54 protein-coding genes (1 of these 54 cut by a window edge) are annotated in these 55,368 nt (G+C 73.0%); 28 read left to right on the forward strand and 26 right to left on the reverse strand.

What is annotated here, in order from left to right; translation table 11 throughout:
- From I4J89_RS12295 to I4J89_RS12305, 3 genes are all read left to right on the forward strand, one after another.
- On the forward strand, positions 1-843 hold an 843-nt coding region (locus I4J89_RS12295; RefSeq protein WP_196414042.1), incomplete at its 5' end, for a thiamine pyrophosphate-dependent enzyme.
- Positions 843-1,826 carry an alpha-ketoacid dehydrogenase subunit beta gene (locus I4J89_RS12300; RefSeq protein ID WP_230858820.1) on the forward strand — a complete coding sequence of 328 codons (984 nt, stop codon included), beginning with the start codon at positions 843-845 and terminating at the stop codon, positions 1,824-1,826. The genes I4J89_RS12295 and I4J89_RS12300, both read left to right, overlap by 1 nt.
- Entirely contained in the window at positions 1,811-3,034 is a 1,224-nt protein-coding gene (locus tag I4J89_RS12305; protein WP_196414043.1) for a dihydrolipoamide acetyltransferase family protein, read from the forward strand. Before I4J89_RS12300 ends, I4J89_RS12305 begins: the two co-directional genes overlap by 16 nt.
- On the opposite strand, the gene I4J89_RS12310 is transcribed toward I4J89_RS12305, so the two are convergent.
- The 3 genes from I4J89_RS12310 to I4J89_RS12320 form a co-directional block, all read right to left on the reverse strand.
- A complete protein-coding gene (locus I4J89_RS12310; protein ID WP_230858821.1) occupies positions 3,035-3,706 on the reverse strand; it encodes an SDR family oxidoreductase in 672 nt (223 codons plus the stop codon).
- 214 nt (positions 3,707-3,920) lie between these two features.
- Positions 3,921-5,849: a purple acid phosphatase family protein gene (locus tag I4J89_RS12315; protein ID WP_196414044.1), complete on the reverse strand. Its 1,929-nt coding sequence runs from the start codon at positions 5,847-5,849 to the stop codon at positions 3,921-3,923.
- Positions 5,850-5,869: 20 nt separating this feature from the next.
- Positions 5,870-7,084: an MFS transporter gene (locus I4J89_RS12320; protein ID WP_230858822.1), complete on the reverse strand. Its 1,215-nt coding sequence runs from the start codon at positions 7,082-7,084 to the stop codon at positions 5,870-5,872.
- Positions 7,085-7,165: 81 nt separating this feature from the next.
- Between I4J89_RS12320 and I4J89_RS12325 the strand changes: the two genes are divergently transcribed.
- Complete coding sequence (locus tag I4J89_RS12325) at positions 7,166-7,666, forward strand: PH domain-containing protein (RefSeq protein WP_196414045.1); 501 nt, start codon at positions 7,166-7,168, stop codon at positions 7,664-7,666.
- Entirely contained in the window at positions 7,663-9,144 is a 1,482-nt protein-coding gene (locus I4J89_RS12330; protein WP_196414046.1) for a PH domain-containing protein, read from the forward strand. Before I4J89_RS12325 ends, I4J89_RS12330 begins: the two co-directional genes overlap by 4 nt.
- 159 nt (positions 9,145-9,303) lie before the next feature.
- Here the strand turns inward: I4J89_RS12330 and I4J89_RS12335 are convergent, their stop codons facing one another.
- From I4J89_RS12335 to I4J89_RS12360, 6 genes are all read right to left on the reverse strand, one after another.
- On the reverse strand, positions 9,304-9,822 hold the full coding sequence (locus I4J89_RS12335; protein ID WP_196414047.1) for a GNAT family N-acetyltransferase: 519 nt from the start codon (positions 9,820-9,822) through the stop codon (positions 9,304-9,306).
- 265 nt (positions 9,823-10,087) lie between these two features.
- Positions 10,088-12,280, reverse strand: a complete 2,193-nt coding sequence (locus I4J89_RS12340) for an SWIM zinc finger family protein (protein ID WP_196414048.1) — start codon at positions 12,278-12,280, stop codon at positions 10,088-10,090.
- Positions 12,277-15,663 (reverse strand): DUF5682 family protein, encoded by a 3,387-nt coding sequence (locus I4J89_RS12345; RefSeq protein WP_309238284.1) that lies wholly within the window; start codon positions 15,661-15,663, stop codon positions 12,277-12,279. The genes I4J89_RS12340 and I4J89_RS12345 overlap by 4 nt, the downstream gene beginning before the upstream one ends.
- Positions 15,656-16,765, reverse strand: coding sequence for an ATP-binding protein (locus tag I4J89_RS12350; protein WP_196414050.1), 1,110 nt, complete (start codon positions 16,763-16,765; stop codon positions 15,656-15,658). Before I4J89_RS12350 ends, I4J89_RS12345 begins: the two co-directional genes overlap by 8 nt.
- Positions 16,762-21,492 carry a hypothetical protein gene (locus I4J89_RS12355; protein ID WP_196414051.1) on the reverse strand — a complete coding sequence of 1,577 codons (4,731 nt, stop codon included), beginning with the start codon at positions 21,490-21,492 and terminating at the stop codon, positions 16,762-16,764. The genes I4J89_RS12350 and I4J89_RS12355 overlap by 4 nt, the downstream gene beginning before the upstream one ends.
- A complete protein-coding gene (locus I4J89_RS12360) occupies positions 21,489-22,355 on the reverse strand; it encodes a DUF4132 domain-containing protein (RefSeq protein WP_196414052.1) in 867 nt (288 codons plus the stop codon). Before I4J89_RS12360 ends, I4J89_RS12355 begins: the two co-directional genes overlap by 4 nt.
- A gap of 230 nt (positions 22,356-22,585) precedes the next feature.
- On the opposite strand from I4J89_RS12360, the gene I4J89_RS12365 reads away from it, so the two are divergent.
- The gene (locus tag I4J89_RS12365) at positions 22,586-23,548 is read left to right on the forward strand and encodes a pectate lyase family protein (RefSeq protein ID WP_196414053.1); all 963 of its coding nucleotides are present in this window, start codon (positions 22,586-22,588) and stop codon (positions 23,546-23,548) included.
- A gap of 146 nt (positions 23,549-23,694) precedes the next feature.
- Here the strand turns inward: I4J89_RS12365 and I4J89_RS12370 are convergent, their stop codons facing one another.
- Together I4J89_RS12370 and I4J89_RS12375 are read right to left on the reverse strand one after the other, a co-directional pair.
- On the reverse strand, positions 23,695-24,576 hold the full coding sequence (locus tag I4J89_RS12370; protein ID WP_196414054.1) for an NAD(+)/NADH kinase: 882 nt from the start codon (positions 24,574-24,576) through the stop codon (positions 23,695-23,697).
- A complete protein-coding gene (locus tag I4J89_RS12375; protein ID WP_196414055.1) occupies positions 24,573-25,628 on the reverse strand; it encodes an SPFH domain-containing protein in 1,056 nt (351 codons plus the stop codon). The genes I4J89_RS12370 and I4J89_RS12375 overlap by 4 nt, the downstream gene beginning before the upstream one ends.
- 56 nt (positions 25,629-25,684) lie before the next feature.
- Between I4J89_RS12375 and I4J89_RS12380 the strand changes: the two genes are divergently transcribed.
- Positions 25,685-26,371 carry an NUDIX hydrolase gene (locus I4J89_RS12380; protein ID WP_196414056.1) on the forward strand — a complete coding sequence of 229 codons (687 nt, stop codon included), beginning with the start codon at positions 25,685-25,687 and terminating at the stop codon, positions 26,369-26,371.
- Here the strand turns inward: I4J89_RS12380 and I4J89_RS12385 are convergent.
- Positions 26,368-26,508 carry a DUF488 domain-containing protein gene (locus I4J89_RS12385; protein ID WP_196414057.1) on the reverse strand — a complete coding sequence of 47 codons (141 nt, stop codon included), beginning with the start codon at positions 26,506-26,508 and terminating at the stop codon, positions 26,368-26,370. The genes I4J89_RS12380 and I4J89_RS12385 overlap by 4 nt on opposite strands.
- 184 nt (positions 26,509-26,692) lie before the next feature.
- Between I4J89_RS12385 and I4J89_RS12390 the strand changes: the two genes are divergently transcribed.
- Positions 26,693-27,625, forward strand: coding sequence for an ATP-binding protein (locus I4J89_RS12390; RefSeq protein WP_196414058.1), 933 nt, complete (start codon positions 26,693-26,695; stop codon positions 27,623-27,625).
- Between the two features lie 54 nt (positions 27,626-27,679).
- The gene (locus I4J89_RS12395; protein WP_196414059.1) at positions 27,680-28,315 is read left to right on the forward strand and encodes a DUF6461 domain-containing protein; all 636 of its coding nucleotides are present in this window, start codon (positions 27,680-27,682) and stop codon (positions 28,313-28,315) included.
- On the opposite strand, the gene I4J89_RS12400 is transcribed toward I4J89_RS12395, so the two are convergent.
- A complete protein-coding gene (locus I4J89_RS12400; protein ID WP_196414060.1) occupies positions 28,291-29,229 on the reverse strand; it encodes a cation diffusion facilitator family transporter in 939 nt (312 codons plus the stop codon). The genes I4J89_RS12395 and I4J89_RS12400 overlap by 25 nt on opposite strands.
- On the opposite strand from I4J89_RS12400, the gene I4J89_RS12405 reads away from it, so the two are divergent.
- On the forward strand, positions 29,228-29,599 hold the full coding sequence (locus I4J89_RS12405) for an ArsR/SmtB family transcription factor (RefSeq protein ID WP_196414061.1): 372 nt from the start codon (positions 29,228-29,230) through the stop codon (positions 29,597-29,599). The genes I4J89_RS12400 and I4J89_RS12405 overlap by 2 nt on opposite strands.
- Positions 29,600-29,618: 19 nt before the next feature.
- Here the strand turns inward: I4J89_RS12405 and I4J89_RS12410 are convergent, their stop codons facing one another.
- Positions 29,619-29,993 (reverse strand): hypothetical protein, encoded by a 375-nt coding sequence (locus I4J89_RS12410; protein WP_196414062.1) that lies wholly within the window; start codon positions 29,991-29,993, stop codon positions 29,619-29,621.
- Between the two features lie 141 nt (positions 29,994-30,134).
- Here I4J89_RS12410 and I4J89_RS12415 point away from each other — a divergent pair, with 141 nt between their 5' ends.
- Both I4J89_RS12415 and I4J89_RS12420 read left to right on the forward strand, forming a co-directional pair.
- Positions 30,135-31,289 carry a phosphotransferase enzyme family protein gene (locus I4J89_RS12415; protein WP_196414063.1) on the forward strand — a complete coding sequence of 385 codons (1,155 nt, stop codon included), beginning with the start codon at positions 30,135-30,137 and terminating at the stop codon, positions 31,287-31,289.
- A gap of 88 nt (positions 31,290-31,377) precedes the next feature.
- Entirely contained in the window at positions 31,378-31,602 is a 225-nt protein-coding gene (locus I4J89_RS12420; protein WP_196414064.1) for a hypothetical protein, read from the forward strand.
- A gap of 105 nt (positions 31,603-31,707) precedes the next feature.
- Here the strand turns inward: I4J89_RS12420 and I4J89_RS12425 are convergent, their stop codons facing one another.
- Positions 31,708-32,424, reverse strand: coding sequence for a GntR family transcriptional regulator (locus I4J89_RS12425; protein ID WP_196414065.1), 717 nt, complete (start codon positions 32,422-32,424; stop codon positions 31,708-31,710).
- Positions 32,425-32,488: 64 nt separating this feature from the next.
- Here I4J89_RS12425 and deoC point away from each other — a divergent pair, with 64 nt between their 5' ends.
- A complete protein-coding gene (gene deoC, locus I4J89_RS12430) occupies positions 32,489-33,196 on the forward strand; it encodes a deoxyribose-phosphate aldolase (protein WP_196414066.1) in 708 nt (235 codons plus the stop codon).
- Here the strand turns inward: deoC and I4J89_RS12435 are convergent.
- A complete protein-coding gene (locus I4J89_RS12435; RefSeq protein WP_230858823.1) occupies positions 33,154-33,900 on the reverse strand; it encodes a lysophospholipid acyltransferase family protein in 747 nt (248 codons plus the stop codon). The two genes, deoC and I4J89_RS12435, sit on opposite strands and share 43 nt — an antisense overlap.
- A gap of 6 nt (positions 33,901-33,906) precedes the next feature.
- Between I4J89_RS12435 and I4J89_RS12440 the strand changes: the two genes are divergently transcribed.
- The gene (locus I4J89_RS12440; RefSeq protein WP_196414067.1) at positions 33,907-34,929 is read left to right on the forward strand and encodes a hypothetical protein; all 1,023 of its coding nucleotides are present in this window, start codon (positions 33,907-33,909) and stop codon (positions 34,927-34,929) included.
- Positions 34,930-34,951: 22 nt separating this feature from the next.
- Entirely contained in the window at positions 34,952-35,980 is a 1,029-nt protein-coding gene (locus I4J89_RS12445; protein ID WP_196414068.1) for a hypothetical protein, read from the forward strand.
- A gap of 7 nt (positions 35,981-35,987) precedes the next feature.
- Here I4J89_RS12445 and I4J89_RS12450 read toward each other — a convergent pair whose 3' ends face one another.
- On the reverse strand, positions 35,988-36,953 hold the full coding sequence (locus I4J89_RS12450) for a hypothetical protein (RefSeq protein ID WP_196414069.1): 966 nt from the start codon (positions 36,951-36,953) through the stop codon (positions 35,988-35,990).
- Between the two features lie 98 nt (positions 36,954-37,051).
- Here I4J89_RS12450 and I4J89_RS12455 point away from each other — a divergent pair, with 98 nt between their 5' ends.
- Positions 37,052-37,645 (forward strand): TetR/AcrR family transcriptional regulator, encoded by a 594-nt coding sequence (locus I4J89_RS12455; protein WP_196414070.1) that lies wholly within the window; start codon positions 37,052-37,054, stop codon positions 37,643-37,645.
- A gap of 6 nt (positions 37,646-37,651) precedes the next feature.
- Here I4J89_RS12455 and I4J89_RS12460 read toward each other — a convergent pair whose 3' ends face one another.
- The 4 genes from I4J89_RS12460 to I4J89_RS12475 all read right to left on the reverse strand — a co-directional run bounded on the left by I4J89_RS12460 (position 37,652) and on the right by I4J89_RS12475 (position 39,624).
- Positions 37,652-38,206, reverse strand: a complete 555-nt coding sequence (locus tag I4J89_RS12460) for a TetR/AcrR family transcriptional regulator (protein ID WP_196414071.1) — start codon at positions 38,204-38,206, stop codon at positions 37,652-37,654.
- Entirely contained in the window at positions 38,203-38,529 is a 327-nt protein-coding gene (locus tag I4J89_RS12465) for a DMT family transporter (protein WP_196414072.1), read from the reverse strand. Before I4J89_RS12465 ends, I4J89_RS12460 begins: the two co-directional genes overlap by 4 nt.
- A gap of 80 nt (positions 38,530-38,609) precedes the next feature.
- Positions 38,610-39,212 carry a GNAT family N-acetyltransferase gene (locus I4J89_RS12470; protein ID WP_196414073.1) on the reverse strand — a complete coding sequence of 201 codons (603 nt, stop codon included), beginning with the start codon at positions 39,210-39,212 and terminating at the stop codon, positions 38,610-38,612.
- A gap of 10 nt (positions 39,213-39,222) precedes the next feature.
- A complete protein-coding gene (locus I4J89_RS12475; RefSeq protein ID WP_230858824.1) occupies positions 39,223-39,624 on the reverse strand; it encodes a VOC family protein in 402 nt (133 codons plus the stop codon).
- A gap of 62 nt (positions 39,625-39,686) precedes the next feature.
- On the opposite strand from I4J89_RS12475, the gene I4J89_RS12480 reads away from it, so the two are divergent.
- The gene (locus I4J89_RS12480) at positions 39,687-40,661 is read left to right on the forward strand and encodes a helix-turn-helix transcriptional regulator (protein WP_196414074.1); all 975 of its coding nucleotides are present in this window, start codon (positions 39,687-39,689) and stop codon (positions 40,659-40,661) included.
- A 199-nt stretch (positions 40,662-40,860) separates the two neighbouring features.
- On the opposite strand, the gene I4J89_RS12485 is transcribed toward I4J89_RS12480, so the two are convergent.
- Positions 40,861-41,826, reverse strand: coding sequence for a LacI family DNA-binding transcriptional regulator (locus I4J89_RS12485; RefSeq protein ID WP_196414075.1), 966 nt, complete (start codon positions 41,824-41,826; stop codon positions 40,861-40,863).
- Between the two features lie 189 nt (positions 41,827-42,015).
- On the opposite strand from I4J89_RS12485, the gene I4J89_RS12490 reads away from it, so the two are divergent.
- Both I4J89_RS12490 and I4J89_RS12495 read left to right on the forward strand, forming a co-directional pair.
- On the forward strand, positions 42,016-42,573 hold the full coding sequence (locus I4J89_RS12490; RefSeq protein ID WP_196414076.1) for a cysteine hydrolase family protein: 558 nt from the start codon (positions 42,016-42,018) through the stop codon (positions 42,571-42,573).
- Between the two features lie 198 nt (positions 42,574-42,771).
- Positions 42,772-43,380, forward strand: a complete 609-nt coding sequence (locus tag I4J89_RS12495; protein WP_196414077.1) for a class I SAM-dependent methyltransferase — start codon at positions 42,772-42,774, stop codon at positions 43,378-43,380.
- Between the two features lie 401 nt (positions 43,381-43,781).
- Here I4J89_RS12495 and I4J89_RS12500 read toward each other — a convergent pair whose 3' ends face one another.
- Both I4J89_RS12500 and I4J89_RS12505 read right to left on the reverse strand, forming a co-directional pair.
- Positions 43,782-43,970 (reverse strand): DUF1918 domain-containing protein, encoded by a 189-nt coding sequence (locus I4J89_RS12500; protein ID WP_196414078.1) that lies wholly within the window; start codon positions 43,968-43,970, stop codon positions 43,782-43,784.
- 152 nt (positions 43,971-44,122) lie between these two features.
- Entirely contained in the window at positions 44,123-44,668 is a 546-nt protein-coding gene (locus I4J89_RS12505; RefSeq protein ID WP_196414079.1) for a DoxX family protein, read from the reverse strand.
- 118 nt (positions 44,669-44,786) lie between these two features.
- Between I4J89_RS12505 and I4J89_RS12510 the strand changes: the two genes are divergently transcribed.
- The 6 genes from I4J89_RS12510 to I4J89_RS12535 all read left to right on the forward strand — a co-directional run bounded on the left by I4J89_RS12510 (position 44,787) and on the right by I4J89_RS12535 (position 48,134).
- Positions 44,787-45,278: a hypothetical protein gene (locus tag I4J89_RS12510; RefSeq protein WP_196414080.1), complete on the forward strand. Its 492-nt coding sequence runs from the start codon at positions 44,787-44,789 to the stop codon at positions 45,276-45,278.
- Between the two features lie 170 nt (positions 45,279-45,448).
- Positions 45,449-45,712, forward strand: a complete 264-nt coding sequence (locus tag I4J89_RS12515) for a hypothetical protein (protein WP_196414081.1) — start codon at positions 45,449-45,451, stop codon at positions 45,710-45,712.
- Positions 45,713-45,768: 56 nt separating this feature from the next.
- Entirely contained in the window at positions 45,769-46,053 is a 285-nt protein-coding gene (locus I4J89_RS12520) for a hypothetical protein (protein ID WP_196414082.1), read from the forward strand.
- 42 nt (positions 46,054-46,095) lie between these two features.
- On the forward strand, positions 46,096-46,677 hold the full coding sequence (locus tag I4J89_RS12525; RefSeq protein WP_196414083.1) for a histidine phosphatase family protein: 582 nt from the start codon (positions 46,096-46,098) through the stop codon (positions 46,675-46,677).
- Positions 46,665-47,624 (forward strand): LacI family DNA-binding transcriptional regulator, encoded by a 960-nt coding sequence (locus I4J89_RS12530; RefSeq protein WP_196414084.1) that lies wholly within the window; start codon positions 46,665-46,667, stop codon positions 47,622-47,624. Before I4J89_RS12525 ends, I4J89_RS12530 begins: the two co-directional genes overlap by 13 nt.
- A 90-nt stretch (positions 47,625-47,714) precedes the next feature.
- On the forward strand, positions 47,715-48,134 hold the full coding sequence (locus tag I4J89_RS12535; protein ID WP_196414085.1) for a hypothetical protein: 420 nt from the start codon (positions 47,715-47,717) through the stop codon (positions 48,132-48,134).
- A 119-nt stretch (positions 48,135-48,253) separates the two neighbouring features.
- Here I4J89_RS12535 and I4J89_RS12540 read toward each other — a convergent pair whose 3' ends face one another.
- Complete coding sequence (locus tag I4J89_RS12540; protein ID WP_196414086.1) at positions 48,254-51,301, reverse strand: helix-turn-helix domain-containing protein; 3,048 nt, start codon at positions 51,299-51,301, stop codon at positions 48,254-48,256.
- Positions 51,302-51,482: 181 nt separating this feature from the next.
- On the opposite strand from I4J89_RS12540, the gene I4J89_RS12545 reads away from it, so the two are divergent.
- Both I4J89_RS12545 and I4J89_RS12550 read left to right on the forward strand, forming a co-directional pair.
- On the forward strand, positions 51,483-52,370 hold the full coding sequence (locus tag I4J89_RS12545; RefSeq protein ID WP_196414087.1) for an alpha/beta hydrolase family protein: 888 nt from the start codon (positions 51,483-51,485) through the stop codon (positions 52,368-52,370).
- Positions 52,371-52,538: 168 nt separating this feature from the next.
- Positions 52,539-53,873 (forward strand): hypothetical protein, encoded by a 1,335-nt coding sequence (locus tag I4J89_RS12550; protein WP_196414088.1) that lies wholly within the window; start codon positions 52,539-52,541, stop codon positions 53,871-53,873.
- A 175-nt stretch (positions 53,874-54,048) separates the two neighbouring features.
- Here the strand turns inward: I4J89_RS12550 and I4J89_RS12555 are convergent, their stop codons facing one another.
- A complete protein-coding gene (locus I4J89_RS12555; RefSeq protein WP_196414089.1) occupies positions 54,049-54,579 on the reverse strand; it encodes a hypothetical protein in 531 nt (176 codons plus the stop codon).
- Between the two features lie 160 nt (positions 54,580-54,739).
- Between I4J89_RS12555 and I4J89_RS12560 the strand changes: the two genes are divergently transcribed.
- Positions 54,740-55,368 carry the 5' portion of an efflux RND transporter periplasmic adaptor subunit gene (locus I4J89_RS12560; protein WP_196414090.1) on the forward strand. It continues 565 nt past the right edge of the window, so the window shows 629 of its 1,194 coding nt (coding positions 1-629); the start codon lies at positions 54,740-54,742; the stop codon falls past the right edge of the window.

Consider the following 55,368-nt stretch of genomic DNA (forward strand, 5'->3'; position numbering starts at 1 on the left):
GGGCGGGCCGCCGGCGACGGGCGGTCCCCCACCTCCCGGGCCCCCGCGCCGGGGGTGGCCCGCGGCGTCGACCCGGTGCAGACGCTGACCCTGCTCAAGGGGGACTGGCACAACGGCTACGACCCGTCCGAGACCCGGGTCGCGCCGCTGGCCACCCCGCTCGCCACGCACCTGCTGCACGCCGTCGGCGTCGCTCACGCGGCCCGGCTGCGCGGCGAGGACACCGTGGTGATGGCGATCTGCGGCGACGGCGCGACGAGTGAGGGCGACTTCCACGAGGCGCTCAACTTCGCCGCCGTCTTCCGCGCGCCGGTCGTCTTCCTGGTGCAGAACAACGGATACGCGATCTCGGTGCCGCTCGACCGGCAGACCGCGGCGCCGTCGCTGGCGCACAAGGGAATCGGGTACGGCGTCCCGGGCGAACGCGTCGACGGCAACGACGTGGCCGCGCTGCTCAGCGTGCTGGGCGCGGCCGTCGCGGGTGCCCGCGCGGGGGAGGGGCCGCGGCTCATCGAGGCGCACACCTACCGGGTGCAGGCGCACACCAACGCCGACGACGCCGGCCGCTACCGCGCCGCCGACGAGGTGACCCCGTGGCTGGCCCGGGACCCGATCACCCGGATGGAGACCTATCTGCGGGGGCGCGGGCTGATCGACGACGACAAAGCAGCGGGGTACGCCGCCGCGGCCGACCGCATGGCGGAGCGGATGCGGGCCGGACTGAACGCGGACACGCCCGCCGACTACCGGGACCTGTTCGCCCACGTCTACGCGGAACCCACCCCGCAACTGCGCGAACAGCAGGCGCTGGTCGCCGACGAACTGGCCCGGGAGGTGCGCTGATGACCGAGAAGTTGACCATGGCGGGCGCGCTCAACCAGGCGCTGCGCGACGCCATGCACGCCGACGAGTCGGTGGTCGTGTTCGGCGAGGACGTCGGGACGCTCGGCGGCGTCTTCCGGGTCACCGACGGGCTGACCGCCGAGTTCGGTGACCGGCGCTGCTTCGACACCCCCCTCGCCGAGTCGGGGATCCTCGGCATGGCGATCGGCATGGCGATGAACGGCATGCGGCCGGTCGTCGAGATGCAGTTCGACGCGTTCGCGTACCCGGCGTTCGAGCAGCTGGTCAGTCACGCCGCGAAGATGCGCAACCGGACGCGGGGCCGGGTGGGCGTGCCGATCGTCATCCGGGTGCCGTACGCGGGCGGCATCGGCGGGGTCGAGCACCACTGCGACTCGTCGGAGGCCTACTACGCGCACACGCCCGGTCTGCACGTGGTCGCCCCGGCCGGACCGGCGGACGCCTACGGCCTGCTCAGGCAGGCGATCGAGTCCCCGGACCCGGTGGTCTTCCTGGAGCCGAAGAAGCTGTACTTCTCCCGGGCCGAGGCGGATCTCGCGTCACCCGTACCCCCGATCGGCAAGGCCGTGGTGTGCCGGCCCGGAACCGACGCCACCCTGATCGCCTACGGACCGGCCGTGCCGGTCGCGCTGGAGGCGGCCGAGGCCGCCGCGCAGGAGGGTCGCAGCCTGCAGGTGGTGGACCTGCGCTCGATCGTCCCGTTCGACGACGAGACGGTGTGCGCGGCGGTGCGCTCGACCGGGCGGGCCGTGGTGGTGGCCGAGGCGGCCGGGTTCGCCAGCGTCTCCTCGGAGATCGTGGCGCGGGTGACCGAGCGCTGCTTCCACTCGCTGCACGCGCCGATCCGGCGGGTCACCGGCTTCGACATCCCCTACCCGCCGCCCAAACTCGAACATTTCCAGCTGCCCTCGGTGGACCGGATCCTGGACGCCGTCGACGACCTGCAATGGGAGGAGTCGTGACCGCGCACGTCTTCACGCTGCCCGACCTCGGCGAGGGCCTCACCGAGGCGGAGATCGTCCGGTGGCTGGTCGCCGACGGCGACGAGATCCAGATCGACCAGCCGGTGGTGGAGGTGGAGACCGCCAAGGCGGTGGTCGAGGTGCCGTCACCGCACGCCGGCCGGGTGGCCACCCGGCACGCCGCGGAGGGCGCCACGCTGGACGTGGGCGCGCCGCTGCTGACGGTCACCGATCCGGACGAGGGCTCCGGCAACGTTCTTGTCGGGTACGGGACGAAGCCGGGTACCGCCGGCTCCCGGCGGCACCGCCGTCCCCGGGTCGCCACCGCACCGGCCGAGGCCCCGGTCACCGGCGGAGCGGCGCCGCTGGTGATCTCCCCGCTGGTGCGGCGGCTGGCCCGGCACAGCGGCGTCGACCTGGCCGCCGTTCAGGGCACCGGACCGGGCGGTGTGATCACCCGGCGGGACGTGGAGGCCGCGTCGGCGCCGGTTGTCCCAGCACCGGTCGCGCCGGTCACCACCGGTGAACGGCGGGTGCCGCTCACCGGCTTCCGCAAGGCGGTGGCAGCGGTGCTGTCCCGCAGCCGCGCGGAGATCCCGGAAGCCACCGTGTGGGTGGACGTCGACGCCACCGCCCTGTGGGAGCTGCGCGAACGTACCCGCGGCGACCAGGGTTCACCGGGCCTGCTCGCCTACGTCGCCCGGTTCGTGGTGGCCGCGCTGCGGGAGTACCCGGCGCTCAACGCCCGCATCGACACCGAGCGTCAGGAGATCGTCGAGCTGGAGGCGATCAACCTCGGCCTCGCCGTGCAGACCGACCGGGGCCTGGTGGTGCCCGCCGTCATGGGCGCGCAGACCATGACGACCGCCGGGCTGGACGCCGCGATCCGGGAGGTGACCGCGCGGGCCCGTCGCAACGAGTCCACACCGGCCGAGTTGTCGGCGGGCACCTTCACCCTGAACAACTACGGCGCGTTCCGGGTCGACGGCAGCGCGGCGATCATCAACCACCCGCAGGTCGCCATCCTGGGCCTGGGCCGGATCATCGACCGGCCCTGGGTGGTGGACGGCGCGCTGGCGGTCCGCAAGATCACCCAGCTGTCGTTCGTGTTCGACCACCGGGTCTGCGACGGGGGCACGGCCGCCGGCTTCATGCGGTCCGTCGCCGACGCCATGGAGGATCCGCTGTCGGCGCTGGCCCGCCTGTGATCAGCCGCGGAGGGCCTCCGGGATCGGGGTGGCGCCGGCGTTGAACCGGAGAGTACGGCCGATCGTCGCGGGATCGTGCAGCGCCTGCAGCACGACCGCGGCGACGTCCGCCCGGCCGACCGAACCGGCGACGGCGCCCTGCTCGGCGGTCTCGATCCGCCCGGTCGGCGGGTCGTCGGTGAGCCGGCTCGGGGCGAGGATCGTCCAGTCGAGCGTCGACGCGGTCAGGTGGGCGTCGGCGGCGGCCTTCGCCTCCGCGTACGGGAAGAAGGGATTGTCCGGCGGAACGCCGTGATCGGTGCGCGCGCCGAAGTAGGACACCATCAGGTAGCGGCGCGCGCCGGCGAGCGCCGCGGCCTCCATCGAGCGGATGGCGGCGTCCCGGTCGACCGCGTACGTCCGCGGCGGGTTGCCGCCACCGGCCCCGGCCGACCAGACGATCGCGTCGTGGCCGGCGAGCAGCTCGGCCAAGGCGTCGATCTCAAGCTGCTCGACGTCGGCGACCAGCGGGGTCGCCCCGGTCTCCGCCACCTCGGCCTGGTGCCCGGGATTGCGGAACACCGCGGTGGCCTCGTACCCCGCCGCGACGAGCAGCGGCAGCAGCAGCCGGGCCACCTTGCCGTGCCCGCCCACGACGAGGACACGCCGAATCTCGGTACTCGCTTGATCCATCCTGCTTACGCTACGCGAGCTGGCGGGAAATCGATGACATCCGCGCGTCGACCCGCCCCCGGTCCGGGAACTCCACCGTGGACGTCCGCCGCCGGCCGGGACCGCGTCGTGGTCCGGGTCTTGTCCGGCCCGACGTGGGTGCTGTCTGGCGGGCGTTGAGACAGCATTGAGCGTGGGCCAAGCAAGATCACCTCTTCTGACTCCAGCGACCCGCTCAGGTCCGGACGGCGCTCTTGCCCGCGGTGCGGGCCAGGGTGATCCGGTCGATCTCGGTGAACGGCTGCTTGCTGCCGGGCAGGGCGTCGGCGAGGCAGCGTACGGTCAGCGTGGTACGCGCCCCACGGGCGGCCGGCACCACGTCGACGGCCATGAACGCGTAGGCGTCGTAGCGCACCTGCGACCAGTCGATGGTCTCCGGCACCCGGGATCCGGCGGGCTGACCGGCCGGTTTGACCGCGCCCGACCCCTTGGCCCACACGTAGCTGTTGACGATGTTCTCGGTGTTGTTCTCCTTGGTGTTCGGGCCGCCGGGCGGCCGGTAGCCGCGGTAGCGCTGGCCGGCGGCCAGTTTCTGCGGGCCCTTCGGTGTCACCTTGGGCGGCGGCGGTGCCTGCGGGCCGGGCGCCCGGCGGAAGGGGTAGCGGGCCCGGCCACCCGAGCCGACGCAGAGGTACGTGACGCCGTCGGTGGCCGGGTGGATGGTCGATCCGTCCGGTGCGGAACGGGTGCGTTTGCCGTACCGGATCGGGTCGGTACGTTCCAGCAGATGGTTGTGGCCCTGCACGACCAGGTCCACCTGATACTTGCTGAACAACGGGTCGAGGGCGTCGCGGACCCCACCGTCGGAGGCGTGGCTGTCGGTCGTCGAGTACGCGCAGTGGTGGAAGAACGCGACGATGAAGTCGATGTCGTCGTCGGCCCGCCACTTCTTCAGGGTCCCCTTCACCCAGCTGAGCTGGGCTCCGCCGGAGTAGCCGGTGTTGGTCTGCAGCTCGTGCGACAGGTCGTTGGCGTCGATCGAGATCACGCCGACGTTGGCGTAGGTGAACCGGTACACCGACGGGCAGGTCTTCGGGCCGTTGTCCGGGAAGTCGAGGCGCTCCACCAGGCCGCCGTAGCCGTGCGCCGGGCTGTCGCCGAGGAACCGGGTGTTGCCGTAGAGCGGCTCCATGTCGTGGTTGCCAGTGGCGAACATCCACGGCGTGTAGGCGGCGAGCGGCTCGATCTGGTTGAGGAACACGTCCCAGACGTACGGGTTGTAGAGGTTCTTGCCCTTCGGCGCGACGCGGGTCAGCGCGGTGGTGTCGTCGGCGGGCAGCCCGGACCCGGACGGGTTGGCGTAGCAGATGTCGCCGGCGAGCAGCGTGAAGACGGGCCGCTGGGTGGCCATCAACAGGGTCTGGGTGAGGGCCGGGCGCTTGTCGGTGCCGTGCAGTCCGGCGACCGGGTCGTCCGGCAGGTAGGCGTTGCCGTCGAAGACACCGGCCGGCCAGGTGCCGTCGGCCTTCGTGACCGACGGCGGGTTCTGGTTCCAGGCGTACCGCGGGTCGGTGGGTGCGGTGTTGGTGCCGACGTCGGCGAACGCGGTGAACGTGAACGGGGCGTGCACGGCGCGGTCGGCGGGTGCGGTGGTGAAGTGGGCGTCGCCGCTCACCGTGCCGTCGGACAGCCGGACCCGGTAGTGGTGCACGGTGCCGGGTCGCAGGCCGTCGATGGTCGCCTTGAGGTAGAACTGGCTGCCGATCGGGCCGCCGGGGATCGCGTACCGGCCGACCAGGTGCCGGATGTCGGCCTCGACACGGGTGCCGTACTGGCCGGGCGCCGACCCGACGTCGACGTAGGCGCGCAGCTTGGGCGGCAGGGTGCCGGTCTTGCTCGCCAGCTGCGCGGTCACGGCCATCGCCGGCTTCAGCGCGCCGTCGGCGCCGGGCACGAACGACAGGTGCCGTCCGGCGACCACCACGCCGGCCTGGCCCGCGGTGCCGCCGGCCGCGGCGAAGGCCGCGTCGGCGAGCTGGAACTGGGCGTACGCATAGCCTGCGACGGCGGTTCTCAGAATGGTGCGACGGCTGACCCCCTGCCGTGCCAGTTCCCGGGCGTTCGCGTCGCTGTACTCGTCCACGGTGAGCTTCACGGTGGCCATCCTGTACCACCGAGCCGGTTTTAATACGTTAAAACCGGATCCTCGACCGCTCGCCGCAGCCGCCGGACCGCCGGAACGAGCAACAACGTGGTGCAACCGAGCAGCCCGACCAGCACCGACGTGCCGAGGACGCGTTCCGCGCCGACCACGCCGGCGACCGGGCCGGCGAGGGCCTGCCCGATCGGCAAGCTGCCGGTCGAGCCGAGCACCTCGTAGGAGGTGACCCGGTTCAGCACGTCCGGCGACACCTGGGTCTGCACGCTGGTCTGCCACATGATCGACCAGAACGCCCAGGAGAACCCGCTGATCCCGGCGGCGAGCAGCAGCGGCGGCAGGGAGGCGTGCAGGGCGATCGCCGCGGGCATCAGCACATAGCCGAACAACGCCACGGCGCCGGCCGCGAGGGGCCGGCCCGGCTTCCAGCGCAGCGCGACCAGGCCGCCCAGTACGGTGCCGGCGCCGACCGCGGACTGCATCCAGCCGTACGCGGACGCGCCCAGCTCCTCGCTGACCAGCACCGCGCCCAGCGGGATCAGGGGGCCGAACAGGAAGATGCCGAACACCACCCAGACCAGGATCACGCTCCACATCCAGGTGCGGGTCCGGAACTCGTGCCAGCCGGCGATCAGGTCGGTGATGGTGGACGACTTCCGCGGGGCCACCTTCGCCACCCGCAGACCGGCCAGGCAGGCGGCGCTGATCGCGAAGGTGGCGGCGTCCACGGCGTACACCGGGCCGGCGCCGAACAGGGCGAACAGCACACCGGCGGCGGCCGGCCCGAGCAACTCGGCGATCGCGTTGGCCATCCGGAGGGTGGCGTTGGCCCGGTGCGGGTCGCTGGTCACCTGCGGCACGATGCCGTTGACGCCGGGCTGGAACATCGCGGCCGCAGTGCCGCTGATCGCCGAGCAGGCGATCAGCAACCACATCGACGGGGTGCCCAGGAAGAAGGCGGCCGCGACGACGCCCTGCGCGGCGAGGCGGATCAGGTCGGCGGCGAGCATCAGCGGCCGAGCCCCGATCCGGTCGGCGAAGACCCCACCGAACAGGATGAAGCCCAGGAACGGCACCATGAACGCGGCGAGCACGATGCCGACGCCGGTGGCGCCGTAGACCTGGCCGACCGCCAGGGCCGCCGCGACGGTCAGCATCGCGTCGCCGAACACGGAGACCGCCCGGGCCACGAAATACCGGGTGAAGTCGGCGGTCCACAACATCGCCCGATCCTCGCTCATGATCAGCTTCTGTGTCGCGGGAGTTTCCCGGGTCCTCCATCATGGACGGGCAGGTTTGGCGGGGCCGGTCACCATGGCGGCATGGCCGAGACATCGCAATTCGAACTCCGGCTGCCCCGGCACCGGCTGGACCGGCGCTTCATCGCGTGGCGGACCGTGCAGGCGCTGCTGTGGGGGATCGGCGTGCTGGGAGCGCTCGGCGCCGTCTACTGGTACGCGGAAGCCGCCCGCCCGTGGATCATGCCGGTGGTCGTCGTGGCCGTACCGATCTATGTGGTGAACATCGTGGTCATGCCGACCTGGCGGTATCTCGTACACCGCTGGGAGGCCACCGACGACGCGGTGTACGCGCTCACCGGCTGGCTGACCAAAAAATGGCAGATCATCCCGATCTCCCGGATCCAGACCATCGACACCGAGATCGGACTGCTCCAGCGGTGGTTCGGGCTGGCCACGATCGCGGTCACCACCGCCTCGTCGGAAGGGAAGATCACGATCGACGGGCTGGACGCGCGGATCGCCGGCCAGACCGTCGAGCGGCTGCGCGAGGTCACCGCGGCCGCCGAGGGCGACGCGACATGAGCGACGAAGCCTGGCGGCAGCTCAGCATCCGGGTCGTCCACCTGGACCTGATCCGGGTGGCGATCTCCCTGGTCACCGGCTATCTCGGCATCGTGCTCGGCGACGACCCGATCTGGCCGCTGGTCGGCGGCGCCTGCGCCGGGCTGGTCGGCGCGCTGACGAACCTGCAACGGTGGCGGACGACCCGGTACCGGATCACCGCACAGCGGGTGGAGATGCGCAGCGGCTGGCCGGGCCGCCGGCACCGGACCGTCGCCCGGGACCGGATCCGCAGCGTCAGCACCTCGGCGAACCCGCTGCCCCGGCTGCTGGGGCTGGCCACCGTGCACATCGGGTCCGGTGAGTCGGAGTCGTCGTTCAAGCTGGACGGCCTCGACCGCCGGCATGCCACCCGGCTCGAGCGGGAGCTGATGCCGGGATCCGTGCTGCCGGCGGTCGCCGACGAGGTGCGGGACCCGGAAACGGTGATCGCCCGCCTGCGCCGGGACTGGGTGCCGTTGAACGTGGTCACCGTCTGGTCGTTGTTCGCCGTCGCCGGACCGCTGTTCGGCCTGTACTGGTTGCTGCGGCCGTTCGGCGTCGACCTGCTCGGCGCCGCTCGCGGGCTGCTCGAATGGAACCCCGTCCTGGTAGTGGCGATCGCACTGCCGCTCGGGGTGGCCGTCACCACCGTCACTTTCCTGGTGGAGAACTGGAACTTCCAGCTGGTCCGCAAGGGCACGGCGCCGGACACCGCCCTGGTGACACGCCGGGGCCTGCTGGTCACCCAGACCGTGCAGCGCTCCGACGAGCGACTGCGCGGGATCGCGTTCGCCGAACCCCTGGCGTGGCGGTGGCTGCGGCTCACCGGCACCAAGGTGATCGCCACCGGCCTGCGCGCCGGCGGCGAGTCCACCACCAGCGGCGTGCTGCCCCGGATCCGGCTGGCCGAGGCCCGCGACCTGGCCGCCCGGATCCTGCCCGACGGCAGCCGCCCGCTCGAGGCGGCGCTGCGCAGGCATCCGCGCGGCGCGCTGATCCGGCGGCTCGGCTGGGCGGTGTACGGCCCGGTGCTGGCAGCCGGCGCGCTGCTGCTGTACGGCTGGAGCGGTGCGATCCCGGACTGGGTGTGGCCGTTACCTCTGGTCCTGCTCCCGCTGACGCTGCCGGCGGCCGTGGTGGCGTATCTGTCGCTGGGCCACGCGGTCACCGGCGACTACCTGGTGGTGCGCGGCGGCGTCCTGAACCGGCGCACGGTGGCGTTGCAGCGGCGTGCGGTGATCGGCTGGACTTTCGAGCAGTCGATCCTGCAACGCTGGGGCGGCCGGATGTCGGTCGGCGTGGCCACGGCGGCGGGCAGCCGCTATTACACGGTGCCGGATGCGAGCGTTGAGCAGGCCCTCGGCTTCGCTGTCGAGGCGACGCCGGAGCTGGCCCGGCGATTCATCGCCGAACCGCATGGGCCCGGCGGTGGCGCTGGGGCGTCTCACCGTGGGTGATCGCTTGGAGAATAGGGGGACTCTGGGAAACGCGTACTTCATCGGGGTTTTGAGGTTGGTGTCTTAGCGAGGCGGCCATCCGCCGGGCGCAGCTCGTTGCGGCGGACACCGTGCTGTCCGCGGATGCGATCGTCGCGCCCGCCTCGCTGCCTGCCCGCCCTATTCGACACGGTCTACGCCACCGGCTCCGGCTCGCGGGCCGAGCTTGCGGTGCATGATGTGCAGGCCTACCGGTCCGTGGGTGGGATGGTCGAAGGCGTCCGGCACGGTACCGAGGATGGCGAAACCGAGGGACCGCCAGAGGTCCACGGCGGGGTTGGTGGCGACCACGGCGTTGAAGACCATCGCCTGGTAGCCGTCCCGTTCGGCCTCGCGAAGAACGTGCTCGGCCAGGCGACGCCCAATACCCCGGCCGGTGTGCGCCGGGTCGACCATGAACCCGGCGTTGGCGACCGCGGCCGCCGGGCCGCCGTAGTTGGGTTTGACGTACGCCGACGCCACGATCTTCCGGTCGTCGGCCACGACGAAGACCCGTGCGGTGGGGCTCATCCAAAGCTTGCGGGCGTCTTCTTCGGAGGTTCGCCGATCCCAGGCGTAGGTTTCCCCGGCGCTGACGATCTCGTGCCAGAAGGGCCAGATCCGGGGCCAGTCGGAAGGCACCGCGTCACGAATCAGCATGATGGTGGAGGCTACCGCCTGCTGTGATTGGGCCGCCTTCTCCGGTCGCTGCCTGCGGTGGTCGGCCTGCTTGCGGTGGCAGGGCAGCCTGCGGTGGCCGGCTTGCTTGCGGTGGCCGGCTTGCTTGCGGTGGTCGGGCTGCTTGAGATGGCCGCGTTGCTTGCGGTGGCTGCGCCGCCTGCGTTGACCGGCCTGCTGTGGCCGGTTGGTCACTGCGCTGGGCGGCTGACCCGGAGCTTCGGCTGTCCCGAGCGTCGGCGGTTCCTCAGACTTCGGTTGTTTCGGCCCAAGCGATCCGGGTCAGCTCGTGGGCGGCGGCCTGCTCGTAGACCGCCGCCGTCAGCCAGGCCCGGGCCAGTTGCTGGACGTCGTGCGGGTCGAGGCGGCCGAACACATCCCGGGTACGCCGCACCCCGGCCGCGCCGAGCGCGGAGAGGACAGCGGCCGCGGCGCTGAGATGAGCGTCGGCGAGGCGGCGCGCATCGTCCCCGACACCCGTCAACAGTGCCGGGCGGCCGGCCGAGGCGACCCGTTCGAGCTGGTGGCGGAGGAGATGGAGCGGTGGAGCGGGCGGGGCGCCAATCTGGTCGCCGGTGAGGTCGTCGGCCAGGGAGATAAGCGCGAGCGGCATGCCGGGCGTGGGCGGGATGCCGGGTGTGGGTGGGGTGCTGGGCTGGTCAGCAGGTCTGGGCGGGATGCCGGGTTTAGGCAGGACGCTGGCCTGGTCGGCGGGTGTGGGCAGGGTGCCGGGCAGGTCGGCGCGGGCCAGAGGGCCGGTGCCGAGGTCGACGTGCCCGCCGTGCCGGGCCGGGAGCCACTTGGCGGTGAACGCCAGCCCGGCGACCCGTCTAGGCCCGGTGAAGCGGCCGACGAGCCGGATCGGGTGGCCGGCGGCGTGGACCGCGAGGATTCGCAGATTGGTGACGTAGGGCAGCGCCGGGTCGTCGAGGGGCGCGGCCACGGCGACGATCGTGGCGGGCACCGCCGAGGTGCTCTGCGCCGCCGTGTCTTTCTCGGTGGGCGCGGTGTTTCCGCCGGAGGCGGCTGGCTGGCCGGGCGGCGCTGCCGCGACCGAGGCGGCAGGGTCGTGTGGGGTGACGGCCAGGAGCAGGCCGCGCCGGTCGGCGCCAAGGATGATCCCGTCGAGGAAGGCGAGGTCGTGCGCGGCGGGACGTTCGTGGGCCGGCATGGCGGCGCCAGTGAGCCATCGGTCGATCTGTGCGGGGAGGCCGGGATGCCAGAGGGCGTCGAGCGGGGCGTCGAACCAGCTGGAACCCGAAGCTGACACAGCCTGCCGGGCCCGGCCGTGGCTGAGACGGCCGGTGACGGACGCGTGTGCATTGACCGCGAGGAGGCCGCCCCGGGAGAGTTCGTGGTGGCTGAGCCGGACCTCGCCGAGATCGACGGAGGCGCGGGCGGCGGAGACGGCAACGGCCGGATCCGCCGGCTTGACGTCGGAGACGGTCCAGATGCGGCCGCGGGTGTCCGCGAGATAGGTGGCCGCGCCGGCGTGGCCGGTCGCTGCCCGGATCGGCTCGCAGAACAGTCCGTGCAACCGCAGGTCGCCGACGGGTTCGTAGTCGCGGCGGGCGACGCCGATCGCGGTGGCGTCGCCGCCGGCCAGACGGTGGCAGCAGGCGAGCAGTTCGCGTAGGTCGTCGGTGAGCGTGGCCAAGCGGAACGCGGGGTCTTCGCGGCGTGCGGCTCGCAGGTGTTCCACGACCCGAACGGCGGCCGCCGCGGGCGCGTGCAGCTTGGCCGCACGTGCCTGGTGCACCGCGCGGAGCAGGTCTGCCTGCGCTACCGCTCCCGCGCCGGGGATGCCGCCGGCCAGCACAGCCGAGGCGGCCGCCGCCAGGTCGAGGGCCGCCCGGCACTGAGCTTCGGTGACCGGCGCGGCTAGCCGTACTTGTGCGGCAGCGCCGCCCGGTGAAGCGGAGCCGCGTCCAACCGGCCCGGCTTGCGATCCGCCAGGCGCAGGCCCACCACCAAGAGGCTCGGGTTGCGAGGCGTCACCCTCGCTGCGTGACTCCCAATGCGGCCCGGTGCCCGCGGGCTCGGCCTCTGAGGTGTCGCTTCCGCCATCCGATTCGCCAGGCGACCTGGTCTCGGCGTGCTCCGCCGGCGCGGCCCAGCCGCCACCCTGCGATTCCACGATCGGCCCGGAATCCGCCGACGCGCCGGCGGCGAGGACAGGTGCGATGCTCAGCACCGCCGCCCGGTGCAGGCAGCGGGGCGCCAGCAAGCAGCTGCACGCGGCATCCCCCGCCGCGACGACCGGTGTAGTGAGCGTGACCGTCGTTTGATCATCCGGCCGGACCGTGATCACATCGCCGTCGTGTGACACCGGCCAGCTGTGTGCCTGGGCGGCGACGGCGTCGAGGCGTTTGCTCAAGCGGGCGGGCAGCGCGGCGACCGCTTCGGCGGTCACGTCGGCGGCGACCGGGGGCAGAGTCATCGCACCTGGTCTCCGATCCAGCGGGCGAGTTCGGTCGGGCTCAGCGCGGCCACAGGCATGCCGGCGGCGACCAGTTGGGCGGCGACGCCGGCGCTGTATCGGGGGCGGCCCTTGTCGTCGAGGCTGGCGCAACCGAGCAGGGTGGTCCCGTCGTCGGCCAGGGCGCGTACGGCCGCGAGCAGGTCACCGATCGCGAAGCCCTCCTCGAAGTCACTGATCACGATCACCATGGTGCGCCGCGGGACGACGGTGATCTGGCGGGCGTACCGCAGCCCTGCGGTGATGTGTGTGCCCCCGCCGACACGGATCTCCAGCAGCAGCGACAGCGGGTCGGTGACCCGGTCGGTGAGGTCGATGACCTCGGTGGAGAACGTGACGAAGTGGGTGCGCAGCGCCGGCACACCGGCCAGGACCGATGCGGTCAGAGCCGCCCAGACGGTCGAGGGCTCCATCGAGCCGGAGACGTCGACGAGCAGTACGACCTGCCAGTCGACGCTGCGCCGGCCGGGACTGCGGAACACCGGGCGCTCGGGAAGGATCTGCGCCTCGCCGTCCGGCCCGAGCCGGACGGTGTGCAGGTTGCGCCGGACGGTGGCGGCCAGGTCGAGCCGTCCGGTGGGGCGGTTGGTCGGCCGTGGCGTGCCCAGCCCGGTGAGCGCCGGGCGGATGCGGCGGGCCAGTTGCGCGGTGAGTTCGGCGGTCAGCCGGGCGACGAGCGGGCGCAGCTTGGCGAGGCGGGACTCGGGCAGCCCGCCGGCGAGGGAGAGCACCGCGTGCAGCAGGTCCACCGATGGGCGTACCCGTTGCGGGTCGGCGGCGAGCACCGCGTCGAGCCGGCCGCGTTCGGCGGCGCGCGCCAGGACCTCGTCGCGGACTTCCGTGCCGAACAGCGCGTCCAGGTCGTCCAGCCAGTCGCGGGCCTGCGGATAGGCCGGCTCGCGCCCGGCACCGCCGCCGTCCACCGTGTACGATCCTTCACCCCGGCCCGCACCGTAGATCTCGTCGAGGGCGGTGGCCAGCCGGCGCTGTTCGGCGGGAAGCCGGTCGGTTTCCCGGCCGAGCAGCAACCGCCATCGCTGCGCCGGCGAGATCGCCCCGGGACAGCCGCCACGAGGGGCAGACGAGACCGTCGGGACCGGTGAAGCGGGTGACGGATCGAGGCCGAGCGCCAGAACCGCGGCCAGCCCGGCCCGATCCGCGGCCAGCCACCCCGCCACCGTCACCGGATCGGCCGCGAGCCGCTCAGCGACGGCGCCGTGCCGCTCACCGACCGTACGCAGAAGACGATCCCGATCCGCCGGACTCATGGCGTCGAAACCCCCGCGCAGCGCGGGCAACCGCCGGACGAAATCGTCGTCGGACAGGTGATCAACCACGTCGAGCAGCGGGTCAAGAACCTCCCCACCGGCCTGCAGGAGTGCGCCCGCCACGCTGAGCGCACCCCGCAGCCGGTCGGTCGCCTCGGCGGCGGGCAAGTCGGCCCAGGACGCGAGCCGCCGCCCGAAATCGCTCGGCTCGCTGTGGCCGAGCAGCACACCGACAGCCGCCGCGGCCCCGCTGATCAGCGGCGTACCGTCCCGGGTCAGCGCACGAACGGCATGGTCCAGGCGCATGAGCCGCCCCGCTTCATCGGCCGCCTGGACGAGATCGTGCAGCGCGCGGGCGTCCTCCACGCGAGTCGACCCGGTAAGCCCGGCCACCGCCCCCACCGCGGCGGCGTGCAGATCATCGCGGACCCCGGCGATCTCGTCGAGCGGCTCCGGAAGCCCGGTGACGTGCCCGCGCGCAAGCCGGCTGAGCAGATGCAGACCGGCCACGATGTGTGCCACCGCGCCGCCGTGGCAGACGGCTTGCCGCACGTCGGCGAGGCGAAGCGCGGCAAGCCCCGGAAGCCCGCTGGCCGCCGCCTGCTCGAGGCCGATCAAAGCCTGTTCCGCGGTGGGGCCGCCGTCCGCGAGCTCCCGCCGGCGGCGCAGCGCGAGCAGGCCTTCCGTGGCCTGCGCGAGGGTCACCCCGTGCAGACCGGCGACGGCGAGCGCGGCGTCCGTGGCGGGTGTCCACTCGACCCGCCAGGCCGTGGTCAGCGCCTCACCGCCGAGGGCCGGTCCCGTCGTACCGGCGTTGCCGTAGGCCGCGCCGCACGCGCTGAGCCGGCGGATGGCCAGATCGCGGGCCCGGTCGGTGGGGGAGCGCAGCGGGTCCAGCCGGATCCGCTGGGCGGCCTGACCCGGGCCGGGCAGTTTCAGCCGGGACAGCTCGGCCTCGACGGCCGGCAGCAGGCCGGTCCTGGGCGCGCCGGCCGGCAACCGTCCCCGCCGGCGCCCGATCAGGACGGCTTCCATGGCTCGGGCGACACCGCGTCCGATGCCGGTGGGCGCCCCTTGCGCGAGGACAGTCTGCAACGCCTCGACGAGTTCGCCGCGGCCGGGGGCGGGCAGCGCACGCAACGACGCCAGGTCCGCCGCGAGCCGGACAACCTCGGCGGCCTCGCCCGGCCCGGCCGGCCGGCCCTGCGCCCGCAGCTCGCGGGTGACCTCGACGGCGAACGTGTGTGTGGCGAGCCGGATCCGTCCGGGATCGGCCCCGCGGTCGAGGACGGCCTGCTGCCAGCGTGGATCCCGGATGCCCGCCGGATAGCCGGAGCGGGCGTCGAGCAGGTCGAACGTGTACGGCACCAGGGAGATCACCGGCACCGGGCCGTCCCCGGTCCCCTCGGCGACCGGCCCGTCGAGCAGCGCGGGCGCGTGGAACGCTCCGACGACGGCGGCGACGCGTCCGGCCGTACCCCGGACATGTCCCCGCATGCAGGCCTCCCGCCGCAGGTCCAGAGGGTCGACGCCGTGCCGTTCGGCGTCGTGCCGCAGTGCCCAGCCGGCCGCGAGGGCCGCCCGCCGGACCGCCTCCGGTGAACTGCCGGGTGAGCCTGCCTCGATCCACCGGTCCCAGAGGTCGTCACCCGCACGGCCGGTGAGGGTGCGCTGCACCGCCGCGCTGAGCGAAGGCCCGTCCGACGGGCCGTGTGACCGGGACAGCCAGGCCGGGTCGGACAGCGGCAGGTCGCAGCAGACCACCGGGACGCCATGGCGACGGGCCCAGCGCAGGGCGGCCAGTTCCGGGCTGAAGTCGGCGAACGGGTAGAAGGCGACCGGACCGTCCGTACCGGCGGCCGCGAGCGCCACCGGCGCGACCGTGTCCGGGTCCGCCAGCCAGCCCACCCACGGCTGCATCTCGGCCGGCAGCTCGACCAGCAGCGTGCGCGGCGCGAAGGCGTCGAGCAGCGCCGGGACGGCGGCGGCCAGGACCGGCGAGTGATGCCGTACGCCGATCAGCTGCACCCGCTCGTCCCCGGCGACCCGCTCGACCTGCGACCGCGGGTCAGTCACGCAGCACGTCCCGGTGTTCCCACAACTGCCGCCACATCCGCGCCCCGCCCTCGGCACGCCGTCGCAGCGCCCCGTCCCAGTACGCGAGCAGCCGCGCCGCATCCCCCGGATCGTCCTTGCGCACCACCCCGAGCAGGTGCCCCGGCAGCAGCGACAGCGGATCCGGCCCCGGCAGGTACGCCGCCGACAGCCCGATCGACGCCGCGACCGCCACCGCCTCAGCCGTACTCATCACCGACGACGGCCGCTCCACCTCCCAGCCCTCCGCGCTCAGCCCGGTCCGCAGATCACGGAAGGCGGTCACCAGCGTCTCCAGGACCGCGTCGTCCACCGCGAACGCGGCCCCACCGCGTTCCACCGCCGCTTTCGCCTGCCGGCCGACCAGGGCGACCTCGGCGTCCAGATCGGCGATCGGCGGCACCACCTCGAAGTTGAACCGCCGCTTGAGCGCCGCCGACATCTCCGACACCCCACGATCGCGCAGGTTGGCCGTGGCGATCAGGCAGAACCCGGGCACGGCGTGGCTGACCGCGCCGTCCGTCCCGGCGAGCTCGGGCACACTGATCCGCCGCTCCGACATGATCGAGACGAGGGCGTCCTGCACCTCCGGCAGGCAGCGGGTGATCTCCTCGACCCGGGCCACCGCGCCGGTGGTCATGGCGGTCAGGATCGGCGAGGGCACCAGCGCCTCCGGTGCCGGGCCCTTGGCCAGCAGCAGCGCGTAGTTCCACCCGTAGCGCAACTGGTCCTCGCTGGTGCCGGCGGTGCCCTGCACGGCCAGCGCGCTCGTGCCGCAGATCGCCGCGGCGAACAGCTCGGAGAGCATCGACTTGGCCGTGCCGGGCTCGCCGACCAGCAACAGGCCGCGCTCCCCGGCGAGGGTGACGACGCACCGCTCGATGAGCGCCCGATCGCCGACGAATTTCGGGGCGATGACCCGGCCCTCGACGGGCGTCCCGCCGGAACCGGCGACGAAGGTGACCACCGCGCGGGGTGTCAGGAGCCAGCCCGGTGGGCGGGGGCCGGTGTCGGCGGCCGCGAGGAACTCCAGCTCCTCGGCGTACCGGTGTTCCGGCGGGTCGATCTGGCGGGCGGCGGTCACGGCTTCTCCTCCAGGTCGCGGTAGCGGGGCACGTCGCCCTCGGTGATCCGGGCCCACGCCGCGGCGAACAACCGCGGCAGCGATCGCGTCACCACCCGCATCCTGCCGGTGTGCGCGTACAGCTCCTGTTTCCAGGCCTCGACCGGCAGCATCGGCGCACGGGCCGGCAGCCAGCCGCCGGGCAGGAAGACCGGGCGCCCGGCGCGTTCCCGTTTGGCGGTCACCACCAGGTCCGCGGTCACCAGCGCCTCGCGGGCCTTGCGCAGCTGAGCGGCCGTCCACCCGTTGAACGCCTGCACCGCCTTGTCGGTCGGGTCCGGCAGGGCGAGCAGTTGCAGGTAGTACGCCGCCGCGCCGGTGTCGAGGCCGAACCGCTCGCCGACCTCGCCGACCAGGTGCGGCGCGCTGACCCGGGGATCGTGCGGGTCGCCGGACCCGCCGTCGGGGGTGGACACGACCTCGTCGATCCAGCCGGAGAGCAGGGTCCGCAACGCCTCCCGGGTGCTCTCGTCGATGAAGCCGAGCGCCGGGTCGTCCGCGCCGGTCAGTTTCGCCGGCGCGATGTGGAAGATCATGAAGTCCTGGTAGCCCTGCCCGTCGACCAGAGCGGGCCCGGCCTCGGGCCGGCTGTCGAGCGGGCGCACCGCGTAGCCGACGAGCAACCCGGGGTTGCGCAGCCGGGCGCGGACCAGCCGCAGGGCCTCGGGGAGCGTGGCCCGCAGCGGGTCGTCCCAGCGCAGGTGGTAGCCGAGCCACGGCAGGGCGGCGGCCACCGCGAACAGATAGCGCTGGTCGAACGGTGTGCCGGTGTCCGACACGGTCTCCACGTGGTAATACCCCTCCGCGGTGCTGCGCCCGTCGGTGCTGAGCCAGTCACCGGCCTGCGGCGCGGCGATGACCTGGAGGAGGTCGGCGGCCCGGGCGCTGTCGACGACCCGGTCGAGTGCGGCGACGAGCTCTTCCGGAACGGCGACCCGGCGGCCCCGCAGCCGGATCCAGGCCTCGGCGATCGCCGCCACGTCCGGGCCGCGCTCCCACAGCTCGGCCGGGTCCACCGGCATGGCCGCGTCGAGCAGAACCACCCGCTCGTGCTCGGACAGTCCTTGCAGCGCGGACTTGGCGACCTTGGCGTGGGCGGCGCTGAGCCCGAGCAGGGTCCGCTGCTCGGGGCTGAGGAAGTTCGCCTCCCACGTGTCGATCCCCGGCAGACCGGCCAGCAGCAGGACGGCCTCGGCCCGCGTCATGCCGGTCGCGGCGGCGAGGGCCTCGGCCGCGTCCGGCCGCCACGGCGCCGGGCCGCGCTCGCGAAGCAGGGCGCCGAACGCGGACAGCCGCTCGCGGCTCAGGCGACCGCTGGGGTACGCCTCCGCAGACACCGTCGTGCCGGCCGGCGGCTTGAACCCGCCCTCCCGAGCGACCTGGACGGCGTTGCGTTCCGACGGCGTCCCGCGCTGGTAGTAGCCGTGAATGCTCGGGAACAGCACGGTGACCCCCGCCTCGTCGCGGCGGACGTTCACCTCCTCGAGCGTCTCCATCTGCTGGGCCACCCGCAGGATCCGCAGCGGCGGTCCGTCACCGGCCAGCGGCGTCCCGGAGAGGGCGGCGAGGAAGGCGGTCAGCGCCTCGCGGCCGGCGTCGCCGGTGGCCGGGGACGCCGCTCGCAGGGCGACCGCGCCGAGCCCGGCGAGCAGGCTGGTCCAGTTCGCGCTGAGCGCCGGAACGGCGGGGTGGTCACCGGCGTCCGGGCGGCCCAGCACGGCGCCGACGGTGCTGATCTGTTCGAGGACGTCGTACCGCGCGCCGGCCGAGCCGTAGTAGTAGCGGGAGGAGGTGCGGCCGGTGTCGCACAGCCCCTGCCACGCCTCCCGCAGTGCCTCGTCGGAGACGGCCGGCACGGTCCGGGCCGGTCCCGGCCGGCTCGCCAGGTGCCGGGGGACCTCGGCGATGCGCCGCCGCAGCCGGACCGCTCGGGCCACCACCTCGGCGATCCGGGACCGCAGGGTGGCGTCGGTGACCTGCGGCAGGTGGGCCTCGATGTTCGCGGTGACCGCCTCCTTGACCCGGCCGGTCCCGGTCACCGAGTCGTCGACGGCGAGCAGCCGCGCCGCCGTCGCCTCGTCGATCGCCCGGAGCGCGGCGGAGCCGGCCTCGTCGCGGGTGCGCAACCCGTGCCACCAGGCCAGCGGCGGCAGCGTGCTGGTCGTCTCGGCCAGTTCGGCGAGCACGTACTCCCCGTCGGCCGTCCACACGCGCAGCCGGTCCCGCGAGTAGCCGCCCGCCACGGTCACCGGCAGCGGCGCCGGCGAGCCCGGCAGCGTCACCGCACCGACCAGGCGGTCGTCCTCCCGGTCGGCGTGGAGCCGCTGGAAGCGGGCCCGCGGCAGGGTCACCCGGCGGCCGTCGACGCCCTCGCCGGCCTGCGCGCCGTCCGGTGTCCGCGTGGTACGCCAGCCGACCAGCCCGTCCCGCCAGCCCAGCGGTGATCCGGCGAACTCCCGGGGTGCCGGCCGCAGCACGCACGCCTCGGCGACGAGCCGGTCACCCGGGGCGGTGAAGAAGGCCGGCATGCTGACCCGCCCGGCTTCCCCGGTACGCGGATCGAACTCCCGCCACCGCCATTCCCACTCGCCGGACGCGCCCTGGACGTGCTCGCACCGCCAGAACGCCTGCCCGTCACCGGCCACCGGATACATGTCGGCGGGCCCCCGTGCGTCACCGGGATGCACGGGCCGGGCGCCGGTGGTGAGACCTCCGCCCGGAACGGGCAGCGGCTCCATCGGCACGCCCCACCCGGCGCGGCCGGACCGCCACTCGCCGTCCACCAGGTCGTCCGGTCGCGACGACCAGTAGGCGGCCGGTCCGCTCTCCCCGTTCCACGCGACCAGCAGCTCGCCGTCGGTGTAGAGGCAGGACGGCTGCGAGTAGTGCCGGGGCGCGTGCGGATGGCCCTGCGGCGGGTAGCGGAAGAGGTGCTCGGTCACCGTGCCGCCGGGCGCGATGACGTGTGCCGTCTGGAGGTCGAACACCACCAGCTCGGGCCACGCCTCACCGATCCGGATGGTCTTGGTCGCTCGCGCGGCCGCCTCGTACGCCGGCCAGGACAGCTCGGTCAGCAGACCGCCGCGCAGGGTCCGCGCCAGAACGGCCGGCACGTCGATGTCCGGCAGCCGCCGGAACCCGTCGGGGGCGAGCGCCATCCCGGCCGCCGACCACAGCGGGGCCAGGCCGGTCAGGTCGGCGTCGAGGCTGGTGACCGTGCCGTCACCGGACCGGGCCGACTGCTCCCTGATCATCTCGACCAGGACCTCGCGAACACCGGCGGCGCCGAACGCCTGCTCCAGGGTCTGCTCGGGCAGTGCCGGACTGGTCAGCGCCTCACCGGTGCGCAGTCGCAGCAGAGCCGTCCGGACGCTGGAGGCGAGCATCGGGCGCAGTGTCCGGTCGGCGGCGACGGCGGCCAGGTCGCGACGGCCCTCGCCCTCGTCGGTCGCCCAGCTCGCGAGGTCGAACCCGTTCGCGACGTGCTGCGAGCCGACCCGGGCCGGCACGCCGCCGGCGAGGCACAGGTCGAGCACGTCGAGCTCGGTGCCCCACGGCGCGGGCGAGACCTGCAGCCCGTCCTCGCCGGCCAGCCTCGGCAGCAGCCGCTCCACCAGCGACAACAGGAGCGCGTTGCGCCGCTTGCCCCGCCGGCCGGCGAGCACCCGCTCCAGCCACCGGCTCGCCGAACCGGCCGCCGGCGCGCCGGCGATCAGGTCGGCGGCCGCACCGGACGCCTCCAGCAGCTCGATCCACTGCGTAGTCATGTCGGTGCCGTAGCCCGGCGGCTCCGGCACGATCGCCAGCAGCCGGGCCCGCACCGTCGCCTCCCGCTTGCCGAGCCGGACCAGACTCCGCCGGTACGACTTCCAGACCGAGGGCGTGGCCCGGGACATCGCGGGATAGGCGAGCAGCCGGGTGACCACCTCATCGGCCTGCTGCTCGGGGTCGAGCCCGGCCGCCTTCGCCAGGCGTGCCAGGTCGGCGGCCATCGACGCGTGCGGCGCCAGCCCACCGGCCACCCGCCGCAGGGCGAGGGTCTTCACCAGCTCATACGCCTCCGCCGCCGGCCGCCGGTCGACCACCCCGCGCGCGTACTCCGCCAGCATCGCGGCGGTCAGCGCCCCGGCGAACGCGAACTCCAGATGCACGTCGCGCACCCGGTCCTCGTCGACGGTCAGCCCGTGCACCTGCTCGGCGCGCCGGGCCTCGGTGAAGCAGGTCCCGGCCATGCGCTGGTTGTCGGCGGCCAGGAAGGCCCGGCCCGCCTGCTCCCAGAAGGTCGGCAGGAACGCCGGCGCGGCGGCACCCAGCCGCCCGGCCAGCACCTCGTAGCCGTCCTTGGCGTTGCCCGGCTTGCTCCGGGCGGCCCGGGCGAGCTTCTCCATCTCCTTGACGAGCGCGAGGGCGTGCCGCCCGTTGGCCGGGTCGTGCACGAGCGCCCAGGCCGGGAAGCCGAGGGCCTGCCGGCGGGCACTGCCCACCGCGACCGGCTCGGACAACGGCTGGAAGCCCAGGAAGTCCATGGTGAGGTCCTCGGCCGGCCCGAGGGTCGCCCCGACGAGCCGCACCACCGTGCGGCCTGCCAGTGCCTCATGCCGGTACGCCCGCGCGGTCATCGCGTCGATCCCGGCGCCCTGGGCCGGACCGGGCAGGATCGCTCCCGCCTCCAGCAGCGTCTCGCTCACCGGCCCTCCTCCTCGACGACCCGTCCCGCGTACAGCGTCGCGGCCATGCGCATCCCCTCCGACCACGCCACCGGCGGCACGTCACCGGTGGCGATCGCCTGCCCGCCCGCGTCGGTGAACGTCAACTCGAACGTCTCCGTCTCATAGGACGGCTCGCCGTCACCGATCCACACCGACGCGACGATCGTGCGGCCCGCCTCCCACACCCGGCAGACGGCCGTGCCGCCCTGCACCCGGTAGCCGGCCGAGGTGGCCCGCGACTGCGCGTGCCGCAGCTCCTTGAACCGGGCCCCGGCATATCGGCGCAGCTCCCGCCGCTGATCCGCCTCCGTGGCCGGCTTGCGCCACACCTCCCGGAAGAGCTGCACCAGTCCCTGCTGCACACCGAGGTCGGCGGCGAACTCACGAAGATCGTCCAGATCGGGCAGCAGCACCGGATGCGGGATGGCGACCGTCTCGGCGGTGATCCGCGCGGACTCGCCGTCGAGGTCGACGACGCCCAGGCCCTTGGCCTCGTCGGCGTCGCGCAGCAGGCCGGCCGCGGCCACGTCCCACGCACCGCCGGTCACCGGCACCACCACCGCGTCACGCAGCAGCGCCCGCCACGCGTCGTCGGCCCAGACCTGTGCGATCACGGCGGCCGGCACCGGCAGCGACCGGATCATCCACAGCTCCGCCTCCGCGCGGCAGGACGCCTCGTGCCGGCCCAGCCACTCGACGAGCTGCCGGAGGCCGATCACCGCCTCATGATCTTTCAGCGCCTTGGGCATGCTCTTGAGCGGCTTGCCCCGGACGGTCCGCGCGACGACCTTGCCCCGGTCGACGCTCACCTCATAGTCGGCACCTGCCGGCACCCAGCCCATCGACATCCCCTCACCGAAGCGTGCCGCGGATTGTGCCAGCCGGGACCGACATTTTCGCCGAGGCCCGAAGTGAACCGGTTCAGAAGGTGCGAGCCAAGCTGATTGACAGACATCGATGGAGCGCTTAGCGTCGCAACGGGAAAGCGCTTACCCGCACTACAAGGCCATCGGGCGATCCCCGCGTCCGTAGCGCCGTCCCCCAAGTCCACCGTCCCCACGGAGGCATCCCCATGTTCCAGAGAACCCGCTCCAGGGCCACCGCCGCGCTCTCGGCCGGTGTCCTGCTGGCCGGCGGCCTGGTCGCCGCCGGCCAGTCCCCGGCGCTGGCCGCCGAGTCCAGCCCGGTCGGTTTCGCCGGCCTCAACGGCGGCACCCCCGGCGGCTCGGCGGGCACCGTGGTCACCGTGACCTCGGCGTCCGCGCTGAAGTCGGCGCTCAGCTCGAGCACCTCGCAGACCGTCCGCGTGTCCGGCCTGATCTCGATCTCCGGCATGTACAACGTGGCGTCCAACAAGACGGTCATCGGCGTCGGTTCCGGCTCCGGCATCACGGGCGGCGGCCTCAACCTCTCCGGCGTGCGCAACGTGATCCTGCGCAACCTGGTGTTCCGCAACGCGAGCGACGACTCGATCAACATCCAGAGCGGCACCACGAACGTCTGGGTCGACCACAACGACCTGGCCAACGGCTACGACGGACTGATCGACATCAAGCGCGGCTCCGACTACATCACCGTCTCCTGGAACCGCCTGCACGACCACGACAAGTCCATGCTGCTCGGCCACGACGACGGCAACGCCTCGCAGGACCTGGGCAAGCTGCGCGTCACCTATGTGCACAACTGGTTCGACGGCACCGGCCAGCGCCATCCGCGTGTCCGCTTCGGCAACCCGGTCCACGTGCTGAACAACTACTACTCCAACATCGGTTCCTACGGCGTCGCCTCGACCATGAACGCCGGCGTCTTCGTCGAACGCAACTACTTCGAGAACGTCGGCAGCCCCACGATCACCCAGACCGGCGACTCCGACCCCGGCAACCTCAAGGTGCTCAACAACTACAAGGTCAACTCCGGCACGGAGCAGGTTCGCAACGGCGCCAGCGTCGCCGCGATCCCCTACTCCTACACGCCGCAGGCCAACAACACCGTCAAGGCCACCGTCGTGGCCGGCGCGGGCACCGGCAAGATCTGACACCCCCCAGCAATGCCCGCCCATCCCCCAGGGCGGGCATTGCACTTTTTAGAGGTACGGGTAACCGCACAGTCCCGCCGAGCCACGCGGCCCAGGCATCGCGCACGGCCGCCACGCGACCGCCGGGCCCATGCAGCGGGGCCGGCTCAAACCAGCCGCAGCCGCCGCCCCGCGACCCCGACCTGGACCCGCTGCCCCCACGACAGCTCCAGCGCGTCCGACTCCAGCCCGTCGGCGAAGACCACCAGCCGTTCCGACTCGCTGGTCAGCTCCAGCTCCTGCCGGCCGTCCAGCAGACCGGCGACCAGCGAGACCCCGGTGGCGGGGGAGGGCCAGGCCTCCCGCACGAACCAGCACAACCCGGGTTCCTCCGGCGCCGGAGCCGCCGGCGCACCGGCCCGCGACAACGCGATCGACGCGCACCAACCGGTCGCACCCGTTCCGGTGCCGACGATCAGGCCCGAGGACGACTGCCGCTCCCGCCGCCCGTCCGGCGCGCCCAGCACGTACCTCGCTGACTGGTGCCCGGCGTGACCGACATAGATCTCGTTGAGCCCATAAAGCTCCTGCCCGTCGTCGAGCCGCGCGACCACCATCGTGCGTTCCCGCGCCGTGAGCGGGCCGCGCAGCAGCCCGGCCATCGCACTCGCGCGATGCCGGACCAGCACGCCCGGGTTGCGGCCCGGCGCCGGGTCGACACCGATCACCGGCTGCCCGTCGAGGTACTTCGCCACGTTCGCCACCAGGCCGTCTTGGCCGACGGCGACCACCACGTCCTCCGGTGCGAAGAGGAACCGCGGCAGGTCGGCCCGCTCCACCTGGCCGCGCCGCCAGTCGCCCGGCACCGCGGCGCCCACCTCGGTGAGCGCCGCCTGCAACGCCGCATGCCGCTCGGTCACCTCGTCCAGGTCGCGGCCGCGCCGGCGCAGGAAGAACGCGGCCGCACCGCGGGTGCCGTGCCGGGCGAGCAGTTCGTCCAGCTCGCTGCGCCGCGACACGACCACCACGCGCGGCGGCAGGATGCTCATCCGAGCCGCCCGACCAGCTTGCTGACCAGGTCCGGGGTCACCGTGATCTCGCCGATCTGGGGCAGCTGACCGGCGAGTTCCCGGAGCGCGAGCGCCTGGAGCACGGCCGGCGGCAGATCCCGGTACGCGGCCAGCCGTGCGGCCTCCGCCTCCGCCTCGGCCAGTCCGACGACCCGGGCTCCGGCGGCGCGGGCGTCGTCGCGTACCCGGGTCGCGTCCGCCTCGGAGCCGGCCCGCCGGCGCATGCCTTCGGCCGCGGCCACGCTGGCCACCTCTTCGCGGTCCGCCTCCGCCCGCGCCGCCACCAGCCGCGTCTCGGCGTCCAGTTCGGCCTCGCGGCGGGTGTTGGCGCCGTGCTGCTCGACGAGTTCCTGCTCGCGGCGGGCCAGCTCGATCTTGCTCTGCAGCTCGTTCTCGGCGATCGCCTGTTCCTGCTGCACGGCGTGCGCGCGCCGCGCGTACGTCGCCCGGTCCGCCTCCTGTTGCACCTGCTCCCGGGTCGGGGTCTGCAGGGCCCGCTCCAGATCCGGCTCCGGCCGGATCGCCACCACCCGCGCGCTGACCACCGACACCCCGGTCTCGGTCAGCCGCGGATCTGCGGCCAGCGCGCCGGCGACCGACTGGCGCACCCCGGCGATCCCGGTGGTCAGCGCCTCGGCGAGCGGCAGCCGCGCCAGCAGGTCCAGTGCCGGCTGCTGGGCCAGCTCGGCGAGCAGTCCGGCCACCTGGTCCAGCGGCTGCCCACGCCAGGTCCCCCGGTACGGGTCGATCGAGAAGTCCAGCCGCGCCGCGGCCGCCGCCGGGTCGCTCACCCGGTAGGTCACCGTGGCCTGCACGGTCACGTCGGCGAAGTCCTCGGTGCGGGCGTGGAAGAGCAGCGGCAGCTCGCGGTCGTCGACCGGCACTTCGGACAGTGCCGCGGTCAACGGCCGGTACCAGAACGACAGCCCCGTCCCGGCCCGCTTCGCCTTGCCGCGCACCGTGTGACCGACCCAGGTGGTCGGCGCCGCCCGCAGGTGCCGCAGGTGCAGCCGTCGTGTCACGTCAGCCATGTCATCCCCCTTATTCGTCAAACTGACGATAAAGCCGTGGGGTTATTATCGTCAACATGACGCTAAACACGGCGGCGGTCACCGTGGACCTGGTGCTGCTCACCATCCGGCAGGGCGCCCTACGGGTTCTGTTGATCACCCGCGGCATCCCGCCCCACCGGGGGAAGTGGGCGCTGCCCGGCGGCTTCGTGCTCCCGGACGAGGACCTCGACGGCGCCGCCATGCGCGAGCTGCGCGAGGAAACCGGCCTCGACCCGCGCGCCGGCCACCTCGAGCAGCTGGGCGCCTACGGCACGCCCGGCCGCGACCCGCGCGGCCACGTCGTCACCATCGCCTACCTGGCCTTACTGCCCGACCTGCCGGCTCCGGTCGCGGGCAGCGACGCCGCCCTGGCCGCCTGGCGCACTCCGGAGGAGAGCACCGGCCTCGCCTTCGACCACGACCGCATCCTCGCCGACGGCCTGGAACGCGCCCGCGCCAAACTCGAGTACACGCCGCTGGCCACCGCCTTCTGCCCGCCCGAGTTCACCGTCGCTGAACTGCGCGAGGTCTACGAAACCGTCTGGCGTACCCGGCTCGACCCGCGCAACTTCCACCGCAAGGTCACCACCGCCGAAGGCTTCATCGAACCCACCGGCAACACCGCGATCCGCGACCGCGGCCGCCCGGCCCAGCTTTTCCGACGCGGCCCGGCCGCGCTCCTGCACCCACCCTTGCTGCGGGGTACGAGCCAGCGCGGCTAGCGAGCGGCCTCCTTGGCCCACCGGTCCAGCGCGGCCCGGTCCTTGGAGATCCCGCGCGGCCACAGCCGGTCGACCAGCACCCGGTAGCCGTCGGCCGGGCCGGCGTCGTCGTGGACGCGTTTCACCTGGAACGCCATGCCCGGCATGGTAGCCACCCGCATGGGCCCGGCGGTCGCGTTGCGGCCCGGGCCCGGCAGGCGGCCGCGCGGAGCGGGCGGGACGGGCCTGATTCTCGGGGACGGCCGGTCTCGCGTACCTCTGCGGGGTGATCGGGGGGTGGCGGTTGTTGCGGCCGTAAGCCGTATCGCTACCGTGTTGAAAATGAAAATCGCTTTTACCGGTAAGGGCGGCAGCGGCAAGAGCACCATGGCCGCCCTCTTCGTCAATCACCTGCGCGCCGCCGGGCAGCGGGTGCTCGCGGTCGACGCGGACGTCAACGTCCACCTCGCGCCGCTGCTCGGTGTCGCCGGCGAGCCGGCGGCCGCGCTGTCGCACCCGGACAACGTGCGGAGCGTGCGCAGCCACCTGATCGGCACCAACCGGCTGATCGGCGGGGTCGAGCACTTCGTGCCGACCACGCCGCCGGGGCCGGGTTCGCGGCTGGTGACGCTCGCCGGGGACGATCCGATCCTGGTACGCCACGCGGCGGCGCTCGACCCGCGGACGCACGTGGTGCACGTCGGCACCTACGAGGCGAAGGACATCGGCGCGGGCTGCTACCACGGGCACCTGGCGATCCTGGAGAACCTGCTGTCGCACCTGAGCCTGGATGCGGGCGACTGGGTGGTGTGCGACATGGTCGCCGGCACGGACGCGTTCGCGAACTCGCTGCACGCCCAGTTCGACCTGATCGTGGTGGTGGCCGAGCCGACCCCGGAGTCGGTGTCGGTGGCCCGGCGCTACCGGGAGCTGGCCGGGGCGGCCGGGGTGGCCGACGTGCTCGCGGTGGTCGGCAACAAGGTCGCCGACCAGGTGGACCGGGACTATCTGGCACGCGAGCTGGGCGGGGCGCCGCTGGCGGTGCTGACCAGTCAGGCGGGGCTGCGCCGGGCGCGGCAGGCCGGTGTTCCGCCGCGGCTGGAGGATCTCGACGACGCGTCCGCGCTGCGGCGCATCGCGGACTACGCGCGGCCGATGGCCGCCGGGCGGCGAGCGGAGTTGATGCGTACGCTGCACCTGCGCCTGGCCGGCAAGGGCTGGGTGCGCAGTGCCCACGGCGACGTGACCAGCCAGCTCGGCCCGGTGCCGGTCTGACCGGATTCCGGCGAAGGGCCGGTGCCGCCGCCGGGATTGCGCGACGCTCGGCTGATGATCTGCACCGCGGACCGGTACGCCTGGTTCCCGGCCCGGTACGCCCGGTTGAGCCGCTCGTACTGCCTGACCCTGGTCGCCGACCTGCCGGTCCCGGAGGTGGTTCGCCGCCTCGGCGGGCGCGACCCGGTCGAGATGCCGGGCCTGGCCGTGGTGCACGACAACGCCGAGAAGATCGCCGCCGGGCTGCCGCTGGAGCTCGCCCGGACGACCGGTGAGCTGCCGCGGGAGTACGCCGGATTCGCCGGCCGGCTGGCACACGAGCACCTGGTGGCGATCGCCCCGGTGAACGGCTGGACGCTGCTGGTGGAGACGCGTGACTTCGCGGGCGTCGACCCGGACCGGGCGGCGCGGCTGTCCCGGGGCGTGACCCTGGTCGCGCACAGTGCGTCGGCGGCCGGGCGCCGGTTCCTGTGGATGTACGACGGGACGATGCGCCTGACCTTCGATCCCGGTGACCCGGCGTCACCGGAAGGACCGGAACGGGAGGTGCAGCGGCCGATCCTGGCCGAGGCCGGGTTCCCGGGTACCGGCCCGGGCCCGGCCCTGGCGTACGCGGACTACCTGACCGGGGTGCGGTTCGACCCGGAGACCCTGGTCGACGCCTTCTACCTGTGCGTCACCGCGCCGTGAACCCGGCTGTCCGGGTCGACGTGCACCGTGGCACCGGTCAGCCGGGGCATGTGGTGGGTGAGCCGGTGCTCGGCGTCGGCGGCGATCTCGTGGGCGGCCAGCAGGGTGAGCCCGGCGTCGACGACGATGCCGGCCTCGGCGTGCAGCCGGTGCCCGATCCAGCGCAGACGCAGCCCGGAGACGTCGTGGACGCCGGGGACCGTACGCAGCTCGTGCTCGGCCCGGTCGACCAGCTCCGGGTCGACCCGGTCCATCAGCCGGTGGTAGATCTCGCGCGCGGCGTCCTTGAGCGCGAACCCGATGGCGACCGTGATGGCCAGGCCGACGACCGGGTCGGCCCAGGTCCAGCCGGCCCAGGCACCGGCCGCGGCGAGCACCACGGCCAGCGAGGTGTAGCCGTCGGTGCGGGCGTGCAGGCCGTCGGCGACCAGGGCGGCGGACCCGATGCGCCGGCCCACGGTGATCCGGTAGCGGGCGACCAGCTCGTTGCCGGCGAAGCCGATCAGGCCGGCGGCGAACACCCACGGCAGGTGGGTCATGGTGCGCGGTTGCAGCAGCCGGTCGACCGCGAACCAGGCGGTGGCGACGGCCGAGGCGGCGATCACGGCCACGATGACCAGACCGGCGAGATCCTCGGCGCGGCCGAAGCCGTACGTGTACGCGCGGGTGGCGGCGCGGCGCCCGAGCCAGAACGCGATGGCCAGCGGCACGGCGGTGAGCGCGTCGGCGGCGTTGTGCAGGGTGTCGCCGAGCAGCGCGACCGAGCCGGAGGACGCGACGATCAGGGCCTGCGCCAGCGCGGTCACGGCGAGCACGCCGAGGGAGACCCAGAGGGCGCGCATCCCCGCACGGGACGCTTCCAGGGCGGGCGCGTGGTGGTGGTGACCGTGCATGCCCGCATAATATGTGCTCATGCGCGCACGCGACAACGTTGCAAATGCCAATGACCTGCATGAACGTCTGCTGGGCGAGGCCGGGATGCTGCTCGGCATGCTGGCCGACGTCACCCGGCTGCGGCTGATGGGCGTGCTGCTCGGCGGCGAGCGGGACGTGACCGCGCTGACCGAGGCGGTCGGCGCGGCCCGGCCCGCGGTCTCCCAGCACCTCGGCAAACTGCGGCTGGCCGGCCTGGTGACCACCCGCCGGGAGGGCCGCCGGGTGGTCTACGCGGTCGCCGACCCGCACGTGGCCCGGCTGGTCACCGAGGCACTGCACGCCGCCGAGCACCGGGTCTCCGACCGGCCCGGCCACCACGACGCGGTGCCCGTGCCCCGCCACGCGTGAGCCCGGCGCCGCGGCCGCGTCACACCGGGTCGAAATCCTGCGGAGCCTCGGCGTAGCGGGCCTGGAAGGCGGCGTCGAGCACGGCGTCGTCCGGCATCAGCCGGAAGTACGCGCCGGACAGCCGGTCCTCGGCGTCCTCCTCGTCACTGTCGCTGGAGGCCGCCGGGAGCTCCTCGATGAGGGAGGCCAGAGCGTCCAGTTCGAAGTAGCGGGCGCCGGCCGCGGCCGCCGCGAGTTCGGCGGGCGCACAACTGTCCGCCGCGTGGTTCGGGCCGCCGTTCTGCACCATGCCGTCGACGAGCAGCAGGGCACCCAGGTGGCGGTCGCCGACGCCGGTGCCCGCACCGACGCAGGCCCGGTTCCAGACGTCCCTCAGTACGTCGCTAGCAGTCACCCCGCCATTGTGCAATGTCGGGTAGATTGGGCGCGCGCGTTCGGGTACGCGCCGCGACTCGCCGGAAGGCCCGAGGCCACCCCACGGATGCCGATGCTCCGTGTGCCCGTGCGAGTCCGGGCGCCGAGCTGAGGTGCTCCGATGAAGACATTGCCCGACAACCCCGACCTCGACCACCTGCGCCGCCAGGCGAAGAACCTGCTCGCCGGCCTGCGCGACTCCCGGCCCGGGACGACGCTCGCCGAGGCGCAGGCGTCGCTCGCCGAGCAGTACGGGTTCCGCACCTGGGCAGACCTGAAAGCCGAGGTCGACCGCCGGCGGGGCGGGGCCGAGGTGGCCGACCCCTCGCTCGCCACCCGGATCGCCGACCGGTTCGGTCTGGGCCCGGTGACCGGCGAGATGCGCTCGCTGTCCCACCCCGACGAGGTGGGGCGGCGCTGGCTGCTGCCGACCGCCCGCGGCCGCTGGACGGCACGGACCGTCGACGACGTGTACCCGGTGACCGACGGCGAGGAGAACGCCCTGTTCCAGGAGGCGGCGGCCCGAGCCGGGGTGCTGCTGCCGGCTCCGGTGCGCGGCGTGTCCGGGGCGGTGGTCGAGCGGATCGGCGGCAGCGGCTGGCGGGTGTACGAGTGGCTGCGTACCGGCCCGCCGCTGGCCGCACCGGTCAGCGCGACCGTCACCCGCGAAGTCGGCACGGTCCTGGCCACGATTCACGGGCTGGCGCTGCCGGTGGACCGGGTCTGCCCGTGGAGTTCGACGCGGCTGTCCGCCCGTACCTGGCCGGAGTGGGTGGACCTGGCCGCCGCCAAGGGTGCGGCGTGGACGCCGGTTCTGGCCGCCGCGCTGCCCACCCTGCTCGAACTGGAGTCGATCAGCGGCACGCCGGACCGCCCGGTGTGGTGTCACAACAACCTCAACCCCGGCAACGTACGCGTCGGCCCCGGCGGCCGCCTCGTCGTCACCGGGTGGGAGCACGCGGCCGGTCTGCCGCCGGCCTGGGAGTTGTGCTCGGCGCTGGCGAACTGGGCGGTGGCGCCCGGTGGCGCGGTCAACGTCCGGGGTGCCCGGGCCCTGGTGGCCGGCTACCGGGAACGCGCGGGTTCGCTGCCGTCACTGAGCCTGGGCACGTTCCGCGGCACGGCGACCGCTCTGCAGAACTACGTGGCCGGCCAGATCGACCTGGCGCTCGACGCGGGCGACGAGCCCGGCCACGCCGAGCGCAGCGTGCGCCACCTGCTCACCCACCTGCCGTCCCGGTCGACGTTCCAGCACCTCCTGGCGGCGATCCGCTGAGCTACTGGTCAGCAATCGAGAAGCGGGGGAGGTGCCGCCGGAAATAGCGTTCGGCGTGGGCGGAGCGCCCCCTGACCAGGAGGTTGCGATGAGCGGCAGCAAGTGGATCCGGCAGTTCCACCGCTGGATGGCGGTCTTCTTCACGGTGACCGTTCTGGCCACCGTGGTGGCGCTCGCGCAGAAGGATCCGGTGGTCTGGGTGTCCTATGTTCCGCTGCTGCCGCTCGGGCTGCTCTTCTTCACCGGGCTCTACCTGTTCACGCTGCCGTACCTGATCAAGCGACGGTCCGCGACCGGCGGGCGGCCGGATTGAGCCGTGCCGCTCCCGGTGGTCGCGCTGGGGCGTCTCGCCGTGGGGTGATCGCGTGGCTGGGCGGGACGGTCCCGGTTCGGCGGGACGGCCGGTCACTCGTACCCCTCAATGGGGTTCGACGCCGAAGGCGACGTCCAAGCGGTAGCGGCTGCCCGCGTAACGTGACTCGCTCAGCTCGACCGGCTGCTGGCGCTGGTCCAGGATGAGGCGTTCCTCGACGAGCAGTGCCGAGCCGGCCGGGACGCCGAGTTCGCGGGCGTCGCCGGCGGTCGCGGACTGGGCGGTCAGGGTGGCGCTGCCGCGGACCAGGGTGTGGCCCAGCGCGCCGAGTGCCTCGTGGACCGAGCCGGTCAGGTCGGCCTCGAGCAGTGCGGACAGTGAGCCGGGGTAGACGGCTCGTTCGAAGGCGATCGGCTCGTCGTCGGCGAGCCGGACCCGGTGGATGGCGACGACCTCGCCCTTGCGCAGGCGCAGCCGGTTGATCTCGGCGGCGGTGGCCGCGCGCAGCTCGGCGAGCACCACCCGAGAGCTGGGGTGGCGGCCCTGCTTGCGGATCTCCTCGCTGAGCCGGACCAGGTGGTCGGCGCGCCGCGGTCCGGTCGGCGCGGCCACGAAGGTGCCGCGGCCCGGCGCCCGGTACGCCAGCCCGTCGTTGACCAGCTGCGTCACCGCGGCGCGGGCGGTCATCCGGCTGACGCCGTGCTCGCGGGCCAGCTCGGGTTCCGAGGGCAGCGGGTCGTGCGGCTGCGACTGCGCGATCTGCCGCCGGAGCGCCTGCTCGATGCGGAAGTAGCGCGGTGCGAAATCGGGGGCCCCGGACATGGGGACACCCTAGCGGCTCGAACCTGTCTAGACAGCTGACTGTCTAGACAGGTACCGTCGGCTCATGAACTTCACCGTGGCGCAGATCGCGAAGATGATCGATCACTCCATCCTCCGGCCCGAATTCACCGTGCGGGACGTGCGCGAGGGCTGTGCGATCGCGGTCAAGTACGACGTGGCCTCGGTCTGCGTCCGCCCGTGCGACGTGCCGGTGGCGGTCGAGGAGGTGCGGGGCAGCGGTGTGCGGGTCGGCACCGTGATCGGCTTCCCGCACGGCACCAGCCCGACCGCCGTCAAGGTCGCCGAGACCGCGCTCGCCGTCGAGCAGGGCGCCGCCGAGATCGACATGGTGATCAACGTGGGCTGGCTGCGCTCCGGCGACGTCGCCGCCGTGGAGCAGGAGATCAAGGAGATCGTGGTCGCCGCCGGTGACGCGCACGTCAAGGTCATCCTGGAGACGGCGTACCTCACCGACGAGCAGAAACTGGCCGCCTGCCGGGCCGCCGAGCGGGCCGGCGCGGCCTTCGTGAAGACCTCGACCGGCTTCGCGCCGACCGGCGCCACGGTGGACGACCTCGCCCTGATGCGCTCCGCCGTGTCGCCGAAGGTGCAGGTCAAGGCCTCCGGCGGGATCCGTACGCTGGACGCGCTGCTCGCCATGACGTCGCTGGGCGTGGCGCGCTTCGGCTCGTCCGCCACCGCCGAGATCCTCGAGGACGCGTCCCGGCGTCACCTCACCCGCAGCGGCGGCAGCGCCTCGCTGATCGCCTGACGGGCCGCGTCGCGCAGATCCTCCACGCTCGCGAATTCCGCCGGATCGAGCGGCGCCAGCACCTCGATCCGCATGTCGGCGCGGTCGCGCAGCACCAGACCGTGCTTGGGCAGTGCCCGCCCGGTGCCGTGCACCGCGATCGGGAAGACCGGCACGCCGTGCCGGACCGCCAGGTCGAAGGCGCCGTTCTTGAACGCCTGGAGCGCGCCGTCCGGGCTCCGCCGGCCCTCCGGGAAGATCATGATCGGTGAGCCGGCCGAGAGCAGCCGATCGCAGTGCTCCATCATCCGGCGTACCGACGCGCCGCTGCCTCGCACCAGCGGTACGTACCCGTTGAGCCGCATGTTCCAGCCGATCACCGGGACCTTGAAGATCTCCTGCTTGGACACCCACTTGAACGGCCGGAACAGTCCGAACAGCACCAGGATGTCGACGAGCGACGCGTGGTTGGCGACCAGGACCGCCGCCCCGCGCCACGGCAGCCGGTCGCGGCCGCGGACTCGCAGCCGCCACAGCGGGTTCAGGTAGACGTAGCAGATCGCCCACGCCGACGAGTACAGGTGCAGCACCACCCGCCGCCGATCGAACGGCAGGGTCACCAGCCAGACGGCGAGCGCTCCGAGGAAGAACACCGGAGACGTGATCCCGATGAATGCCCAGAACGCCACCGAGAAGACGCGCAGCATGCCGTCATCTTCTACCATCCTGCGATGTTCACGTACGCGCGGCTCTTCTTCCGGTACCTGTTCGGCGACCCGCTCCCGGAGACACCCGAGTTCGACTCCGATCGGGCCATGAACGACCACGCGCTTCTCGAGGCGCGCGAGCGGGCACGCCACGGTGACTGGCAGGCGGCCCGCAAGGTGGTCGAGGACGCGGGCGACGACTGGGAGCTTCGTGGCCGCCGCGTCGGGGTGCTCAGCGACCTCGCCGCAAAGGAGGACGGCTGGCTCTACGCGTGGCTGCGGGCGGCGCCGTTGGATCCGTCCGCGGTGCTGATCCAGGCGACGATGCTGGGACAGCGGGCCGGTGAGGCGCGCGGCAGTGCGTCGGCGGCCGAGACCACAGCCGAGCAGTTCGCCGGATTCGAGCAGCTGTCGGAGGCGTCAGCCCAGGTCAGCGCGCGGGCGCTGGCTCTCGCCGCTCCGCACGACCCGCTGCCGTTCGTGGAGCTGATGGGTGCCATGTTCGCCGACCGGGGAGCCCGGACGGCGTCCTTCGACGAGGTGTTCGACGAGGGGCGGCGGCGGGATCCGTACAACTTCGACCTGCACCTGACCGCGATCAGCCTGCGCTGCCAGAAGTGGGGCGGCTCGCACGAGCTGATGTTCGGGACCGCGCGCCAGGTGGCCGAGGCCGCGCCGCCCGGGCACAGCGCGGTGATGCTGCCGCTGTTCGCCCACTTCGAGTACGCGATGATCGAGTTCGGCTGGGGCGAGCGCACCGCGAAGACGCTGAAGGCGCACCGCCGCTACTTCACCCGGCCCGAGGTGCGGCAGGAGATGGACCACTGGATCGCCAAGTGGCGTGCCGGGACGCCGGGCCCGGCGAAGCTGGCGACCTGCCGGCAGTGGCAGGCGCTGTACTACTGCCTGGCCGGCCGGCGCCAGGAGGCGAAGACGGTCTTCGATGAGATCGGCCAGTACGTGAACGCGACGACGGCGTGGGCGTACTTCTGGTCCGGGAGCGAATACGGCTATCTGAAGGGCTGGATGTGGGCCAACCGGATCTGACTTTCTGGTCTACGATCCGGCGATGTTTTTCTATGCGCGGGTCTTTCTGCGGCACTTCTACGGCAGCCCGCTGCCGGAGGCGCCGGAGTTCGACGACGACAAGGCTCCGATGGAGCCGTTCGTGCGTGACGCCGTGGAGCGGGTGCGTGCCGGGGACTGGTGGGCCGGCCGCAAGCTGATCGAGGACGCCGGTACGGACTGGGATGTCCGGGACTGGCGGATCAGCGCGCTGGCCAGCATGGCCGCCGAGGACGACCGCTGGCTGTACGCGTGGTTGCGTGCCGAGCCGTCGGATCCGGCGGCGGTGCTGATCCAGGCGATGCTTCTGCACCAGCAGGCCGCGGACGCCCGCGGTTCCGCGTCGGCGGCACACACCTCGGCGGAGCAGTTCCAGAACTTCCGGGCGCTCTCCGACGCGGCCGCGCAGGTCGGCCGGCGGGCGATGGCGCTGGCCGGGCCGTACGACCCGGTGCCGTGGAGCACGATGCTGAGCACGATGTTCGCCGACCGCAACGCCGTGGAGCAGTCGTTCGACGAGGTGTTCAACGAGGGGCGGCGGCGGGATCCGTACAACTTCGACCTGCACCTGACGGCGACCACGCTGCGCTGCCAGAAGTGGTACGGCTCGCACGAGCAGATGTTCGCGATCGCCCGCGGTGTGGCCGCCGCCGCGCCACCCGGCCACAAGTCGACGCTGCTGCCGCTGTTCGCCCACTTCGAGTACGCGATGCGCGAGTTCTCCTGGGACGAACGCACCAAGCGGTCGCGAAGGCGCTGCGAGAAGTACTTCCGCCGCCCGGAGGTGGGGCAGGAGCTGGACCAGTGGATCGCCAAGTTCCGGGCCGGGTCACCGGGGGCGGGCCCGCTGTCCCTGTGCCGGCAGTGGATGGCGGTCTACTACAGCCTGGCCGGCCGGCGCAAGGACGCGAAGGTCGTCTTCGACGAACTCGGCCAGTTCCCGGACCCCAGCCACGAGTGGAACTACTTCTGGGGTGACCGGGAGTGGGGTTATCTGCAGAACTGGTGGTGGGCGAACGGCGTCCGCCCATAACCCGTGCTCAGGCGATCGGGGCCGCGACCGCCGCCTCGGTCGCTTCCGGGGTTGCTCTTCCTTCCGCCGGGGCCTGGCGGCGGCCCGGGACGGCGAGCAGGAGCAGACCCGCGGCGGCCCAGGCGGCCAGGGTCCACGCGGCGACCGCGCCGCCGGCCCCGTCGAAATACGCGACCGAACGCAGCAGCGTCGCCCCGGCTCCCGGCGGGAGCAGCTGGCCGATCGCGCCCCACGGCTGGGGAAGCAGCTCCGGTGCCGAGGCCACCGCGGAGAGCGGGTTGCCGAGCAGGAAGACCAGCAGCGCGCCGAGGCCCAGCCCGGCCCGGCCCAGCGCGGTGCCGAGCCCGGCCAGCGTGGCCGAGACGGCGAACGCCAGCAGGGCGAGCGCCCCGGCGCCGGCCAGGTAGCCGCCGGGCAGGATGTCGTAGCCCTGATGCAGGACCCAGGCGCCGCCGAGGCCGGCGAGTAGCGCGAACCCGGTCACCCCGGCCAGCCGGCCGGTACGCGACGCGACGGCCAGGGTCAGGATGATCCCGGCGACCATGCTGGTCAGGACGATGGGCAGGAACGCGGCGGCCAGTCCGGCACCGCGCGGGTCCCCGGAGTCGACCGGGACCACGTCGACGACCGGGCCGGGTGCCTGCTGGCTGAGCAGGGTGGCGACGGCGGGTGAGGCGGCCGAGGCGATGTGCAGGGTGACGCCGTCCGGGCCGGTGACGAAGGCCGCGTACGCCTCCCGGTCGCGCAGGGCCTGGTCGGCGGCGGCCGCGTCGCCCACCGTGGTGATCTCGAATCCGCCGGGCAGTTTCTGCTGGAGCTCGGCGGTGACCGCGGCCGCTGCCGGGCCGGTGACGACGACGGGCAGGTCGCGCGGGGCCGTGCGCAAGGACGGCCAGGCGAAGAAGGCGACCAGAGCGGCCTGGACCAGAACGACCACGACCGCGATGGCGAGGGGCCGGAGCTTGGCGTGCATGACTCGTCTCCTAAAACGAACGCTCATTCTCTTTGACTTGAGAATGACCCACACCGCCGCTCCTCGTCAAGAACGAGCGTTCGTTTTACAGTTGGCGCATGCCCCGAGTCTCCGAAGCCCACCTCGCCGCCCGCCGGCAGCAGATTCTCGACGCGGCAGCCCGCTGCTTCGTCCGCAACGGCTTCCACCAGACGTCGATGCAGGACGTGATCAAGGAGGCGGGTCTCTCGGTCGGCGCCTTCTACCGCTACTTCAAGAGCAAGAACGAGCTGATCACCGCCATCGCCGGCACGAAGATCGGCGAGGTCACCTCGATGCTGGACGACATGCTGGCGCAGGAGCCGACACCGGCCATCCCGGCGATCTTCGAGCGGATCCTGGAGATCATCGACACCAACGCCGGGGACGGCGGGACGGCTCGCATCGCCGTACAGGTCTGGGGTGAGGCCGTGCACGACGCCGAGGTCGGCGCCGTCGTCGCGGAGATCTACGGGCGGGTGCGCGCCCGCGCGGTCCGGATTGCGGAGGCGGCCAAGGAGGCCGGCCAGCTGCCCGCCGACGCGGACGCCGAAGGCGTCGGCGCTGCCCTGTTCGGGCTCATCCAGGGCTACATCCTGCAGCGCATCCTGGTCGGCGAGATCGACCGCAAGAGTTACGTGGCGGGCGTCCGCGCGCTGCTCGCGGCGCCCTGACCGGCCTCAGGTGCCGGCGAGGCGGCGGATGGCGGCGGTCAGGCCCGGTGCGTCCAGCTCGGACTCGGTGACCAGCGCCAGCAGGATGATGCCGTCGAGCAGGGCGCAGATGTCCCGGCCCGCGGCCGCTCCCACGTAGGGCTCCAGGATCTCGGGCAGGCCGCGCATCCACACCTCGGCGAGTGGCCGCAGGGCCTCGTCGCGGGCGGCCGCGACGCACAGCTCGTACTCGAGGCGGGCCTGGCGGCGATCGCCGAGGTACTCACACATCAGCCCGGTCAGGGCCTCGGCCACGTCCGGTGCCGACCGGAGCCGCTCCGCCCACTCGTCGAGGTCGGTCTGCAGCATGTCGACGGCGTGCCGCAGCCCGGCGGCGATCAGGTCGTCGAGGGTGGGGAAGTAGTAGGTGGTCGCGCCCAGCGGCAGGCCGGCCTTGGCGGCGACGGCCCGGTGCGTGGTCCGGCCGACGCCGGCCTCGGCGATGACCTCCATGGTGGCGACGGCGAGGGCGGCGCGGCGCGCCTCGGGGTCGCGGGCGCGTTGCGGGCGGCGGCCGGTCAATGGGCCGTCCCGCTGTTCAGGTTCAGCATGACGACTCCGGCGATGATGAGCGAGACCCCGGCCACCTTAACCAACGTGAACGGCTCGTCAAGGAAGAGCGCGCCGATGACCACGATCGCGGCGGTGCCGACCGCGGACCAGATCGCGTACGCCACGCCGACCTGTATGCCCTTCACGGCCTGCGCGAGCAGCACGAAGGAGATCACGTAACCGGCGAGGACGGCGATGGTGGGCCAGAGGCGGGTGAAGCCCTCGGTCGCCTTCATCAGGCTGGTCGCGAAGAGCTCGGCGGCGATGGCGGTGAACAGGAAGACGTACGGCACTGCGGAAACACCTTCGATTCATCTTGTACGAACGTACAAGTACGATCGTACAAGAAGGGTGGCTCCGGAGGCCAGACCATTTACGCGGGGCGCGTCCTGATGCCGAGATAGGTGAGCGGGCCCGGGTCCGGCACCGGCAGCACGGTGAATCCCAGCCGGTCGTAGAAGCCGCGTGCCTTCACGTTCGCGGTCACCATCCCGACGTGCACGCCCGGAGCGTCCACCACGTCCAGGAACCGTTCGATGAGCCGCCGCCCCCACCCCTGCCCCTGGTACGGCGGCAGCAGGTCGATGTGCAGGTGGGCCGGATAGCCGTCGAGCCCCGGCCCCAGCATCCGCTCCGGGTAGTAGTGCAGGGCCACCATGTCCTGCTCGGGCGTGCGCCCCTCCGCCGGCGGCACCGGGTAACGGTCGCCGACCAGCGGAATCCACTCGGCCCGGTAGCGGCGGGCGAACGACGCCGTGTCCGCCGTGCCGACCACGTACCCCACCGCCTCTCCGCCGTCGTCCAGCACGAATGCCAGGTGCGGCTCCAGGAACGCGTACGGGCCGGCGAACAGGTCGCCCATCAGGTCGTCGGTGGAGTACCGCCCGCGCGCGTCACCGCCGGCGTCGGCGGTGCGCACGCAGATGTCGTAGAGGGCGGTCCGGTCGGCGGGGCGGTACTGGCGGATCTCAGGCACGCCGCAGACGTTAGGCGGTGGAACCGCTTACAGCGCAAACGTCCAGGTAGTGCTGGTTGAACATGACACCCAGCACGTTGCCGAACGGGTCGATCACCGACGCGGTGACGAAGCCGGGCCCGCGCTCGATCGGCTCGGCGTACGGTTGCGCGCCGAGGCGGAGGAGCCGCTCATACGCGGCCTCCACGTCGTCGACCGCCCAGTAGATGATGGCGCCCTTACCCGGCGGGTGCGGAGCGTACCGGGTGTCCAGCAGGCCGAACTCGTGCTGGTAGTCGCCGACCCGCCACTCGATGTAGGCGTTGTCGCGATTGAAGTACGGCTCCAGCTCGAACACCTCGGTGTACCAGGCCTTGGCCGCCTCCATGTCGTCGGTGAAGAACGTGACGGTGGTGAATCCTCGAAGCATCATGCGATCGATTCTGGCGGCTTAAGTGCTCACCTACTGAGCACTTTTTCTGCGAATCTGAAGACATGCGTGCGGACCGTCTAGTAGCCACCCTCCTGCTGATGCAAGCCCGCGGCCGGGTCACCGCGGCCGAACTCGCCACCGAGCTGGAGGTGTCGGTGGCGACCGCCCGCCGTGACCTGGAAGCCCTCTCCGCAGCCGGGATCCCGGTCTATCCCCAGCCCGGCCGGCACGGCGGCTGGTCCCTGGTCGGCGGGGCACGCACCGACCTGAGCGGCCTGTCGGCGGCCGAGGCGCAGGCCCTGTTCCTGCTGGTCGGGCCGGCCGCAGCGGTCTCCGATGAGGCCAAGGCGGCGTTGCGCAAACTGCTCCGTGCGCTACCGGCGCCGTTCCGGACCGACGCCCAGGCCGCCGCCTCCGCCACGCTCATCGACCCGGCGGCATGGGGCTCGCTCGACCGCCACCGCCCGTCCGGTGTCGGGCCGTTGCAGGACGCGGTGGTCCGGCAGCGCCGGATCCGATTCACCTACCAGGGCGCGCCACGCACGGCCGACCCGTGGGGCCTGGTCGACAAGGACGACGTCTGGTACCTGATCGCCGGCACCGACCGCGGCCAGCGCACCTTCCGCCTCGACCGGATGTCGTCGGTGACGGTCACCGACGAACAATTCGAACGCCCGGCCGACTTCGACCTCGACACGGCCTGGGAGCAGGTAGTCACCACGGTCGAGCAGAAACGCGCCCGGACCTGGGCAACCCTGCTGATCGAAGAACGGTTCGTCTGGGTCCTCCGCGGCCACTTCGGCCGGCACTGCGAGGTGGTCGCGGTCGCCTCCGACGGCCGCGCCCGCGTCCGCGTCGGCGCGCCGACCCCGCTCGACATCGCCCGCACGCTCTCCGGCTGGGGCGCGGCCGTCGAAGTTCAAGATCCACCCACGGTGCGCGCTGAGCTGGCCCGCATCGGCATCGAGCTGGCCGCGCTTTACAAATCCATGCACGGTACGGCCGACGAAAGGTCCCCTGACTACACCGCGAGCTGACCACGCGCGCACGGCCCCAGCGCGACCGCCGGGCTGAAGCCCGGGGTTGATGGCCGGCGTGGTCAGGCGGGCCGAAGCGTGGGTGGCCGGGTGGTTAGGCGGGCTGGAGCATGGGCGGCGGTAGGTGGTCAGGTGGGTTGAAGCGCGGGCTGCGGCCGGATGGTCAGGCGGGCTGAGGCGCGGGCGGGGAGCCGCGTGGTCAGGCGGTGGCGCGCAGGACCGGGCGGCTGGGGAAGAGGCGGCCGCGTTCCGGTGCGCCCAGGGCAGCGCGGGTGGCGGCGACCGCGATCAGTTCGACCGGGTGGGTCGCGGTCGAGAGGGCAGGGTGCGTGGCCGCCGCCAGCGGGATGTCGTCGAAGCCGGTGACCGCGATGTCACCGGGAACGCGGAGGCCGGCGGCGGCGAGGGCCTGTAGGACGCCGAGGGCGGTGGCGTCGCTGACCGCGGCGATCGCGTCGGTGTCCGGCCAGCGGCGCAACACGATCCGGGCGGCCGTGCGTCCCCGCGCCGCGGTGAAGTCGCCGGGCACCACCCGGATCGGCAACCCGGCCGAACGCATCAGCTCGGTGTAGGCGTGCAGCGGCGCCCGTGCCGCGGCGACCCACGGCGGACCACCCACCAGGACGATCCGGCGGCGGCCGGTCGCGTACAGGTGACGTACCAACGCACCGATCCCGGCGGCGCTGTCCACATCCGTGCCGCCCGCCCCGATCGCGGCGGTCCGGCCGCGCAGCGCCGCCGGCAGGTGATCGAGCATCGCCCGGTCGTGCCCGGCCAGCACCACAGCCGCGACGCTGCGATCGGCCGCGATCGACTCCAACTCGGCAGCCGCGTCCAGGGGCAGCCGGCGCAGGCTCACCCCGAGCCCGTCCGGCTCCGCGGCAACCGACATCGCCGCGGCGGCCCGAGTGACGAACGGGTCGCGCAGAATATCGGTGCGGCGATCGCGCACCGCGAACACAATGCGGGTGCCGTCCCCATGCGCGAGCCGCCGGGCCACCGGATGCGGCACATAACCAAGGTCGGCGGCCGCACGACGCACCGCCTCCCGGCTGGCCGGCGACGCCGGACCACGCCCGGAGAGCACCCGGGACGCCGTCGCGATGGAGACGCCAGCCCGCTGGGCGACCTCGGTGAGCTTCGCGTTGCGCTGGTCGGCGGTCATGGAAGTCGAAGATACGTGACCGCGGCCCCAAGCCGCCCGCGTCCCGTCACGCCCACCGGCCGCCCGGTCATGCCCGTGCCGCGCCGTGCTCCCGCGCCGCTGCGACCCCTCCTGCGTCCGCTCCGAGCCTCGCCTCGTGCCCCGGTTCGGGGCGGGAAAGTGTCGGGGGTTCGTTCTAGGGTGTGCCTCATGACTACCTTGCCTGACCGCCCGCAAACCGCCCTGCTGGTCATCGACGTGCAGAAGGGGGTGGTTGCCGGTGCGCCGCGCCGAGATGACGTGATCGCCAACATCAACACCCTTCTCGACAAGGCCCGTCTCGAGGGTGTGCCGGTGATCTGGGTGCAGCACTCCGACGAGGACGGCCTCGCTCGAGGCAGCGACGACTGGCAATACGTGCCGGAGCTGTCCCGCCGCGACGACGAGCCGCTGGTCCACAAGATCTACGGCGACTCGTTCGAGGCCACCGAGCTGGAGCAGCTGCTCGCCGAGCGGCAGGTCGGCCGGCTCGTGGTGACAGGCGCACAGAGCGACGCGTGCATCCGTAACACCATCCACGGCGGTTTCGTCCGGGGTTACGACGTAACCCTGGTCTCGGATGCGCACACCACCGAGGACCTCTCGGCGTACGGTGCTCCGCCTCCCGAGCAGGTGATCGCCCACACCAACCTGTACTGGCAGTGGCAGAGCGCCCCCGGCCGCACCGCCGGCCTCGCCGAAACGGCAAAGGTCGACTTCACGGGCTGACCCGTGACAACGGTGAGGCGGCACCGTTCGGTCGCACGTGCGCATTTGCCGAGGACGTCGGCGGAAGGCCTGCTACGGCGCCACCCTCGATGAGATCCCGGCAGTCGCGCCATCACCACCTGTGGCTTCCCAGCCGCCGCCGGGCACCGCGACGTAGGGTTTGATCATCGCTGTCGTCCGGCACCCAGAAGAAGGATCATGACCGCCACCGAAAATCTCTGGCTGCGCAAAATCGCTGAGGATCCCGGCCACTCGCGCTGGTACATCGACCGGTTCCGCCAGATGGCCGCCCGGGGCGAGGACCTCGCAGGGGAGGCCCGGCTGATCGACGCCATGGTGCCCCGCGGCGCGCGCATCCTCGACGCCGGCTGCGGCACCGGCCGGGTCGGCGGTCACCTCGCCGCTTCCGGCCACGAGGTAACCGGCGTCGACCTCGACCCGGAGCTGATCGCCGAGGCGCAGCACTCCTATCCCGGCCCGAGCTGGCAGGTGGGCGACCTCAGCGAGCTCGACGTGCCCGACCGCTTCGACGTGATCGTCTGCGCGGGCAACGTGATGACCTTCGCCGCCCCCGCCTCCCGCGTGGAGATCCTCCGTCGCTTCGCCGCCCACCTCACCGCCGGCGGCCGCGCGGTCGTCGGCTTCGGCGCCGGTCGAGGCTACGACTTCGACGATTTCCTGACCGACGCCACCACCGCCGGCCTCACCCCGGACCTGCTGCTGAGCACGTGGGACCTGCGCCCGTTCACCCCAGCGGCCGACTTCCTGGTCGCCGTCCTGCGCCCAGCCGACCCACCTCGCACCTGACGCCCGCCCCACCGAACTCCCATCGCCCCGACGCCGCGATCCCGTCACGGCGCCGAGCATCATGGCGCAAGCCGTGACCTCGTCGCCGGACCGGCGAACAAACAGGAGGCGGCCTGTTCCCGGACCGCCTGGCCGCACGGCTATCACGGCCTCCGCGCGACGAAGCGGGCCCGCGCCGAGGGCCGTCGCTGACGCACCGAATGAGGTGGCTGGCCGCCACCCCGGCAGGCCCCAGCCGCACGTGAACAAGAGAGCCTTCGTGGTCGAGGTCTTGTCCGGCCCAAACGTGGGAGCTGTCTGGTGGCCGTTGAGACAGCATTGAGGTTGGGCCGAGCAAGGTCACCGCTTGGGGACCCTGACTACGGAAGCCCTCTAGGCGGGCGGCGGGTGATGCGGGGAGGTCACTCCCTGATGTGCTCCACGTGGGTCTCCGGGCCCGGGAAGATCAGGCCGGTGTGGCCGTCCTCCCACCGGACCTCGTACGGCGGCGAGCCGTCCTCGTGCCGCAACCGGGTGATGACACCGATCTTGTTGCCGTCGCCGACGTGCTTGCCCTTCACGACGAGCCGGTCGCCCACCTGCGCGATCATGCTGCCTCCACGTGCTCCGTGTGCCGGTTCACTGTCGCTCCCCGGCAGCATCGCACTTCCGGCAGGGTCTGGGCACGGCGGATCACTCGTTTTGTCACCTCACGGAGATGCCCGGCCGCGAGTGGCGGCCGGGCGGGGAAGGGGGGAGAGGGTCAGATCAGCCAGCGGTTCTTCTGGACCAGGGGGAGCGCCGCCCACCAGCGGCCGAGGCCCCAGGTGTGCCCGGCGTAGGTGAGGGCGAGCACCACCCCACCGATCGCGTAGATGACGTGGTAGTCGACGACCGGGTTCGACGAGCCGCTGGCCAGCGGCCATTCGGCCACCCACATGAAGGCCATCATCAGGGCGGACGCGACCGCGGCGATCCGCAGGCCGACGCCGAGGATCAGCGCGATGCCGATGCCGAGCAGGCCCAGCATGAACAGCCAGTTCGCCCAGCCGGCGCCGGCGATGTCGTGGAAGAAGCCGGTGAACGGTCCGGTCTCCAGGGAGCTGAGGAACCCTTTGGTGGGCGAGCCTCCGTTGATCCAGGCCCGCTCCGCCGGGGTCGCGTAGCCGAAGCCGAGCGTCTTGTCGAGAAACGCCCACAGGAAGACGAAGCCGGTGGCGATGCGGAGGACGGCCAGCGCACGGGCGCCGGATCGGGTCAGCATGGCACCGGGTGCTTCGACCGTCTCGAGGTGAGTAATGGTGGCCATCTGGTCCTCCTAGCGACGTTGTCTGCGCCTCTGACTCTGCGCTGTCGCGCGGCCGCGCACCCGAGGCCGAAGCCACCTCGTCCCGGGACCTTCGGCCCCCTGTGGCATATTCACCGCCATGATCAAGAGAGTGGCTGTGCCGCTGGTGGTGGTGGTGCTGATGTTCGCCGCGGGCTGCACCTCCGGCCCGGATCCGGAGACACGCGAGAGGCACCGGTACTCCCTGATCGGCACGGTGGACTACCTCAACAGGTGGTCCCGTACCAATCTCTCCCAGAGCCTGGGTTCGGCGGCCGGTGACATTCCGGCCGGGACCTGGGACGCGGCTGTCGAACAGACGATCGCCGGCGCCGCGAAAGTGCACATCGACTGCGAGTCCATGGAGGTGACCCGCGAGTCCGGCAACGCCGTCGAGATCAACGGCAAGGGCTGCGGCGGTGACCTCGAGTCGGTGACCGGTTGCGTCCTGCTGCGCGAGCCGACCGGTTCGGCCGCGATCTTCCAGCAGCGGTTCATGGAGGACCTGGGGACGTCGGCGCAACCGGAGTACGTGGAGTCGGCCGACGACGCCAAGGCGCCGAGCTGGTACGTCGGCGCCTGCGACGGCTAGCCGGTCATCCGCGGCGGAGGCACCACAGCAGGTAGGCCGGCGGACCGAACGGCTGGACGAGCAGCACCGGCTACCAGCCGGCCTCGCGGCCGCCACCGACGGATTTCGCGCCATCTGCCGCCGCGGGCGGCACTGCCGCCGGTACGGCGAAGATGTATCGAGGGGGTGTTGTGATGATGCTTCTGCTAGTGGTGATCGTGGGGCTGATCGTCGCCGCCGTGCTCTCCCTCTGGCCTGCCCCGGGAGCACCGGCGGGTCGCGAGGAGACACCGGACGAGCCAGGCCCGGCCTCGGCGAATCGACCGTCCAGCTTGGAAGGCGTAATCGTCGAGCAGTTGATGCGTGGGGAAATCACGCGCAGGCAGTATCTTCGTGCGGTGGAGCGCATCGCGGCCCGCGACGAACACCGGCACCCGCTGAACATACCGGAGTGAGATCCCTGGTCCACGGGGTATCGAGGGGCCACCATGTAACCGAGGAGTTGGTCATCATGCTGGTCCTGGTTGTGTTGATCGCGGCGACCATCGCCGCGTGGACGTTCGCTCTCTGGCCGAGGGCCCGCGCCGTGTCCGCTCCGGAGGCCGTGCCGGCGCCGGAACCCGCACCGGCCCCGAAACCGGTGGAGCCGCCGCCGCGCGCGGAGAGCACCGAGGGCCTGCTGGTGGCACAGCTGATCCGTGGTGACCTGACCCAGTCGCAGTACCGGAAGGCGATGGCCTGCCTGGCCGAGCGGGACGAGACCCGTCACCCGCTGTCGCTTCCCGGCGAAGGCTAGGGTGGTGCGACACCAACTCCTGGAGTCACCGGGGGGACGCTGATGGCGGAGATCGTGCTGGTCCGGCACGGGCAGACCGAGTGGAGTGCGAACGGGCGGCACACCTCGTACACCGAACTGGAGCTGACCGCGGAGGGCGAGCGGCAGGCGCGGTCCGTCGGCGAGCAGCTCGCCGGGCGTACGTTCGCGGCGGTTCTCTGCAGCCCGCGTAAGCGGGCCCGGCACACCGCCGAGCTGGCCGGGCTGACGGTGACCGAGGTGACCGAGGACCTGGCCGAGTGGAACTACGGCGAGTACGAGGGCATCACCACCCGCGAGATCCGTTCCGGTCGGCCGGACTGGTCGCTGTGGACCGACGGTTGCCCGGGTGGCGAGTCCCCGGAGCAGGCCGGGGCCCGGCTGGACCGGGTTCTGGCGCGGGCCGGTGAGCTGACCGCCGGGGGTGACGTGGCGCTGGTGGCGCACGGGCACTGCCTGCGGGTGGCCGGGGCCCGCTGGGTCGGGTTGCCGGCGAGCGCGGGCGGGCTGCTCAAGCTGGACACCGCCACGATCTCGGTGCTGGGTTTCGAACACCAGGTGGACCCGGTTCTGGTCACCTGGAACGCCCCCGCATGCAACGAGTGACCAGTGCGGACGTCGCCCGCCGCGCCGGGGTCTCCCGGGCCACGGTCAGCTACGTACTGAACGACACGCCGGGCCAGAGCATCTCCCCGGGTACCCGCAGCCGCGTCCTCGCCGCCGCGGCCGGCCTCGGCTACGCGCCGTCGGCGGCCGCTCGCGCGCTGCGTACCGGGCGCTCCGATGTGGTGCTGTGCCTGTTGCCCGACTGGCCGATCGGTGACGCGGTCGGTGAACTGCTCGGCAACCTCTCCACCGAGCTGGCCCGCGCCGGCCGCACCTTCGTGGTGCACCCGGGCAGCCCAGCGGACCGGCCGGTGGCCGAACTCTGGAAGGCGATCACCCCGGCCGCGGTGCTCGCCTTCGCCGGCTTCTCCGGCGACGAGCTCGACGCGATGCGCGCCGCCGGTGTCGCGCTGGTGGTGGCCCTGCTGGACCCGCCCGGCGAGCTCATACCGCAGCAGCCGGCCGGGCGCCGGCAGGCCGAACACCTCACGCGTGCGGGTCATCGCCGGCTCGGTTACGCGTACCCCGACGACGACCGGCTGCGGATCTTCGCCGAGCCCCGCCTGGCCGGGGTACGCGCGCACACCGCCACCGAACCGCACGTGCAGACCGTCCCGCTGGATCCGGCCGCGGCCGCCGAGGCGGTGCGCCGCTGGCACGCGGCCGGGATCACCGGGGTCTGCGCGTACAACGACCAGGTGGCGCTGGCCGTGCTGGCCGGGGTCCGCCGCGCCGGGCTCTCGGCACCGGGCGACCTCGCGGTGATCGGCGTCGACGACATCCCGGCCGCGCGGCTCGCCGTACCCGCCCTCACCACGGTGACCACCGACCAGCGCAGGCTCGCCGCCCACCTGGCCGCCACCGTGCTGGCCGCGGCCGGCGGCCGCCCCGGCCCGCCGCCGCCCGGCGACGACCTGGTCCGGGTGATCGTCCGGGACTCCGTCTGACAACGAACGCACAGGTGAAGCACATGGTGACGCACAGCCGCGAGGCGAATCGTTGATCTACACGAGGGAGCCAGCGAGGGGAAGACCACCATGCTCACCGAGATCGACCGCCACGCGACGGAGACCGGCCGGCACGCACCGGAGCCGGCACCCGATCCGGTCGTGGCCGTGCTCGGCCAGCCGAGCCGGGTGGCCAGCCTGCCGCACTACCTGCCGCACGGCTGGACCATGCGGACGATTCCGGGCCTCGACGCGGCCCGGCCGGGTGACCTGGTGGTACTCAGCGGCGCCACCATCGCCGTCGTCCGGCAGGCCCGGGCCGCGCTGCCCGCCGAGACCCGGGTGATCGCGCTGATCGACGACTGGGCGCCGGGTGAGCTGGTGGCGGGCGTGCTCAGCGCGGGCGCCGACGTCTGCGTGCGCGGCGGTCACCCGGCGATCCTCGCCGGCCATCTGGTCGCCTGCCGCCGCCGCCAGCTGACCGATCGCTGGGCAGAGATCAAAATTTGAGAGGTACGCGTGACGGCCGTCCCGCCGGAACCACACCTCCCCGCCGAGCCACGCGGCCGCCCGCCGGGCCCGGGCCCCAGCGCGGCCGCCGGGCCCATGCAGGCGGCCGCGCTGGGCGGTCAGCGGGAGTTGAGCAGGCGGGCCATCTCGGTACGGGAGCGCACGCCGAGCCGGGCGAACACGTTGCGCAGGTGATGGTCCACGGTCCGCGGGCTGAGGTGCAGTTCTTGGGCCACCTCCCGGTTGGTGGCGCCACCGGCCACCAGTGTCGCGATCCGCTCCTGCTGCGCGGTGAGCGGCGGGCCGGTGGGCACGGTGACCTGCTGTTCGATCCGTTCGCCGGCGGCGCGCAGCTCCCGTACGCTCTGCTCGGCCCACGGTTCGGCGTCCAGCAACCGGAAGGTCTCGGCGGCCCGCCGCAGGTGGGTGCGTGCCTCGACGTGCCGGCGCCGGCGCCGCAGCAGCCGGCCGTAGAGCAGTTCGGTGTGCGCCCGCGGGAACCCGGCCTCCCCGGCATGCCCGAGCGACTCGCCGAAGTGGATCTCCGCGGCCTCGGCGTCGGTCGCGCGCAGCGCCCGGCAGCGGTCCCGCAGGGCCAGCCAGGTGGGCTGACCGGTGCGGCCGGTCCACCGGTCGAACCCGGTGGCCACCGCCTCCAGGCCGAGCGACGCGTCCGGGACGCGGGTGTCGGACTGCGCGGCCGCTTCCAGCAGGTGCGGCACCACCGCCACCTGGAGCAGCGCCGAACCGTACCCGGGCGGCGCGGTCACCACCGAGATCAGGCGTTCGGTGGCGGCGTCGAACCGGCCGTCGACCAGGTCCAGCAGGGCGAGCGCCCAGCCGCTGTGCGCCCGGGCCGGTCCACCGCCGGCCGCCTCGATCCGGCTCAACGTGGTGTCCCGGTCGCCGACCAGCGCGGCCAGCACGGCGAGCAGCCCGAAGTGGGCCCCGGCCAGGACCGGCTGCCCGGTGCCGCGGGCGACCGCGGCACCGTCCATCGCGGCCGTGTTCGCCGCGTTGTAGTCACCGGACGCCATCCCGGCCACGGCGGCGAGCTCCAGCGCGCGCGGCACCAGCACGGCCGACCCGGAATCGCGGGCCAGCACCGCCGCCCGCCCGGCCAGGGCGGCCGCCCGGCGGGCGTCACCGACCAGGATTCCGGCGGTGGCGGCCCGGATCAGCGGCACCGGCTCGGTGACCCGGTCGGCCACGTCGAGGGCCCGCCGGAACCGGGCGAACGCGCCCGGCTCGTCCCCGTCGGCCAGCCCGGCCAGCCCGGCGACGTGGTGGAAGGCGAGGGTCATCGCCGGTGGTTCGTCACCGCGCCGGCGGGCCACGACCCGGCGGGCCAGTCCGGCGTAGCGGCCCTGCTCGCCCGGTGCGGCGGCGGCCTCCCCGGCGAGCGCGAGCGCGTCGAGTGCGGCCGCGGTGTCGCTGTCCACCAGGTCGGCGGCCACGTCGAGGAGCAGTTCCCGGGCGCCGGGACGGCCTTCGGGCAGCAACATCTCGGCGGTCAGGCCGCGGGCGCGTACCCGGGCCGCGCCGGCCGCCGCCGGTATCCGCCGGATCAGCAGCCCGGCGTCGTGCGGGCGGCCGGCCAGCCACGCCGACCGGGCCGCACCGAGCAGCGCCCTGCCCTGCTCCGAGGGTTCGGCGCAGAGCGCGGCGGCGTACCGGTGGGCCTCGGCGGCTACCGCCGGTTCGGCGGTGCCGGCGATCCGGGTCAGCTGCCGGGCGAGCGCGGAGTGCGGGCCGGTGGTGGCGGACGCGCGATGCAGCAGTTCGGGCAGGTGGGCGCCACGTTCCGCGGCCGCCTGGGCGAGCGCGGCGTGTGCGGCCCGCCGCCGGCTCGCCGGGGCTTCGGCGTACACGCAGGCACGCAGCAACGGCGACGCGAACCGCACGCCGTCCCCGGTCAGGGTGACCAGGCCGGCGCGCTCGGCCGGCTCGAACCCGCCCAGCCCGTCCCCGGCCGCATCGAGGCAGCCGAGCTCCTCGCCCGCTTTGTCGTCGCGGTCGAGCGTGTGGCCGTCGCCGGCCTTGTCGTCGCGGCCGAATGCTCGGCTGTCGCCGGCCTTGTCGCGGTCGAGCGTGCGGCTGCCGCTGGCTTTGTCGTCGCGGTCGAGGGTGTGGCCGGCTGGGGCTTCGCGCGTGGCTGTGTGCAGCGCGGCGGCGAGGATGTCGGCCGGCGGGGCCTGGGGTGGGGCGGCGGCGAGCAGCAGCAGGTCCCGGGTGACGGCCGGCAGAGCGTCCAGCTCGGCCCGGTAGCGGCGCCGCAGCATGCTGCCGGGCGGCAGCGTCTCGGGCGGGGGCGCGTAGCCGCGGCGCTGTTCGGGGGTGAGCGCGTCGGCCAGGTCGATCAGCGCGGCCGGGTTGCCGCCGGCCAGCTCGGTGACCGCCGCGGCGACCTCCTCGGCGAGTTCCGGGGCGCGGCGGGCGAGCAGCTGACGGGCAGCGGCCGGGTCGAGGAGCCGGAGGCGGCGTACCGGCAGGCCGGCGGTTTCGACGCCGACCGGCACGGTGGCGATGACGGCGAGCCGCTCGCCGCCGGCCCGGCGCACGGCGAACGTGATCGCCTGCCAGCTCGGCGGGTCCAGCAGATGCGCGTCGTCGAGCAGGCACAGCACCGGGCGGACCCGGGCCGCCGACGCCAGCAGATTCAGCGTGGCGAGGCCGAGCGCGAGCCGGTCGCTGCCCGCACCGGCCATGCCGCCCGACAACGCGGCACGCTGCGCGGGCTCCAGCTCGGCGAGCCCGCCGCGCACGGCGGTGAGCAGGCGTTGCAATCCGGCGTACGGCACCGCGCGTTCCTCGGTGCACCCCGACGCGGTGAGGACCGTCCAGCCCTGGGCGGCGGCGGCCGTGGCGCGCAGCAGCGCGGTCCGGCCCTCGCCCGGCGCGGCCGACAGGACGAGCGCGCCGCCGCACCCGGCCGCCGCGGCCGCGGTGAGCCGGCCGATCGCGGCGAGTTCGGCGTCCCGCCCGAACAGTCCGGGACCACCCGGGTCCCGGCCGAACAGCCCCGGACCACCCGCGTCCCGTCCGAACAGGCCGCCGGCGGCCCCGGCCCGGACCTGCCCGCGTCCGGTCCGGACGGACGCCGGCCCGTCCGCGGAGGGCGCGCCACCGGTAGCGGAAAGTTTCTGCACTGACGGTGCATCAAACATGCGGCGAGTGTTCCGCGCCGCGGCCTCCGGGGGAAGACCCAGCCGCCGGATTTCGGTGGATGAAATTTCCGGGATGTTGCCGGCTGGTGACACGACGCTGGTGATTTCGCCGATGCGGACCCCGCTCCGACCCGCTGAAACTGACGCTCGTCGATCCGTTCCCCCGTAAAGGAGTGTCGACGTGCAATTGTCATCCGTCTCCACCCGCGCCCGCCGGATCCTGGTCACCGCGGCCACCGCGCTCGCTCTCGTGGCCGTTCCCGGTGTCACCGCCGCACAGGCCGCCGACAACCCGTACGAGCGGGGCCCCGCTCCGACCCGGGCACTGCTGGAAGCCTCCCGTGGCCCGTACAGCGTTTCCACCACGTCCGTCTCCCGGCTCGCGGTGAGCGGGTTCGGCGGTGGCGAGATCTACTACCCGACCAGCACCAGCGACGGTACGTTCGGCGCGATCGCCATCTCGCCGGGCTTCACCGCGTACTGGTCGAGCATCTCCTGGCTCGGCCCGCGACTCGCCTCGCACGGGTTCGTGGTCATCGGCATCGAGACCAACAGCACGGCTGACCAGCCCGCCTCCCGTGGTCAGCAGCTGCTCGCCGCGCTTGACTACCTGACCCGATCCAGCTCGGTCCGCAGCCGCATCGACTCGAGCCGGCTCGCCGTGGCCGGGCACTCGATGGGTGGCGGCGGCAGCCTGGAGGCGGCCAGCGACCGGCCGTCCCTGCAGGCCGCCGTTCCGCTCGCTCCCTGGAACCTGGACAAGTCGTGGAGCGAGCTGCGCGTACCGACCCTGATCATCGGCGGCGAGAGTGACTCGATCGCCTCGGTGAGCAGTCACTCGATCCCGTTCTACAACAGCATCCCGTCGTCGGCGGAGAAGGCGTACCTGGAGCTCAACAACGCCAGCCACTTCTTCCCGCAGTCGACCAACACGCCGACCGCGGTGCAGATGGTCTCCTGGCTGAAGCGGTTCGTCGACGACGACACCCGTTACAACCAGTTCATCTGCCCGGGGCCGAGCACCGGGGTGTCCATCTCGGACTACCGCAGCAGCTGCCCGCTGGGCTGATCTGATCCGGAACGACGCTGGGCCGGTGGGATTCCCACCGGCCCAGCGAACTCGTGTCCAGCCTACCGCGGCCGTCCACCCCGGTCACTCGGCCGAAAGACCGTGCCTGAGCTGCGCTTTGCTCCGTAATGTCGACGCCTGTCATCGATGGGCGACCACAGGAGGAACGTGCGCGTCAACGAGTCCTACCGCCGCTGGCATCAGGAGTCGAACCGGGCCCGGCTGCGTGGCCTGGCCGCCAATCCGGCCCTTCCCGACGAACTGTTCCGCCGCCTGCTCGACCACCCCGAGGCCGGTCGCTGGGTGGTGACCCGCCGCCGCGCGTGGTCCGACGAGGCGTTCGACATCATCGCCGGTCATCCCGATGACCGGCTGCGGGCCGAGCTGGCCGAGAGCTGGGCCGTCACCGGTGCGCAGCGGGCTCGCCTGGTCGGCGATCCGAGCGTCCGGGTGCGGGTGATGCTCGCCGACGGGTCGTTCGGACATCACGACCCGATGCCGGTGGAGGCGTACCAGCGGCTCGCCGAGGATCCGAACCCGAAGGTCCGAATGTTCCTGACCCTGCCGCGGAAGCTGCCGCACGAGGTGCTGGAGAAGTTCGCCGAGTCGCCGCTCGCCGAGCTGGCGGCGGCCGCCCGGGCCGCCCTGAGCGACCCCTGGCGACCCGAGCCGGATACGTTCGCGGCGGGTGAGGCCGAGACGCTCGCCCGCAGCGAGGCGGTGCCGGACCGCTGCCGGGCCGCCGGCGCGCCTGAACTGCCGGCGGACCTGGTGGCGGAACTCGCCGCCGATCCGGACCGGTATGTGCGACTGCTCATCTCGATGCGGCCGGAGCTCACCGAGGAGCAGCAGGCCGCGATCGACTACCGGGTCGGCCCGGACGACCGCCTCCCGGTGCTGGACTGGGTACGGGAGGCCACTCCGGAGGTGCTGCGCCGCTGCGTCCACTCGGCGCACATCGGCCTGCGGCGCAGCGCCGTCCACCACCGCGGGTTGACTCCGGACCTGATCGCGGTGCTGGCCGCCGACGAGGACTTCGCGGTCCGGTTGATGCTCTGCGAACAGCAGGACGACGTGCCGCCGGATCTCGTGGTGCGCACCTATCTGGAGGCCAGGGTGATCAGCCGCGGCAATCTGCTGCGCCATCCCCGGTTCCCGCGCACCGACCTGGTGCGCTTCGCGGACTCTCCGCATTGGGAGGCGCGGGCCCTCGTGGTGCTCGACCCGGGCGCCTCGCCCGCGTTGATCGACCGGTTGAGCAGGGACGAGCATCCCGGCGTGCGCCGCTGGACGGCCGCCGACGAGCGGCTGACCGCCGGACGGGTGCTGGACCTGCTGGCCGACGACGAGACGGCGGAACCGAGCGCCGCCAACCCGAACCTTCCGGTGCAGGCGATGGAACAGATCATCGCGGCGGGTGCCGTTCTCGCGGCCGCCCCGGAGGACGCCGCAGTCCTGCTCGGGCACACCAACCCGGCCCACGAGCCGGTCGGCGAGATCTGATTGCCGTTTCCCGGCGGCCGCGCTGGGGCCCGGAGTGGGCACCCGGCTCGCGCGGCAGGGCGGGACTGCCGGATTCCGGCGGGGACGGTGCGTGCGCGTACCTCAAAAAGAAATGCCGTGCCGGCGCGGCCTACGACGGGGGGACGTGCTGCGCCGGCACGGAGCTTGCCGGGTGTTACGACGCGGCCGCCGTGGCGGCCGGCTTGAGGACCGCGCAGGTCTCCACGGCCTTCTGCAACGTCGCGTCGGTGGTGTCCAGGTTGGTGGTGTCGGTGACGCCGTTCTCCTTGAGGCAGTTGGTGTAGGCGGCGTTGGCGCCGTTGTCGCCGCGGTTGCCTAGGCCGGCGCCCATGCTAGGTCGCAGCGAGGCGCACGCCGACTGGGCCTTCTCCCAGGTCGCGTCGTCGACGTCCGCGGGCTTGCCGAAGCCGCCGCCGCCGGGGAAGCCGCCGCCGCGTGGGCCCCCGCTGTTGTCGGGACGGGGCTGGCCGGACGGGCGTGCTCCGCCACCCGGACCGCCGGACGGCATCGTGATCGTCACGCCGTTCTCGTTGAGGCAGCTGATGTACGAGGCGAACGCGGACGAGGCGTTCGACGTGCTCCCGGAGTCCGAGCCGCCGCCGCAGGCCGTCGTGAACAGCACCGCCACCGAGGCCGCCACCAGGGTGGCGGCGCGGCGGTGCGCCTTCGAACTGACAACCGGCACGATGAGTCTCCTTCTTCCGCGAGCGGGACGACGAAAGAAAAGCGGCCGCACCTGTGCGGAATGTCGGACCGCCCTGGGAGTTGCCTAAGAACTCGGCTCCGAGCGAACTCCCAGGTGGAACCAAGCCCGCGGCGAGGACCGCTGCGCAGACTCGTCGCCCATGGGTGTTGCACTGGCCGGTCGCCGGCGTGGAATTCGGCTCGGCGTGGCGGTCGTCGTGCTCGCGTTGCTCGCCTTCGGCGTCGTGCGGGCGCTGACGGCCGGCGCCACACGGGAGGACACGACGGCGGCCGAGACCGCCGAGGTGGATCGCGGTGAGGTGACCACCGAGGTCGCCACCACCGGCACGTTGCAGGCGGCGCAGACGCGCAGCCTGTCGTTCGCGGTCTCCGGCACGGTGGAGACGGTGAAGGTGCGCCCGGGTACCACCGTTACCGCTGGTCAGAAGCTCGCGGCGATCGACGACGCGGATGCCGCGGAGGCGGTCGAGGACGCCGAGGCGGCACTGGACGATGCTCTCGAGGCCTTGGCGAAGGCGGAGGACGACGCGGATTCGCCGTCGTCTTGCACCGGCGGCAACGTGGCGGCCGCTCTTCAAACGTCTTATCAACCGTCGCCCTCGCCCTCGCCCTCGCCCTCGGCATCGGCTCCGCCTTCGGGTTCGCCGGCTCCGGCCGCCAGTGCGACCGCGAGGCCGGCGAAGAGCGCTGCGCCGGCCCTGAGCTGCTCGGCCCTCGGAAGCCGTAGCGGTAATGGGGACCCCGTCCTCACCGCCGAGCAGCGGGTGAA

The sequence above is a fragment of the Actinoplanes aureus genome (assembly GCF_015704865.1).
Lineage (GTDB): Bacteria > Actinomycetota > Actinomycetes > Mycobacteriales > Micromonosporaceae > Actinoplanes > Actinoplanes aureus.

Excerpts from the sequence above, each read along its gene's own strand:
- I4J89_RS12415 (WP_196414063.1), top strand. The coding sequence starts at position 30,135 with ATGAAGACATTGCCCGACAACCCCGACCTCGACCACCTGCGCCGCCAG.
- I4J89_RS12370 (WP_196414054.1), bottom strand. The coding sequence starts at position 24,576 with ATGAGCATCCTGCCGCCGCGCGTGGTGGTCGTGTCGCGGCGCAGCGAG.
- I4J89_RS12360 (WP_196414052.1), bottom strand. The coding sequence starts at position 22,355 with ATGGGCTGGGTGCCGGCAGGTGCCGACTATGAGGTGAGCGTCGACCGG.
- I4J89_RS12390 (WP_196414058.1), top strand. The coding sequence starts at position 26,693 with ATGAAAATCGCTTTTACCGGTAAGGGCGGCAGCGGCAAGAGCACCATG.
- I4J89_RS12385 (WP_196414057.1), bottom strand. The coding sequence starts at position 26,508 with ATGGCGTTCCAGGTGAAACGCGTCCACGACGACGCCGGCCCGGCCGAC.
- I4J89_RS12510 (WP_196414080.1), top strand. The coding sequence starts at position 44,787 with ATGATCAAGAGAGTGGCTGTGCCGCTGGTGGTGGTGGTGCTGATGTTC.
- I4J89_RS12400 (WP_196414060.1), bottom strand. The coding sequence starts at position 29,229 with ATGAGCACATATTATGCGGGCATGCACGGTCACCACCACCACGCGCCC.
- I4J89_RS12490 (WP_196414076.1), top strand. The coding sequence starts at position 42,016 with ATGACTACCTTGCCTGACCGCCCGCAAACCGCCCTGCTGGTCATCGAC.
- I4J89_RS12500 (WP_196414078.1), bottom strand. The coding sequence starts at position 43,970 with ATGATCGCGCAGGTGGGCGACCGGCTCGTCGTGAAGGGCAAGCACGTC.
- I4J89_RS12440 (WP_196414067.1), top strand. The coding sequence starts at position 33,907 with ATGTTCACGTACGCGCGGCTCTTCTTCCGGTACCTGTTCGGCGACCCG.
- deoC (WP_196414066.1), top strand. The coding sequence starts at position 32,489 with ATGAACTTCACCGTGGCGCAGATCGCGAAGATGATCGATCACTCCATC.
- I4J89_RS12315 (WP_196414044.1), bottom strand. The coding sequence starts at position 5,849 with ATGGCCACCGTGAAGCTCACCGTGGACGAGTACAGCGACGCGAACGCC.
- I4J89_RS12535 (WP_196414085.1), top strand. The coding sequence starts at position 47,715 with ATGCTCACCGAGATCGACCGCCACGCGACGGAGACCGGCCGGCACGCA.
- I4J89_RS12380 (WP_196414056.1), top strand. The coding sequence starts at position 25,685 with ATGACGCTAAACACGGCGGCGGTCACCGTGGACCTGGTGCTGCTCACC.
- I4J89_RS12405 (WP_196414061.1), top strand. The coding sequence starts at position 29,228 with ATGCGCGCACGCGACAACGTTGCAAATGCCAATGACCTGCATGAACGT.
- I4J89_RS12330 (WP_196414046.1), top strand. The coding sequence starts at position 7,663 with ATGAGCGACGAAGCCTGGCGGCAGCTCAGCATCCGGGTCGTCCACCTG.
- I4J89_RS12495 (WP_196414077.1), top strand. The coding sequence starts at position 42,772 with ATGACCGCCACCGAAAATCTCTGGCTGCGCAAAATCGCTGAGGATCCC.
- I4J89_RS12530 (WP_196414084.1), top strand. The coding sequence starts at position 46,665 with ATGCAACGAGTGACCAGTGCGGACGTCGCCCGCCGCGCCGGGGTCTCC.
- I4J89_RS12450 (WP_196414069.1), bottom strand. The coding sequence starts at position 36,953 with ATGCACGCCAAGCTCCGGCCCCTCGCCATCGCGGTCGTGGTCGTTCTG.
- I4J89_RS12300 (WP_230858820.1), top strand. The coding sequence starts at position 843 with ATGACCGAGAAGTTGACCATGGCGGGCGCGCTCAACCAGGCGCTGCGC.
- I4J89_RS12310 (WP_230858821.1), bottom strand. The coding sequence starts at position 3,706 with ATGGATCAAGCGAGTACCGAGATTCGGCGTGTCCTCGTCGTGGGCGGG.
- I4J89_RS12325 (WP_196414045.1), top strand. The coding sequence starts at position 7,166 with ATGGCCGAGACATCGCAATTCGAACTCCGGCTGCCCCGGCACCGGCTG.
- I4J89_RS12375 (WP_196414055.1), bottom strand. The coding sequence starts at position 25,628 with ATGGCTGACGTGACACGACGGCTGCACCTGCGGCACCTGCGGGCGGCG.
- I4J89_RS12525 (WP_196414083.1), top strand. The coding sequence starts at position 46,096 with ATGGCGGAGATCGTGCTGGTCCGGCACGGGCAGACCGAGTGGAGTGCG.
- I4J89_RS12335 (WP_196414047.1), bottom strand. The coding sequence starts at position 9,822 with ATGCTGATTCGTGACGCGGTGCCTTCCGACTGGCCCCGGATCTGGCCC.
- I4J89_RS12365 (WP_196414053.1), top strand. The coding sequence starts at position 22,586 with ATGTTCCAGAGAACCCGCTCCAGGGCCACCGCCGCGCTCTCGGCCGGT.
- I4J89_RS12455 (WP_196414070.1), top strand. The coding sequence starts at position 37,052 with ATGCCCCGAGTCTCCGAAGCCCACCTCGCCGCCCGCCGGCAGCAGATT.
- I4J89_RS12520 (WP_196414082.1), top strand. The coding sequence starts at position 45,769 with ATGCTGGTCCTGGTTGTGTTGATCGCGGCGACCATCGCCGCGTGGACG.
- I4J89_RS12435 (WP_230858823.1), bottom strand. The coding sequence starts at position 33,900 with ATGGTAGAAGATGACGGCATGCTGCGCGTCTTCTCGGTGGCGTTCTGG.
- I4J89_RS12425 (WP_196414065.1), bottom strand. The coding sequence starts at position 32,424 with ATGTCCGGGGCCCCCGATTTCGCACCGCGCTACTTCCGCATCGAGCAG.
- I4J89_RS12475 (WP_230858824.1), bottom strand. The coding sequence starts at position 39,624 with ATGATGCTTCGAGGATTCACCACCGTCACGTTCTTCACCGACGACATG.
- I4J89_RS12420 (WP_196414064.1), top strand. The coding sequence starts at position 31,378 with ATGAGCGGCAGCAAGTGGATCCGGCAGTTCCACCGCTGGATGGCGGTC.
- I4J89_RS12340 (WP_196414048.1), bottom strand. The coding sequence starts at position 12,280 with ATGACTCTGCCCCCGGTCGCCGCCGACGTGACCGCCGAAGCGGTCGCC.
- I4J89_RS12320 (WP_230858822.1), bottom strand. The coding sequence starts at position 7,084 with ATGAGCGAGGATCGGGCGATGTTGTGGACCGCCGACTTCACCCGGTAT.
- I4J89_RS12505 (WP_196414079.1), bottom strand. The coding sequence starts at position 44,668 with ATGGCCACCATTACTCACCTCGAGACGGTCGAAGCACCCGGTGCCATG.
- I4J89_RS12485 (WP_196414075.1), bottom strand. The coding sequence starts at position 41,826 with ATGACCGCCGACCAGCGCAACGCGAAGCTCACCGAGGTCGCCCAGCGG.
- I4J89_RS12540 (WP_196414086.1), bottom strand. The coding sequence starts at position 51,301 with ATGTTTGATGCACCGTCAGTGCAGAAACTTTCCGCTACCGGTGGCGCG.
- I4J89_RS12305 (WP_196414043.1), top strand. The coding sequence starts at position 1,811 with ATGGGAGGAGTCGTGACCGCGCACGTCTTCACGCTGCCCGACCTCGGC.
- I4J89_RS12395 (WP_196414059.1), top strand. The coding sequence starts at position 27,680 with ATGATCTGCACCGCGGACCGGTACGCCTGGTTCCCGGCCCGGTACGCC.
- I4J89_RS12445 (WP_196414068.1), top strand. The coding sequence starts at position 34,952 with ATGTTTTTCTATGCGCGGGTCTTTCTGCGGCACTTCTACGGCAGCCCG.
- I4J89_RS12480 (WP_196414074.1), top strand. The coding sequence starts at position 39,687 with ATGCGTGCGGACCGTCTAGTAGCCACCCTCCTGCTGATGCAAGCCCGC.